This is a genomic window from Tractidigestivibacter montrealensis (genome assembly GCF_024741235.1).
In the GTDB taxonomy this organism is placed as follows: domain Bacteria; phylum Actinomycetota; class Coriobacteriia; order Coriobacteriales; family Atopobiaceae; genus Tractidigestivibacter; species Tractidigestivibacter montrealensis.
Genome location: NZ_JANSKA010000006.1, coordinates 57,394 through 114,308, shown reverse-complemented (window position 1 = coordinate 114,308; position 56,915 = coordinate 57,394). Strand labels below are relative to the sequence as shown.

General features: G+C 63.8%; 51 protein-coding genes (2 of these 51 only partly in view). 33 read left to right on the top strand and 18 right to left on the bottom strand.

Features of this window, described 5'->3' with window-relative positions:
• The 3 genes from NVS32_RS09360 to NVS32_RS09350 all read right to left on the bottom strand — a co-directional run.
• Positions 1 to 1,054, bottom strand: partial view of an iron-containing alcohol dehydrogenase gene (locus NVS32_RS09360; RefSeq protein WP_258499577.1) — the 5' portion only. 152 nt of this gene lie to the left of the window's left edge; 1,054 of the gene's 1,206 nt are visible here — the first part of the coding sequence; the start codon lies at positions 1,052 to 1,054; its stop codon lies off the left edge, out of view.
• Between the two features lie 74 nt (positions 1,055 to 1,128).
• Positions 1,129 to 1,281: a nitrous oxide-stimulated promoter family protein gene (locus NVS32_RS09355; protein WP_258499576.1), complete on the bottom strand. Its 153-nt coding sequence runs from the start codon at positions 1,279 to 1,281 to the stop codon at positions 1,129 to 1,131.
• 460 nt (positions 1,282 to 1,741) lie between these two features.
• The gene (locus tag NVS32_RS09350) at positions 1,742 to 2,317 is read right to left on the bottom strand and encodes a DUF5714 domain-containing protein (RefSeq protein WP_258499575.1); all 576 of its coding nucleotides are present in this window, start codon (positions 2,315 to 2,317) and stop codon (positions 1,742 to 1,744) included.
• A gap of 155 nt (positions 2,318 to 2,472) precedes the next feature.
• Here NVS32_RS09350 and NVS32_RS09345 point away from each other — a divergent pair, with 155 nt between their 5' ends.
• Positions 2,473 to 3,720, top strand: coding sequence for an MFS transporter (locus tag NVS32_RS09345; protein WP_258499574.1), 1,248 nt, complete (start codon positions 2,473 to 2,475; stop codon positions 3,718 to 3,720).
• 24 nt (positions 3,721 to 3,744) lie between these two features.
• On the opposite strand, the gene NVS32_RS09340 is transcribed toward NVS32_RS09345, so the two are convergent.
• On the bottom strand, positions 3,745 to 4,092 hold the full coding sequence (locus tag NVS32_RS09340; protein ID WP_258499573.1) for an alpha/beta hydrolase: 348 nt from the start codon (positions 4,090 to 4,092) through the stop codon (positions 3,745 to 3,747).
• On the bottom strand, positions 4,025 to 4,501 hold the full coding sequence (locus NVS32_RS09335) for an alpha/beta hydrolase (protein WP_258499572.1): 477 nt from the start codon (positions 4,499 to 4,501) through the stop codon (positions 4,025 to 4,027). The genes NVS32_RS09340 and NVS32_RS09335 overlap by 68 nt, the downstream gene beginning before the upstream one ends.
• 224 nt (positions 4,502 to 4,725) lie before the next feature.
• On the opposite strand from NVS32_RS09335, the gene NVS32_RS09330 reads away from it, so the two are divergent.
• A complete protein-coding gene (locus tag NVS32_RS09330; RefSeq protein ID WP_258499571.1) occupies positions 4,726 to 4,929 on the top strand; it encodes a hypothetical protein in 204 nt (67 codons plus the stop codon).
• Positions 4,930 to 4,971: 42 nt separating this feature from the next.
• Here NVS32_RS09330 and NVS32_RS09325 read toward each other — a convergent pair whose 3' ends face one another.
• The 5 genes from NVS32_RS09325 to NVS32_RS09305 all read right to left on the bottom strand — a co-directional run bounded on the left by NVS32_RS09325 (position 4,972) and on the right by NVS32_RS09305 (position 13,176).
• The gene (locus tag NVS32_RS09325) at positions 4,972 to 6,030 is read right to left on the bottom strand and encodes a ribonucleotide-diphosphate reductase subunit beta (protein WP_117651697.1); all 1,059 of its coding nucleotides are present in this window, start codon (positions 6,028 to 6,030) and stop codon (positions 4,972 to 4,974) included.
• A 42-nt stretch (positions 6,031 to 6,072) separates the two neighbouring features.
• Positions 6,073 to 8,649, bottom strand: coding sequence for a ribonucleoside-diphosphate reductase subunit alpha (locus tag NVS32_RS09320; RefSeq protein WP_258499570.1), 2,577 nt, complete (start codon positions 8,647 to 8,649; stop codon positions 6,073 to 6,075).
• A gap of 697 nt (positions 8,650 to 9,346) precedes the next feature.
• The gene (locus NVS32_RS09315) at positions 9,347 to 9,775 is read right to left on the bottom strand and encodes a hypothetical protein (protein WP_258499568.1); all 429 of its coding nucleotides are present in this window, start codon (positions 9,773 to 9,775) and stop codon (positions 9,347 to 9,349) included.
• Positions 9,776 to 9,839: 64 nt separating this feature from the next.
• Positions 9,840 to 11,393, bottom strand: coding sequence for a DUF438 domain-containing protein (locus tag NVS32_RS09310; protein ID WP_258499567.1), 1,554 nt, complete (start codon positions 11,391 to 11,393; stop codon positions 9,840 to 9,842).
• A 244-nt stretch (positions 11,394 to 11,637) separates the two neighbouring features.
• Positions 11,638 to 13,176, bottom strand: a complete 1,539-nt coding sequence (locus NVS32_RS09305; protein ID WP_258499566.1) for a DEAD/DEAH box helicase — start codon at positions 13,174 to 13,176, stop codon at positions 11,638 to 11,640.
• 221 nt (positions 13,177 to 13,397) lie between these two features.
• On the opposite strand from NVS32_RS09305, the gene NVS32_RS09300 reads away from it, so the two are divergent.
• Positions 13,398 to 13,919 (top strand): helix-turn-helix domain-containing protein, encoded by a 522-nt coding sequence (locus NVS32_RS09300; RefSeq protein WP_258499565.1) that lies wholly within the window; start codon positions 13,398 to 13,400, stop codon positions 13,917 to 13,919.
• A gap of 78 nt (positions 13,920 to 13,997) precedes the next feature.
• Here the strand turns inward: NVS32_RS09300 and NVS32_RS09295 are convergent, their stop codons facing one another.
• Both NVS32_RS09295 and NVS32_RS09290 read right to left on the bottom strand, forming a co-directional pair.
• Positions 13,998 to 15,587 carry a CAP domain-containing protein gene (locus NVS32_RS09295; protein WP_258499564.1) on the bottom strand — a complete coding sequence of 530 codons (1,590 nt, stop codon included), beginning with the start codon at positions 15,585 to 15,587 and terminating at the stop codon, positions 13,998 to 14,000.
• A 229-nt stretch (positions 15,588 to 15,816) separates the two neighbouring features.
• On the bottom strand, positions 15,817 to 17,379 hold the full coding sequence (locus NVS32_RS09290) for an InlB B-repeat-containing protein (protein WP_258499563.1): 1,563 nt from the start codon (positions 17,377 to 17,379) through the stop codon (positions 15,817 to 15,819).
• Between the two features lie 63 nt (positions 17,380 to 17,442).
• Between NVS32_RS09290 and NVS32_RS09285 the strand changes: the two genes are divergently transcribed.
• The 13 genes from NVS32_RS09285 to NVS32_RS09225 all read left to right on the top strand — a co-directional run bounded on the left by NVS32_RS09285 (position 17,443) and on the right by NVS32_RS09225 (position 28,956).
• Positions 17,443 to 17,724: a hypothetical protein gene (locus tag NVS32_RS09285; RefSeq protein WP_258499562.1), complete on the top strand. Its 282-nt coding sequence runs from the start codon at positions 17,443 to 17,445 to the stop codon at positions 17,722 to 17,724.
• A 297-nt stretch (positions 17,725 to 18,021) separates the two neighbouring features.
• Positions 18,022 to 18,753, top strand: coding sequence for a VUT family protein (locus NVS32_RS09280; protein WP_258499561.1), 732 nt, complete (start codon positions 18,022 to 18,024; stop codon positions 18,751 to 18,753).
• Positions 18,750 to 19,484, top strand: coding sequence for an SDR family NAD(P)-dependent oxidoreductase (locus NVS32_RS09275; RefSeq protein ID WP_258499560.1), 735 nt, complete (start codon positions 18,750 to 18,752; stop codon positions 19,482 to 19,484). The genes NVS32_RS09280 and NVS32_RS09275 overlap by 4 nt, the downstream gene beginning before the upstream one ends.
• A gap of 6 nt (positions 19,485 to 19,490) precedes the next feature.
• The gene (locus tag NVS32_RS09270; protein ID WP_258499559.1) at positions 19,491 to 20,093 is read left to right on the top strand and encodes a pentapeptide repeat-containing protein; all 603 of its coding nucleotides are present in this window, start codon (positions 19,491 to 19,493) and stop codon (positions 20,091 to 20,093) included.
• A gap of 142 nt (positions 20,094 to 20,235) precedes the next feature.
• Positions 20,236 to 21,210, top strand: coding sequence for a 3-hydroxyacyl-CoA dehydrogenase (locus NVS32_RS09265; protein WP_258499558.1), 975 nt, complete (start codon positions 20,236 to 20,238; stop codon positions 21,208 to 21,210).
• 155 nt (positions 21,211 to 21,365) lie between these two features.
• Entirely contained in the window at positions 21,366 to 22,814 is a 1,449-nt protein-coding gene (locus NVS32_RS09260; protein ID WP_258499557.1) for a sugar nucleotide-binding protein, read from the top strand.
• 44 nt (positions 22,815 to 22,858) lie between these two features.
• Positions 22,859 to 23,881: a dTDP-glucose 4,6-dehydratase gene (gene rfbB, locus NVS32_RS09255; protein WP_258499556.1), complete on the top strand. Its 1,023-nt coding sequence runs from the start codon at positions 22,859 to 22,861 to the stop codon at positions 23,879 to 23,881.
• A gap of 139 nt (positions 23,882 to 24,020) precedes the next feature.
• A complete protein-coding gene (gene amaP / locus NVS32_RS09250; protein WP_258499555.1) occupies positions 24,021 to 24,779 on the top strand; it encodes an alkaline shock response membrane anchor protein AmaP in 759 nt (252 codons plus the stop codon).
• A gap of 2 nt (positions 24,780 to 24,781) precedes the next feature.
• Positions 24,782 to 25,201: a DUF2273 domain-containing protein gene (locus NVS32_RS09245; RefSeq protein ID WP_258499554.1), complete on the top strand. Its 420-nt coding sequence runs from the start codon at positions 24,782 to 24,784 to the stop codon at positions 25,199 to 25,201.
• Positions 25,202 to 25,261: 60 nt separating this feature from the next.
• Entirely contained in the window at positions 25,262 to 25,825 is a 564-nt protein-coding gene (locus tag NVS32_RS09240) for an Asp23/Gls24 family envelope stress response protein (protein WP_258499553.1), read from the top strand.
• Between the two features lie 3 nt (positions 25,826 to 25,828).
• Positions 25,829 to 27,178 (top strand): Mur ligase family protein, encoded by a 1,350-nt coding sequence (locus tag NVS32_RS09235; protein WP_258499552.1) that lies wholly within the window; start codon positions 25,829 to 25,831, stop codon positions 27,176 to 27,178.
• Positions 27,171 to 27,950: a type 1 glutamine amidotransferase gene (locus NVS32_RS09230; RefSeq protein WP_258499551.1), complete on the top strand. Its 780-nt coding sequence runs from the start codon at positions 27,171 to 27,173 to the stop codon at positions 27,948 to 27,950. Before NVS32_RS09235 ends, NVS32_RS09230 begins: the two co-directional genes overlap by 8 nt.
• A 61-nt stretch (positions 27,951 to 28,011) precedes the next feature.
• Complete coding sequence (locus NVS32_RS09225; protein ID WP_258499550.1) at positions 28,012 to 28,956, top strand: ribokinase; 945 nt, start codon at positions 28,012 to 28,014, stop codon at positions 28,954 to 28,956.
• 23 nt (positions 28,957 to 28,979) lie between these two features.
• Here the strand turns inward: NVS32_RS09225 and NVS32_RS09220 are convergent, their stop codons facing one another.
• Positions 28,980 to 31,013 (bottom strand): DUF6541 family protein, encoded by a 2,034-nt coding sequence (locus NVS32_RS09220; RefSeq protein ID WP_258499548.1) that lies wholly within the window; start codon positions 31,011 to 31,013, stop codon positions 28,980 to 28,982.
• Positions 31,014 to 31,247: 234 nt separating this feature from the next.
• Here NVS32_RS09220 and NVS32_RS09215 point away from each other — a divergent pair, with 234 nt between their 5' ends.
• Entirely contained in the window at positions 31,248 to 32,372 is a 1,125-nt protein-coding gene (locus tag NVS32_RS09215; RefSeq protein ID WP_258499547.1) for a glycosyltransferase family 2 protein, read from the top strand.
• Complete coding sequence (locus NVS32_RS09210) at positions 32,369 to 33,397, top strand: glycosyltransferase family 2 protein (RefSeq protein WP_258499545.1); 1,029 nt, start codon at positions 32,369 to 32,371, stop codon at positions 33,395 to 33,397. The genes NVS32_RS09215 and NVS32_RS09210 overlap by 4 nt, the downstream gene beginning before the upstream one ends.
• 45 nt (positions 33,398 to 33,442) lie before the next feature.
• Here NVS32_RS09210 and NVS32_RS09205 read toward each other — a convergent pair whose 3' ends face one another.
• Positions 33,443 to 34,093, bottom strand: a complete 651-nt coding sequence (locus NVS32_RS09205; protein WP_258499544.1) for an HAD family hydrolase — start codon at positions 34,091 to 34,093, stop codon at positions 33,443 to 33,445.
• Between the two features lie 209 nt (positions 34,094 to 34,302).
• Between NVS32_RS09205 and NVS32_RS09200 the strand changes: the two genes are divergently transcribed.
• The 3 genes from NVS32_RS09200 (at position 34,303) to NVS32_RS09190 (ending at position 41,075) form a co-directional block, all read left to right on the top strand.
• A complete protein-coding gene (locus NVS32_RS09200) occupies positions 34,303 to 35,667 on the top strand; it encodes a CapA family protein (RefSeq protein WP_258499543.1) in 1,365 nt (454 codons plus the stop codon).
• 201 nt (positions 35,668 to 35,868) lie between these two features.
• Positions 35,869 to 37,635, top strand: a complete 1,767-nt coding sequence (gene aspS, locus NVS32_RS09195) for an aspartate--tRNA ligase (protein WP_258499542.1) — start codon at positions 35,869 to 35,871, stop codon at positions 37,633 to 37,635.
• A gap of 1,925 nt (positions 37,636 to 39,560) precedes the next feature.
• Positions 39,561 to 41,075 carry a vWA domain-containing protein gene (locus NVS32_RS09190; protein ID WP_258499541.1) on the top strand — a complete coding sequence of 505 codons (1,515 nt, stop codon included), beginning with the start codon at positions 39,561 to 39,563 and terminating at the stop codon, positions 41,073 to 41,075.
• Positions 41,076 to 41,676: 601 nt separating this feature from the next.
• Here the strand turns inward: NVS32_RS09190 and NVS32_RS09185 are convergent.
• Positions 41,677 to 41,994: an MGMT family protein gene (locus tag NVS32_RS09185; protein ID WP_258499540.1), complete on the bottom strand. Its 318-nt coding sequence runs from the start codon at positions 41,992 to 41,994 to the stop codon at positions 41,677 to 41,679.
• 140 nt (positions 41,995 to 42,134) lie between these two features.
• Here NVS32_RS09185 and NVS32_RS09180 point away from each other — a divergent pair, with 140 nt between their 5' ends.
• Positions 42,135 to 42,272, top strand: coding sequence for a hypothetical protein (locus tag NVS32_RS09180; RefSeq protein WP_258499539.1), 138 nt, complete (start codon positions 42,135 to 42,137; stop codon positions 42,270 to 42,272).
• 608 nt (positions 42,273 to 42,880) lie between these two features.
• Positions 42,881 to 43,198 carry a glutaredoxin family protein gene (locus NVS32_RS09175; protein ID WP_258499538.1) on the top strand — a complete coding sequence of 106 codons (318 nt, stop codon included), beginning with the start codon at positions 42,881 to 42,883 and terminating at the stop codon, positions 43,196 to 43,198.
• A gap of 124 nt (positions 43,199 to 43,322) precedes the next feature.
• Here the strand turns inward: NVS32_RS09175 and NVS32_RS09170 are convergent, their stop codons facing one another.
• Positions 43,323 to 43,628, bottom strand: a complete 306-nt coding sequence (locus NVS32_RS09170; protein ID WP_368407222.1) for a hypothetical protein — start codon at positions 43,626 to 43,628, stop codon at positions 43,323 to 43,325.
• A 161-nt stretch (positions 43,629 to 43,789) separates the two neighbouring features.
• Between NVS32_RS09170 and NVS32_RS09165 the strand changes: the two genes are divergently transcribed.
• The 7 genes from NVS32_RS09165 (at position 43,790) to NVS32_RS09135 (ending at position 52,750) form a co-directional block, all read left to right on the top strand.
• Positions 43,790 to 45,088 (top strand): aspartate aminotransferase type Ic, encoded by a 1,299-nt coding sequence (locus tag NVS32_RS09165; RefSeq protein WP_258499537.1) that lies wholly within the window; start codon positions 43,790 to 43,792, stop codon positions 45,086 to 45,088.
• 313 nt (positions 45,089 to 45,401) lie between these two features.
• Positions 45,402 to 46,334 carry a tetratricopeptide repeat protein gene (locus NVS32_RS09160; protein ID WP_258499536.1) on the top strand — a complete coding sequence of 311 codons (933 nt, stop codon included), beginning with the start codon at positions 45,402 to 45,404 and terminating at the stop codon, positions 46,332 to 46,334.
• Positions 46,335 to 46,349: 15 nt separating this feature from the next.
• The gene (locus NVS32_RS09155; RefSeq protein ID WP_258499535.1) at positions 46,350 to 46,670 is read left to right on the top strand and encodes an STAS domain-containing protein; all 321 of its coding nucleotides are present in this window, start codon (positions 46,350 to 46,352) and stop codon (positions 46,668 to 46,670) included.
• A 67-nt stretch (positions 46,671 to 46,737) separates the two neighbouring features.
• A complete protein-coding gene (locus tag NVS32_RS09150) occupies positions 46,738 to 47,433 on the top strand; it encodes a Sec-independent protein translocase subunit TatA/TatB (RefSeq protein WP_368407221.1) in 696 nt (231 codons plus the stop codon).
• Between the two features lie 20 nt (positions 47,434 to 47,453).
• The gene (gene tatC / locus NVS32_RS09145; protein WP_258499534.1) at positions 47,454 to 48,242 is read left to right on the top strand and encodes a twin-arginine translocase subunit TatC; all 789 of its coding nucleotides are present in this window, start codon (positions 47,454 to 47,456) and stop codon (positions 48,240 to 48,242) included.
• A 44-nt stretch (positions 48,243 to 48,286) separates the two neighbouring features.
• Complete coding sequence (locus NVS32_RS09140; protein WP_258499533.1) at positions 48,287 to 50,827, top strand: DNA topoisomerase I; 2,541 nt, start codon at positions 48,287 to 48,289, stop codon at positions 50,825 to 50,827.
• 699 nt (positions 50,828 to 51,526) lie between these two features.
• Entirely contained in the window at positions 51,527 to 52,750 is a 1,224-nt protein-coding gene (locus NVS32_RS09135) for an MFS transporter (protein WP_258499609.1), read from the top strand.
• Positions 52,751 to 52,959: 209 nt separating this feature from the next.
• Here the strand turns inward: NVS32_RS09135 and NVS32_RS09130 are convergent, their stop codons facing one another.
• On the bottom strand, positions 52,960 to 53,229 hold the full coding sequence (locus tag NVS32_RS09130; RefSeq protein WP_258499532.1) for a hypothetical protein: 270 nt from the start codon (positions 53,227 to 53,229) through the stop codon (positions 52,960 to 52,962).
• Positions 53,230 to 53,317: 88 nt separating this feature from the next.
• Positions 53,318 to 53,602, bottom strand: coding sequence for a type II toxin-antitoxin system RelB/DinJ family antitoxin (locus NVS32_RS09125; protein WP_059053750.1), 285 nt, complete (start codon positions 53,600 to 53,602; stop codon positions 53,318 to 53,320).
• A gap of 604 nt (positions 53,603 to 54,206) precedes the next feature.
• Here NVS32_RS09125 and NVS32_RS09120 point away from each other — a divergent pair.
• The 3 genes from NVS32_RS09120 to feoB all read left to right on the top strand — a co-directional run.
• Positions 54,207 to 54,518 (top strand): FeoA family protein, encoded by a 312-nt coding sequence (locus NVS32_RS09120; protein WP_258499531.1) that lies wholly within the window; start codon positions 54,207 to 54,209, stop codon positions 54,516 to 54,518.
• A 109-nt stretch (positions 54,519 to 54,627) separates the two neighbouring features.
• Positions 54,628 to 54,882, top strand: coding sequence for a FeoA family protein (locus NVS32_RS09115; protein WP_032111007.1), 255 nt, complete (start codon positions 54,628 to 54,630; stop codon positions 54,880 to 54,882).
• A 169-nt stretch (positions 54,883 to 55,051) separates the two neighbouring features.
• Positions 55,052 to 56,915 carry the 5' portion of a ferrous iron transporter B gene (gene feoB / locus NVS32_RS09110; RefSeq protein ID WP_258499529.1) on the top strand. Its footprint extends 800 nt past the window's final position, so only the first 1,864 of its 2,664 coding nucleotides appear in the window; the start codon lies at positions 55,052 to 55,054; its stop codon lies off the right edge, out of view.

Below are 56,915 nucleotides of genomic sequence, written 5' to 3'. Positions count from 1 at the left end.
CCAGGCCAACGAAGAAACGCTGCAGCTCGTCGATGGCGTAGGTGATGGCGTCTTCGGTGGCCTCGTCCGTCTCGTCCACCGGCTCCACGTCAAAGACGCCCCGCGCAAATGCCAGGAAGCGCTCTGGGTTCGAGCGCCAGACGTAGCGCATCCAGGCGGGGAGAATAACGGCCAGGCCAGCGCCGTGCGTGACCTCGGGGCGGTGCGCAGAGATCTCGTGCTCCAGGCCGTGGCTCTCCCAGCCGCCGGCGCGCTTCTCCGGCGCGGATGCGCGGCCGCACCCGCAGAGGTCGTTGTGGGCAAGCGTGCCAGACCACATGATGGTGGCGCGGGCGTCGTAGTCGTCGGGCTTCTCAGCCACGGTGTTCGCCGCGTCGATCACCGCGCGAATGATGCCGCACGCGATGTTGTCCGTCACGGGGACGGGGCCGGCTGAGCTGAAGAAGCGCTCGCAGATGTGGCAGATGATGTCCACCGCGCCGGCTGCCGTCTGGTACTGCGGCAGCGTGAAGGTGACCTCGGGGTCGAGGATTGCCACGCGCGGACGGAAGACGTCGCCGTTGACGCCGCGCTTGAGGTTGAGCGCGTCGTTGCTGATGACGCAGGAGGCTGAGGCCTCGGAGCCCGCGGCGGGAATGGTGAGCACGCACGCAACGGGCAGGCACGCGCCGATGCTTGCCTTCTTCGAGAAGAAGTCCCAAACGTCGCCCTGGTGGGGCGTGCCAAACGCGATGGCCTTGGAGCAGTCGATCACCGAGCCGCCGCCAACGGCCAAGACGAGGTCGACCTTCTCGGCGCGCGCAAGCTCGATGCCCTTGCGCACCAGGCCAACCTCGGGGTTGGGGCGCACGCCGGGGAGCTCCACGTGGGCGACGCCGGCGGCCTCGAGCGAGGAGGTCACGCGGGCGAGAAGCCCTGTGCGTACCACGGAGCCGCCGCCGTACACCAGAAGGACGCGCTTGGCCCCAAGTGCGGCGACCTCCTCGCCAACCTTGTCGGCATAGCCGCGGCCAAACACAAAGCGTGTGGGGGACTGGAAAATGAAGTCGTTCATGATTCGCCTTCCGCTGGCGGGGTGCTGGCCCCGGGTGTTTTTTCGTTGAGCCCATTATGGACGAGTGACGGCGGTTACTTGGCGGGTTGCGGCTTTCTCTGCCATGGCGGCGAGGTGACGAGGTGCCTGACCGCGAGCGTGGGATGCACGAAGAGCATGCGCGGGCCTGCCCAGCGTATGACCACGCGGATGCGCTTGCGCTTCTCGACTACGTCTACCTGTTGCATCTGCGGTCCTTTCGCTGCGGCGTCGTGCGGAGCGTCCCGGCTCTCCTGGATAAGTTAAATACAGTTTACTTTAGACGATACAGCCACAATGGCCCTTGCACTTATCGATTTTGGTCGTAGAAACGGCAGCAGGGGCATGTTCGTCGCATAAAAGTGCCCTATCGGACGGGGAATCGAGAGTTTGTGCACAAAAGTGTTCTATCGGACGGTGCCTTTGACGCCGCGACATCAAAGCATTAACTACGATTGCATGAACATGCATATTTATTTTAAAACATACTAAAAGATGCAAGCGTAGTTGCTTACTTGATATTATCTCTGAGGCACCGCCGTCCGATAGCACCTTGTTATGCAGAGATGCCAAGATCTCCGTCCGATAGAGCGTTTTTGTGCGCTGGAGACGGAACATCTCGTCCACCTTGGTAATGGCAGACAGGGCTTGGTCGCTTCGTGCCCGCGCTTACCCTCTGCTTGCAGGGAAGAACGGGCATCGCTCGCCCAGGCACTGGGCGTTCTGCGGGTGGAACTCGCAGTGGATGTCGTCCTTTTCGAGGCGTATGCCAAAGCGCTCGCGGATGTAGTCGACGGCGGTTTCCAGCGAGATGTACGCATCGCGCTTGCAGCACCGCGGCCCGCCAATGCGCGAGAGCGCCTCGAGTGCGCGGGACGTGTAGGCCATGTGGCTGCCCCACGAGTCGTCGCTCGTGAGCGGGCCGGTCGTCTCCAGAATTGAGAGTGCAGCTCCCACAGATGCCGTGGCACCGCACACGCCCCAACGGCCGCACATGGCGCCGGGCATCTGCAGGCCGCGCGACATGAGCTCGTTGAGCGCCGCGGGAAGGTCAACGTTACCGCCGGCGTTGTGGTATGCGGTGAGCACGGCCGCGCCGTCAAGAACGTGGTGCTCGGGCCCATGCATGCGGACGAAGTCCCTGCACGCGACGTTGCGGAAGATCTCGTAGGGGCTGGTGCTCTTCTCGCCTAGGCAGGCGCCGACGATCATTTGTCCGCGTTCCTCAAGTGTGAGCTCGTCCATGTGCCTCCAAACGTAACGGTGACAAACGGCTTTATGGTACCCCCGTGGCAGCGGTGCGCACCACCTTGTGCGAGTGACGGTCCCTAGACACCCTCGCGCTCGCGTGCTATAGTCCAGCCCCATTTTCGTTCTGGCGAGAAGGACGGAGCCTCGACGTGGATAACCAGGAAACCAAGGGCCCTCAGGCTGCCGTGCGCCCTAACCCCGCGTGGCGGCGCCGCTACTACACCATCCTTGCGGGTCAGGCCGTCTCGCAGGTGGGGAGCTCAGCGGTACAGTTTGCGCTGGTCTGGTTCCTTGCGCAGGAAACGGCGTCGCCCGCCGCGATGGGACTTGCGGGCCTCGCGGCGTTCCTGCCCGGCGCGATTCTCTCGCCTGCGGCCGGCATCGCGGCAGACCGCCACAACCGAAAGCGCGTCTGCATTGCGGCGGACCTTGCCGCGGGCATCATGGCGACGGCGTTTGCGCTGGCAATGGGCTCGTGGGGCGTCTCGGTCGCCGCGGTGATCGCGCTTCTCGCCGCCCGTGCGGCAGCGACCTCGTTCCAGGCTCCCGCGATGCAGGCGATGGTACCGCAGATCGTGCCCCCCGAGTCCCTTGTTGAGGCCGGCGGCATGGCGCAGGCCATAAGCAGCGCCTCCTATATCCTTGGCCCCGTTGTTGGCGGCGCGCTCTTTGCGGCGTTCCCGCTGGCGCTCATCCTGGTGACGGACCTCGTTGGCGCGGTGGTCGCCGCCGTCACGCTGGGCATTGTTCCCGTGCCTGACCACCGTGCGGAGGGGGAGCGCCCCAAGCTCCACCCCGTCCGCGAGCTTCGCGATGGCCTCTCGGTCTTCTGGGAGGACCGCGTGCTCACGCAGGTCATAGTCTCCCTTCTCGTGTTCATGGTGTTCTTCATGCCGCTCTCGTCCTTCTATCCGCTCATGACCAGCGACTATTTTGGGCTTGGGGCCTTCGAGGGGAGCCTCGTTGAGATGAGCTGGGCGCTGGGGATGCTGGTGGCGGGCATTGCGGTTGCGAAGGCCAACCTCAAGAACGAAGTTCGCGCGTCCTTCTGGGCGACGGTGGCGCTGGGCGCGACCTGCCTTGCCTCGGGGCTGCTGCCCCGGAGCTTTGGCGGCTGGGTGGCGTTTGTTGTTCTCTGCGGCGCGATGGGGGCAACCGCGACCTGCTACGACGTGCCAATCGTGGCGTACATGCAGAAGAGCATCGCGCCCGAGAAGCTTGGCAGGGCCTTCTCGGCGTTCCAGATCGTCTCGATGATCTCGACGCCCATTGGCCTTGCCGTGGCTTCGCCCGTTGCGGAGGTCCTTGGCGTGAGCGCGTGGTTTGGCATCAGCGGCGTGGCGATTGTGCTGCTCGGCGCCGTGATGCTGGTGCTGGAGGGTCGGGCGCGGCGGTAGGGGAGACAAGCGCCCTGCTTGGCCCTACTCGCTCTGCGTGAACGCGGCCACGGCGTTTGCGGTGAGCTCCTGCTGCTCCTCGACGCTTATCGTGGCAACTCCGTCGCCGTCCTGCGCGCCGTAGTCGCCAAACTGCGCATGGTTGCCGCCCTCGATCACAAGCTCCGCGTAGTCGTCCGGCCGCAGGTCCGCGTGGGATTGCAGCTTGTCTGTCTCGCCGTCCTCAGAGCCGTAGACGCTCAGCATCCTAAAGCCCGACGCGCGCAGGCTCTTGGTGGGGTACGCGGCGAGAACCACCAGCCCGTCAAGCTCTCTGGTGTGGTCGGCGGCGTAGACGGCGGCCATCGCGCCACCAAGGGAGTGACCGCCCACGTACCAGTGGCTGTAGTGGTACTCGCCACTGCCAATGATGGAGTCCGCGGCGTTCAATGTCGAGAAACGCAAAGTTGAGCGGCATGCGCACGAGAAACACGTCCGTTCCCTTCTCGGCGATGCTTTCTAGCTGGGCTGCGTAGGCCTCGCACTGGACCTTGCCGCCGGGATAGAACACCAGCGCGTCCTCTGTGCCAGGCCCATCAAAGAGGTAACCGTTTGCGGTTGCTGTCACGCGGACGGAGTCGCTGCCTGCGAGCGCAGCCTCCGCACGCGCAGTCGCTCGAGAGTAGGTGCTTGCGTAGGCGAGAAAGGCGACCACTACGATCGCGAGCGCCGCGAGCAGTCCCAGCGCTACGCGACGGAGCCTGACGTGCGTCTTTGCCTTTGCGTGGTCCTCGTTTGGCATGGGTCTCCTCTGCTTGATTTGCTGCTCCCATGGTAACGGAGCACGCGCGCTGCGCCCCCTCGCGCGTGGAGCCGCCGTGGAATTGTGGGCTGCGGTATAGCGTTTGTCTCGTGCGGATAGAATGGCTCCGGTCACTTCGAGAAGGGAAATACATGGCGGAGCAGGAAGTCGGACCGATTGGCTCGTCGAGCAGCAAGGTCGCTAACTAGAAGATTCTGGCGCTGGTGCCCGAGGAGAGCGTGAAGCGGATTCCGTTCTTCGTGCGCAAGCACGCACTGAGCAAGACGTTCGAGAAGATCGAGCTTGAGCACCCGGACCTCTACGCCGTCGCGGCGCAGGAGGGCGAGCTGCCGGCTGACGCGCGCGAGCAGCTGAGCCAGATCGTGAACGGGATCTTCGAGCAGAAGCTGAAGAAGCACAACCTATAGGCGGCGTGCTGCGACGGCGGTGCCGCGCAAGCGGCCGCGCCACTACAGGTCGTCCACCAGGGCCGTTGACTTTGCGTACGCGGTCGAGCGCGCCTCGAAGAAGTCCGTCTTCACCATGTTGGCGTTGCTGTACTGCGAGACCCAGGCCATGTCTGCCGGTTCCTCGGCAAACTCCGGGTAGAGCTGCCCCATCCCCAGCGAGCTCCAGCGAAGGTTACCCAGGTAGTGGATGTAGTCGCTCACCTGCTGTCCCGTGAGGCCGGGAATCTCGTTGCCAATCACGTACTGGCCCCACGCGACCTCCTGGCGAACGCCCTCCTCGAGCATCTGCCGCAGGTCGTCGACCGCCTTGGACGAGAAGAGCTGCGGTTCCTCTCGCTGGAGCTCCAAGATCATGTTGCGGAACAGCCACAGGTGTGTGTTCTCGTCGCGGTTGATGTAGCGGATCTCCTGCGCGCTTCCGGGCATCTTGCCGTTGCGAGCTAGGTTGTAGAAGAACATGAACCCCGAGTAGAAGTACACACCCTCAAGGATGAAGTTCGCCATCATCACGCGCAGGAGGGTCGGCGCGTCCTGGCGCTCCTGGAACTCGTTGTAGAGGTTGCCGATGAACGTGTTTCTCGCCAGCAGGTGCTCGTCGGTCTTCCACTGGTAGAGGATGTCGTTGCGTTGCTCGGGACTGCAGATGGTGTCAAGCATGTACGAGTAGCTCTGCGAGTGCACGCACTCCTGGAAGGTCTGGATGTGCAGGCACAGGTTGACCTCGTTTGCCGTGATGAACTCGCCAATGCTGGGCAGGTTGGCCGTTTGCAGCGAGTCCAGGAAGACGAGAAACGAGAGGATCTTGTCATACGCGGTGCGCTCGGCGGGCAGGAGGTTGGGGTAGTCCTTCACGTCCTGCGAGAGGTTGATCTCTTCGGGGATCCAAAAGTTGTTCATGGCCTGGCGGTACCAGTCTGTGGTCCAGGCGTACTTCACGTTGTTGAAGTCGTTGAGGTTGGTGGTGTTGCCACCAATGAGGCGCCGTGCGCGCACGTCGGTGTCGCCGTTGGGGTTGAAGAGCGCCTTGGGCGAGAGGCGCGTGCCAAGTTCCTGCTGCATGGGCTTCCTTTCGTGTGTCTGTGGGCAGTGGGTTGCGGGCCGCTAGCTGGAGCAGCTCTCGCACTCCTCTACCTCGAGCGATTTGCTGCGCACGTAGTAGACGGTCTTGACGCCGTCGCGCCAGGCCTCGAGGTAGAGGTCGAGCACCTGCCGCATGGTGTACTCGTTGGTGATGTAGAGGTTCACGGACTGCGCCTGGTCGATGTGGCGCTGTCGCACACCCGCGGCGCGCATGCTCCACGTCTGATCGATCATGTGCGCCGGCTTGTAGTACCACCAGGTCTTGGGCGAGAGCTCGGGCGCCACGCGCGGCAGCATGGAGCCCTTCTTCTCCTCGAGGAAGAACTTGCGCATCACGGGGTCGAGCCCGGCCGTGGTGCCGGCAACGATTGAGGTCGAGCTGGTGGGGGCCACGGCGAGCAGGTACGCGTTGCGCATTCCGCAGGCGGCAACGCGCGCGGCGAGCTCGCGCCACGCTGGCGACGTGTAGCCGCGCTTCTCGAAGTATGCTCCTGTCTGCCAGTCCGAGCCATCGAACTTCTCGTACGCGCCGCGCTCCTCGGCCAGCTGGCAGGAAGCCTCGATGGCGTGGCAGTTGATGCGCTCGAAGACGTCATCGGCAAAGTGCAGGTGCTCCTCGCTCTCCCACATGATGCCGCGCTTGGCCAGCATGTGGTGGTAGCCCGAGACGCCCAGGCCAACCGAGCGGTAGCGCCTGTTGGTGACCTTGGCATAGGGGAGGGCGTAGAAGTTGAGGTCGATCACGTTGTCAAGGGCACGCACGACAGTCTGTACGGTGCGAGCAAGGCGGGCGTCGTCCTCGACGGGCAGGCGGCCCAGCGAGAGGCTTGCGAGGTTGCACACCACAAAGTCGCCGGGGCGTGTGGTGGTCACCACTACGGTGTCGCCGTCCTTGGTCACGACCTCCTGCGAGACGCTCTGGATCTCGCTCGTGTTCTGGGCAATCTCGGTGCAGAGGTTTGAGCAGTAGATCATCCCTGCGTGCGGGTTGGGGTTAGCGCGGTTCACGGTGTCGCGCATGAACGCGAACGGCGTGCCCGTCTCGACGGCGCTGCGCAGCACTAGGCGCACGACGTCCTTCACGGTGACGGTGCGCTTGGGGATGCGCGGGTCGGCAACGCACTCGAGGTAGCGACGCTCCCACTCCTCGCCAAAGTAGTCCTCCAGCGCGTAGCCCTTCACCGTGAGGATGTCGTGGGGGCACATGAGGTGCCAGGCCTGGTCGAGGTCCTGCTCGGCCATGCGCCAGAAGAGGTCTGGGTAGCAGACGGCCGGGAAGACGTCGTGCGCCTTCATGCGGTCATCGCCGTTGTTGGTGCGTAGCTGCAGGAACTCCGGCAGGTCGCGGTGCCAGGCGTCCAGGTAGACGGCCACGGCGCCTGCGCGCACGCCGAGCTGGTCCACGGCCACAGCGGTGTCGTTGATCACGCGGATCCAGCGCACCACGCCGCCCGCCGCACCCTCGAAGCCGCGGATGCTTCCTCCCTTGGCGCGGACTTTTCCGAGGTACATGCCCATACCGCCGCCAAACTTCGAGACCATGGCAAAGTTGTCCACGCTACGGTAGATGCCCTCGAGGCTGTCGGGGACGGTGTCGATGAAGCAGCTCGAGAGCTGGTGGTGCGGCTTGCGCGCGTTCGACATGGTGGGCGTGGCCATGGTGACCTCGAGCTGGCTGAGCATGTCGTAGAAGCGGTGTACCCACTCCATGCGTGCCTCCGGGCGTTCGCGCAGGGCGAGGTGCAGCGCGATGCCCATGAACATCTCCTGCGGGGACTCCAGGGGCACGTGGTCGTGGCTGCATATCACGTAGCGCTTGAGCAGCAGGTCAAGGCCGGGGTAGTCAAGCAGCTCGTCGCGCGTGCGGTCGAGCCAGGAGGCGGCCTGGCCAATCTCCTCGCGCGAGTAGTTCTCGAGGATGTAGCTGCCGTAGAGGCCCTGGTCGGTGAGGTAGCGGATTTTGTCGTAGAGGCTGGTCAGTCCGCGGGCCTGCTCCTCCTTGGCAAGGCGGCGCTGGGCGACAAAGGAGAGGAGCCGGCCGGCGATGAGGCCCCAGGCGGGAGCCTCTGGCGTCGTGAGCTCGACTGCGGCACGTACCAGCGCATTTTCTCGCTCATTGACGGACATCGAAGCCTTGGCGAAGCCCTGGAACTTGGCTGCGAGCGCAGAGAGGGGGTAGGTGGCGGGGTCGAAGTCGTGCGAGATCTTGGCGAGAACGGCATCCAAGTCGCGGGCGGCGCCGGATGCGCCGGCGGGCTGGCTGGCGCCGGTGCCTGCGGGCTCGGCGAGTGCCAGCGCGCAGATGGCGCGGCGGGTGCCGCGCAGCTCCGCGCGGCGATGGCGGTAGAGGATGTAGGCCTTCGCCGCATCGTAGTGACCGGTTTCCATGAGCGTGCGCTCTACCAGGTCCTGGATCTGCTCGACCTCCGTTGCGCCCGTTGCGACGAGGGCTTGCTCCACTCGTGAGAGGAGCGCCTCCAACGCGGACGCGTCGCTGGCAACGGGGTCTCCCGTCTCGGCGAGTGCTTTGCCGATGGCGCGGGCGATTTTCTGTCTGTCGTAGGCCTCTGTGCGGCCGTCTCGCTTGGTTACCTGCATGTGATCCCCGATCTGCGGCGTAGGAGCCGTGTGTGTGAGTTTGGCGACGGGTGGCGTGCTGGATGCGTGGTGTTCCCGCCTTGGAAGCGGTTAGCCGGCCTGTCCCGCCGTTGGGAACATATGCTATCAGATTAGTGACAATAAATGCCAGTGGTTGTGGTCGGGGTTTCTCACAGCACAAGATGCAGTAGTCAGTGGATGAACGAATAGGATTGGTAAACGTCAGTGCCCTTCCGCGTGTACAAAAATGCTCTATCGTACGGGATTCGGTAGTTTGCTGCACAAAAATGCTCTATCGTACGGTGCCTTCCAGCAACATATATCAATATAGAAACTATACTTGCATAAGCAGGAATATCTTGTAATAAATATACAAAATTATGTAAGGTTAGTTTCAAGTTTGATAATAACTACAAGACAGCGCTGTCCAATATAGCATTTTTATGCAGCGAGGTCGAAACTCCCGTCCGATAGGACCTTTTTATGCGTCAGCCCGGTATCCCGCTTCAACGTAGTCTTTGTGTTTCGCGGAAACCACGCGCCGGATCCCTATTTTCTGTATGCGAGCACTGCGGCGCGTACGCCAGCAGGAGCCAACTCTAGGAGATGCGCGATTCGGCCAGGATGGCTCTTTCACGAAAAACGGCGCCCAGAAACTAGCCTGGGCGCCGTGGCTTTGTGCGTGAGATTCCCTCGGTTAGGCGCGCGCGGCTGCGGCGAGCTGCGCGCCGACCTTCTCGTCATCGCCGGTCTCGAGGGCCGCCAGCGAGCGATAGAGCCAAGAGGTGTCCTCCGGCGAAAGGGTCTCGGCGTTTGCGCTGGCAGCAAAGCCAAACAGCGCGTCGAGAAGCTGCTTGCCGGTAGGGGAGAGGGCCGCGACGTCCGTTCCGACGTGGGCAGGCACCCCGCGGTGGCCGGAGACGTGCTCGACGAAGCCGCGCACCTGCGCGACGCGCTGCTCCAGGTTGGCCTCGGGCTCGGCCACGCTGGCGGCGCTGAGCGCGTCGAGAACCACCTGCGCGGGGGTTCCACAGGGGACAAAGCCAGGCGCGTCGTCCATGGCCGCGGTGATGGTTGCGCCTAGGGCAACGGTGGCCCCGGCAAGCTCGTTCTGGATCTCGTTCATGTGCTACTCCTTTGATCTTACGGTTCGATGTTTTATCTTGTGACGCGCGGAAAACCCGCGACGCCTATGCCTTGAAGTGGTCTCGCGCGAACCCCATGCGCTGGACCACCTCCATGGTGCCAACGTAAGAACCCTCGCGGTCGCGCACGGCCATGTAGCGCACCAGCACGGGCTCGCCCTCCTTCTCCATCCAGATGTCGACGGAGTCCTGCTCACCGCTCTTGAGCGTGGCGATCACATGGCGCACCATCTCCTGGATCTTGGGCGGGTGGCAGCTCCAGACCTCGCGGTCTAGCGCCGAAGACGGGCGCTTGAAGAGCTTCTTCTCGCCGTCGTCGTTCCAGTAGCGGTTGATATCGGTGTCGTCGACGAAGGTAATCTCCAGCGGGATGGTGTTGAGCATTGCGTCGAGCTGGGCGGGGGTCAGGCGGCCGGTGGGCAGCTGCACCGCGCCCGCGGCGTCAGCCTGGTTGTCCGTGCCCTTCTCGGCTGCCGTCGCGCGCTGATGGCAGTACTCCTCACCCGCGCCCCAGGTGCCGGCATCCTCAATGAGGCACAGGTCATAGCCCTTGAGGTCGGCGTACATCTGGAGCCACTCGTCGCCCGAGAAGCTCTGGGCGCACAGGGGCAGCAGGATGTTTGCCTCCTTGTAGACCATCTCGTCAGCGCGGGTGAGGACCTTCTCGGCGCGCTCGCGCCAGGCCGCGTCCTGCTCCTTGGCGCCAAAAAGCGCGTGCAGCTCGGCGCGAATCTCGTCGTCGACGCCCCACATGACGTCGGAGGGACCGGAGTAACCGTGGCGGACCTTGAGGACGGGGTAGAGGAGGTCGCCCTTCTTGGCGTAGTGGACGCCCAGTTGGGAGAGGGTGCGCAGCTCGTCCATGGCGTCGGGGGTGCCCAGCGCGGCGCGCGTGCGGGCGATCTGCTCGGAGATGGCCTGGCTCTCGAGGGAGAACACGTGCATGGGATGGCCGGGGAGGTTGGTGAGGAACCTCGTGTTGAGGTCCCCCGCGCCCTGCGTGAGCGAGCCCATCACCGCCTCCTCGGCATTGGCGATCTTCTCCTCGCGGGTGGCGCCGTGGAACAGCGCGGAGTGGACGTCGCAGAGGCGCTGGACGTCGTCGATCTTCGCGCCGCCCTCAATGAGGCCCTGCTCGGCGCGGGCAATCTCGCCGGCGTCCACGTCGCTGAAGTTCGCGACAAAGTCGGCGCGCACATCCTCGAGCGACTCGCCGGACGAGAGGCGCGCTATGTAGCTCTCGAGGAGCTTGGCGCGGCCGGCCTCGTCGAGGCCCTCGACCTTTGCGCCGAGAGGGACATCTACCTGCTGCTCTGCGCCGGTGTCGAGCCTGGGCGCGACTTCGGCGGCGGGCGAGCCTTCGCCGGCACCCTCGCTCCTGACCGTGAAGCCGGCTGCCTCAAACGCCTTCACGGCGTCGTCTAGAGCGATGCCCTTGATGGAGCACCCACGCGGGACGGTCATCATGCGGCCAACCGTGTTGAGCGCCGCGGGCGTGGCGATGTCCGTAAAGCCTAGGCTCACCATGACCTGGGTGAACTCGGGGAATTCCTGGGCGAGGTCGTGGACGCTCTTGTTGAGGTCAAGCATCTTGCTCATGGTTGCTCCTGGTCTCTTTGCCAGGCCGTCTGGCCTGGTGCGCCGAGCCGCGGGTGGTGGTGTTTTGCGGACTAGCGCCGTTTGTCGGGGCCAGCATATGAGAGTAAGGAGCAGCAAACTGTTGTGGTCACAACTTCTAAAATAATTACGCTGCATCGAAAGGCAGTTCGGCGCAACGGAGCGATTTTTTGTGTAACGAGAAGCGTTTCGATGCAGGACAGCTGCCCAAACGTTGCTGAGAGACCTAGCGGCGCGGCATGTCGCCGTGGTCGCCGGGATGGCGTCGGCCCTTTTCCCTGCCTGCCCAGCCGGCTGTATTTCGACCCTCTGCCTGAGAACGCTGCTGAGGGGCGGATTTTCCGCGGCGACGGCCCGCATTGGGCTTCTCGGGCGGGATGGCGCTCTCGACTGGCCGGCCCTTGCTGGCCGTACGTTTTGGTTGCGCCTTGCGCTGGTGCTGGGAGCGGCTCGCCACGATCTCCGCGGTGCGGGCCATGCGCTCCTCGCGGCGCTCGTCCACCAGCTTCTTGCGCTCCTTCTTGCCAGGCAGACGGTCAGCGGGCGTGCGATTGGGGTCAAGTACCAGCGGTTTCTCGCCCAAAGGGATGCCCTGCGCACGGGGGTACACGGGGATGTTCTTGCCCATGAGCTGCTCGATGTCGCGCAGGTCGAATTCTTCCTCGGGCGTGGCGAAGGTGAGCGCCCAGCCATATTCGCCCGCGCGTCCGGTGCGTCCAATGCGGTGGATGTAGTCCTCGGCGTCCGAGGGCACGTCGAGGTTGACCACATATGCCACGTTGGGGATGTCAATGCCGCGTGCCAGGACGTCGGTTGCCACCAGTACGCCCACCTCGCCGTCGGCAAAGCGCCTCAGCGCGCTGGCACGCTGGTTCTGGTTGCGGTTGCCGTGAATGGGGGCGCACTCGATGCCTGCCTTGCGCAGGTGCCGGCAGACGGCGTCGGCGCGGTGCTTGCCGCGCACAAAGACAATCACGCGCTCTGCGCCTTCGCGGTGCAAGATCTCGATGAGGGCGTCGTTTTTGGCCTCGTGCGAGATGGGCAGCACGTATTGGTCAATCGTCTCGGCGGCCGTTCCCTTGTGCGCTATTTCGATGCGCACGGGGTTGTTGACCAGCGACTTTGTGTTGTCCAGAACGTCATCGGAGAGCGTTGCCGAGAAAAGCAGGGTCTGGCGTGAGGCCGGCGTCTTGGTCACGATGCGGCGCATGTCGGGCAGGAAGCCCATGTCGAGCATGCGGTCGGCCTCGTCCAGAACGAGGGTCTCTACCTGCGAGAGGTTGCAGTCTCCCGAGTTGATGAGGTCGATAAGGCGTCCCGGCGTGGCAACCACCAGGTCGCATCCCTTGCGGAGCGCGGCGCGCTGCGGCTCGTAGGAGACGCCGCCCACGAGGACCGTGGCCGTGTGCCCTGTGCGGGCGCAGATGGCATTTGCGACCTCCTCGATCTGGGCGGCAAGCTCGCGCGTGGGCGTGACCACGAGCATGAGCGGCCCCTGCCCGTGGCGCGCGTGGCCCAGGCGGTCGAGTGCGGGAAGCAGGAAGGCAGCCGTCTTCCCGGTGCCCGTCTGCGCGGCGGCCATAACATCGGTACCTGCGAGAATGACGGGAATCGAGGCAGCCTGGACTGGCGTGGGCGCCTCATAGCCCATGTCGCTCACGGCGGCAAGGGCGCGATCGGAGAGGCCGAGGTCCTCGAAGCGGGTGGGGAGGTCCTTCTCGGCAGTGATAGTGGTTGATGCGGTGGTGCTGCGGCGCTTGGCCATGAAGTGGTGCTCCTAACAACGGGAAAACGTGCGAGGGACTAGCTTACGCGATTCCCCGCGTGCACATCGAGTCACCATCTTCTGGCGCAGTGTGTGGGACAAACGTACTGGTAGATGGCACGACAGTTCTGTTGTCGTGCCGTTGTTGTCCATGCAAGCTATGCTTTCTTGAGCGGAGTCTTCGCCCGGGTGATGCTGGGCCCAGGAGGGGAGGGGAACCGATGGAATTTGGCGAGAGGGTCAAGGCCGTGCGCACCGGCGCGGGCCTCACGCAGGAGCAGTTCGCGTCGCGCCTTGGGGTGACGCGGCAGGCGGTCTCCAATTGGGAGAACGGCCGCAACCTGCCAGACATCGAGGTGGTCATCGCCATGTCCCAGACGTTTGGCGTCTCCCTCGACGAGCTCATCCTGGGAGGAGAAGGCATGGCAGACAAGACAGACGAGAAGAACGACATGGCCGACAAGCTCATCCGCGATGGCAGTGAGGGCAGGTGGATGCGCATGAGCCTCGCGATGTCCCTTGTGGGGGCGATGCTCATTGTGGTCGCGGTGGTGCTGGCCGTGGTGGCCGAGAACTCAGTGAGCTACGTGGACGCGAGCGACATGCTGCTCGAGGACTTCTGGCTGGTGCCTGTGGGCTACGCGTGCGCGGCAGCCGGCATGCTCGTGCTGCTCGCGAACTTTGTCGCGCAGCTGCGGCGCCGGAAGCGTCTAACGGGCTCGTACAGGCCTATGGGGAAGTAGCTGCAGCAAAACGCCCGCCAGCGGATACGCTGACGGGCGTGTCTCTGCGCACAGAGACACTGGGCTTCTGTTGCGCGACTACCTCGATACGGCGTAGAAGGCAATCGACTCCTGATTCCAGCCGATAGCCCCAAGCTGGCAGTACTCATCCCAGCTCGTGGTGTAGAGGTGGGTGCCCTGGGTGAGCCACCGGTTGAAGAGCCGGTAGATGGGCACGCGCTGCTGGTCGTCGGAGTACGCCATGATGCCCTCGCCGCTCCAGCCGATGGAGCAGAGGTACTGGTACTCGTCGTAGGACTCGGTGAAGAGGTGCTCGCCGGACCACTGGTTGTACAGGCGGTACATGGTCACGGTCTGGGTCTGCTGGTTTCCAGAGTCGGGTGTCGTGGGCTGGCTGGGCTGGCTTGGGTTATCCGGCGTGGTCGGCTGGCTCGGCGATGAGAAATTGACGTCGTAGCTCAGCGTTACGGCAGAGCCTGACTTGGAGGTAATCCCGGATACATCCACGTGGTACGTGCCTTCGTAGGAGGAGCCAACGTTGCTGCTGCCGGGGTCGAAGATGATGGCGTTGGGAACGGCATACCAATTTGTGTCTACATTGAAGAAGCCGCCGGTTGGCGTCGAGCCGCTGCTGAAGTTCCACACAGTGCCGTCGCTCTCCCGGGTGACGGTCACCTTGACGGAGCTGGCGCTGGGCGTGCTGTATTCTGCGGGGTTGAGCGTGATTGACCATGGGGTGCCAGGTTCGAACGCGCTGCCGAGCATGTCACCGGAGGCTGGCCAGGCGATAAAGTCGTAGTCGTTTCTTGTTGTTGTGCTGGTGGTGCCGTAGGAGCTGTCGTAAAGCTCCTCGTTCCATGGGTTATCCATCACCCGCACTGCAGTGTACCAACAGTCCCACTCTCCAATGGGTACTCCGGCGGCCCCTATGCCCAACTGCTTGACTCCAGGATTGAGCAGCCAACGCCTGTGGCCGATCATTTTGCGGTTGCTGGAATCGGAATCATCCATAAAGCTACCAATAGCCTTGATGAGGAAGTTGTAATGCCCCCCATAGGACGGGGATTCTGACAGGCTGCTTGTCGAGACGGCGTACTTGCCGGCCTTAGCTTGGGCGTCGGTGATTTTATCGGGCGTGGATGGGAAGTGATCGAGTCCTTTGTTGAGCTTTGCCAGGATTAGCGCTCCCTGCGCGGCGTTGGCATTAAGCGTGGAGTCAAGCGTGATGGTGTCAAGTCCTGCCTGCTGGCGCATGAAGTTGATGTAGGCCTGTGAGTACGCGAGCGCATCATCGCTCAGGACGCCGGCGGTGTACGCGGTGTCGCTCGACGTGGTATCCGAAGGCGTCGAAAAGGCAACGTCGGAGTTAGGCTCCTCCGGCAGGCTCTGCCACAGTGCCGTGAGCTGCGCCAACGTAAGGCGCTTTCCCGAGATGCCGCTCTGTGTGGCCACAGATGGCGCGGTGGTACCCGTGGCAACGGTTGCCCCGCTCGAGGCAGGCGGGCTCACCGGGCTTCCGCTTGCCGTGTTGTCTGCGCGGGCTGCCACTGGCATTGCGGTAGCGGCGAGCAGGGCGAGAAGAACCGCCAGCACTCCTCGGCCAACATGCCTCAAGGCGTGAAGGCGCAGTTCCTCGTGTCCGTGGGTGGTAGATGACGTCCTCTTCATGGGTGACCTCAAGACCATGCGGGGGCTACATACAGACGCTCATACACCTTTAGGAGGACTTAGCATTGTAAATATTAGTAAGGAGTCTTGTTGTTAGCTTGAATGTAGCTTTCGCAAAATCGCGCTTGCGTAGCCCGGAGTCGAGGCGTGTCGGGGGCGAGAAGAACGGCCGGGTCGAAATAATTCGACCCGGCCGCTGTGGCCGTTCGTTTGTATATCGGCTGGGCAGCTAGCTGCGGTTGCGCTTACGTGAACTCATAACGACAAGCGCTGCTCCGCCGGCGACGAGCGCAACGAGCGCATAGACGGGCATGGTGGCGTCGGAGGTGTTGGGAACCTTCGCGGCAGGGGCATTGGGCGCGGGCTTGGGCGCTGCAGGAGGCTCGGACTTCTCGTCCGTGCCCTGCTCCGTGTTCTGGGAGCCTTCCTGCGTGACCTTGGACCACTTTGCAACCAGCGTGATGTCCTCGGTGACGGGCTTGGAGAAGTCGTACTTCTCTCCGTCGAGGAGCCAGCCGTCGAAGGCGTAGCCATCGCGGGTGGGGTCCTGTGGCGCGGTGGCCGTAGCGCCATCGTTGACGGTCTGGGCGGGCGTCGAGGTGTTGCCATCGGGATCCGAGAAGGTCACGGTGTGCGTGATCTGCTTCCACTGCGCGTACAGCGTGACCGTGGCGCCATTCTCGATGGTTAGGTTCTTGACCGTTGCGGCGTCTGCGTAGGCATTGCCCGTTCCGTCTGCCTTCGTGTTCCAGCCCGCGAAGGTGTAGCCCTTGCGAGAGAACGCGCATGCCGCAAGCGTTGCGTCAGCGTCGTAGACGGCGTCGAGGGAGGTCATGGTTCCCGTCGCGTCATCAGCGTTCTTGTCGAACGCGATGATGTACTTGATGGCCATGGGCTTCACAAGCTCGTAGCTGCGCGGAGCTGCGCTGGATACCACGATGGCTGTCTTGTCGTCCCCCGTGAGGGCGCTGGCGGTGAACACGTGGTGCTCGGAATCGATGGCATACCTGCCGGTGTTTGCACCCTTGGGCAGCAGGCTTGCGTCATCGACAAAGGCGGCGCCATTATCGAGCGAGTAGGTGTAGCCTCCAACGCTGTACGAATCGAGTGTCTGGTTGTACTGGTAGTACGCGGGAGCGCCCTCTACGTCCTTGCCGTCCTTCGTAAGCTTGAGCGAGTACTGAATCGTGTTGTTGTTCTTGTTCTCGCCAAAGTAGTCGGCGTTGATTGCCGCGACCTTGCCGTTGGACTTGTCTACCGTGGCATCGATGAACTGCTTGGTGGAGCCGTCCTTGTTAGTGAGGCAGTTGGTAAGTGTGTTGTTCGTAAAGCTGATGTCGTCTACACCGTCGAGGTGCACCACGCGGTGGTGGCCAATGCCGTTAAACGTGCTGTTGGTGACCGAAAGCTCTACGTGGGAATTCGGGTAGTACATCGGGTAGGTGTTGGAGTAGGTCCCCTTGATTGCGCCGTAGTTGTTGGGCGTAAACGTGCAGGAGTCGACGCTTGCCTTGGCCTGCCCGCTGAGCCAGAGCTCATAGTGCTGGCGCTTTGAAGCGAGGCTGTCGTCGTTCTCGTAGCTAGGATCCGCGATGCCAAAGGTGCAGTTCTTGAACGTTGCCGACTGGTAGCTGTCGAGGTGATTGCTGGCGCTTCCCACCATGTAGCCCTCGGTGAATGTGACGTTCGTGAAGGTCTGTGTGGCCGCGTTACTGCCAAGGTAGTAGAACTCCCAAGCCCCAGCAGCCTCATAAAGTTCTGGGCGCCTGTCGTTGAGGGTGAGGTCGCTCATAGAAAGTGGGACGCCATTCTCGCCATCGGCACGGCCGTTTGGCGTGGTATAAAGCACCACCTCATGGCTGCCGGTGAGGTTGACCTGCGCGTTGTTGGTGCCCTTGATGGTGACGCTGGTAACTCCCTCGGGCGCGAGCGTGTTGTACGCACCGCCATTGCCGCCATCGAACGCAGCCGTACCGCTTACGGTGTACGTGATATCGCCCTTGGTGCCATTGGCCTTGACGGCAGCGGCGGCATCGGTAAGCGAACTGTATGTTGCATCACTTCCGGTGACCTTTACCGTCCCTCCCTCTGCGAACGCGAGCGTGGGGAAGACAAACGCCGCTGCGCAGACAATTGAGACAATCGTTGCGAGCAGCCCGCGGGTCTCCTCATTACCTTGACTGAGCAGTCCATATGGGCCTCCTTTGTCTCAATGGCTGGCCATTGAGTCTGAAAGACACTTAAGAGAATTCTAAGCATTACGCAAGGTTGCTTCTAGGAAATTAGGTGCATGTGACAAGCGAGAGGTACGAGCGACTTGCTCGTCGTCCCACGGCGGCGCCTCGTGCGCTACTATGTTCTGCGGCCGCACGGGCGGCCCTCCAAGCAGTCCCAGGTAAAACCTGCTTGCTAATCCAAAACCGGGAGACAGCGCATGCTCAAGCGAACCCTTGAGGACTACAAGGTCCTCCTCAGAAACATCCCCAGTGGTACCGTTACGCTCTTTGTGGTGAGCGTCATCGTGATGAACCTCCTCGCGAACAAGGAGCTGGTGTCGCTCCCATGGCTGGCGCTCGATTGCGGCATCACCGTGAGCTGGGTGAGCTTCCTCTGCATGGACATGATCTGCAAGCGCTTTGGCGCCAACGCCTCCATCAAGGTGAGCGTTCTCGCCGAGGCCATCAACCTGGCCGTGTGCCTGCTCTTCTGGCTCATGAGCCTCACGCCCGGCATGTGGGGAGCCTACTACAGCACGGACAGCATCCAGGTGAATGACGCGCTCAACGCCACCTTTGGCGGCACCTGGTACGTGGTGTTTGGCTCGACCGTCTCCATGCTCTGCTCGTCTGTCGCGAACTCGCTGCTCAACGAGGGGATTGGCCGTAGGCTCAAGAAGAACACCTTTGGGACCTTTGCGCTGCGCTCCTACGTGAGCACGATGGTGGGCCAGTTTGTGGACAACTTTGTCTTTGCCACCATCGTGAGCCACACCTTCTTTGGCTGGACCTGGGCGCAGGTGGTCATGTGCTCGCTCACAGGCGCGCTCGTTGAGCTTGCATGCGAGGTGTTCCTCTCGCCGGTGGGCTTCCGCGTGGTTCGCAGCTGGGAGCGCGAGGGCGTGGGCGAGAACTACCTGCGCCTGCACGGCGTGGAGGCCACGAGATGAGACAAGGGGAAACTCCCTTTGTCTCATTGCCGCTTGACGCTGGGGGACGTTCGCTGAACGTGCTGGTCACAGGCACGTCGCGCGGCATCGGCCGGGTAACGGCGGAGCTCTTCCTTGCGCGCGGGCATCGCGTGTGGGGGCTCGACGTGCTTCCAGCTTCGATTGAGCATCCGCGTTACCAGCATTTTGTTGCCGACGTGCGGGGCCGAGAAGTGCTGCCGGCAGACCTTGCGCCGCAGGTCATCGTGAGCAACGCGGGCGTGCAGGACAGCGGCGCGGACATCGACGTCAACCTCAAGGGTGCCATTAACGTGTGCGAGCGCTACGCGTTTGCGCCGGGAGGCCGTACGCCAGCGCCGCAGGTCCGCGCTGTTGTGCTGCTGGGCTCATCGAGCGGCCACACCGGCGCGGAGTTCCCCGAGTACGCAGCGTCGAAGGGAGGGGTTCTCGCCTACGCAAAGAACCTCGCTCAGCGCCTGGCACCCCAGGCCACCTGCAACAGCGTGGATCCCGGCGGTGTCCTGACCGAGCTCAACCGCCCCGTAATGGACGACCCCGTGCTCTGGGATCGCATCATGTCCCTCACGCCGCTGCGTCGCTGGGCGACGCCGGAGGAGATTGCCGAGTGGATCTACTTCGTTGGGGTGACTAACCGCTTTATGACGGGGCAGAACCTCCTCATCGATGGTGGCGAGGCTGGAAGCTTCGATTTCGTGTGGCCCGAGGAGTAGAACGCCATGAGCGAGATACTCGAAGCCATAGCTCAGAGTGACGGAGACGTTCGCGGCCGCGAGTTTGTGGGGGAGGACCTCTCGGGAGAGGACCTTGGCCACGTGGAGTTTGAGGACTGCACTTTCCGCGGGTGCGTCCTGGCCTCCGCGCGGCTGGAGCGCCCAAGCTTCGAGCGCTGCGCGTTTGAGGGCTGCGACCTGGCAAACGTTGCGGGCAACACCGGCTTCTGGCGGGACTCGAGGGTCGAGGACTGCCGCCTTGTGGGCGCGGACCTCCACAAGTCCGTCTTGGTGCGCACACGCTTTACGGGCTGCAACCTCTCGTACGTTGGCCTTGCCGAGTCGAAGCTCGAGCGTGTCTCGTTCACGAACTGCGACCTGCGCGAGGCGTCTCTCTCGCAGCTTCGTCTGCGCAGCCGGCTGGTGCTCGAGGGCTGTGACCTCATGCGCGCGGAGCTCTTCCAGACGAGGCTCGCGGGCGTCGACCTCACGAGCTGCAACATCGCGGGCGTCCGCATGAGCGACACGTTTCGCGAGCTGCGCGATGCCACCGTGGGCATCGACCAGCTGCCAGACCTTGCGGGCTTGCTCGGCGTGAAGCTGCGATGAGACAAAGGGACTGTCCCTTTGTCTCATGCGGCGGCGCGGCGCTTCTCGCCGCCTGCGTATTTCCGCTTCACTTTCTTCTTCGCCAGGGCCATAACGTACGGGTGGGTTAAACGTATAACCTCATCGAAGGGACTCGTGGACCATGGACATCAAGGACGTAAAAAAGGTAACCATCGCAGGCTGCGGCACCGAGGGCAGCCAGATTTCCTCGATGGTGGCGTACAAGGGCTTCGAGACCACCGTGTGGCTGCGCAGCGAAGGTTCCATAGATCGCGCAAAGCCCCGGTTGGAGTCCGTACGCAAGCAGATTCTCGGTGAGCTTGACGCGTGGAAGGCCGATCGCGGCGAGTACTGCCGCGGCCTCTCGGACGAGAAGGACCTCACTGACGAACAGATTGACCAGCTCAGGGCCCAGGCCGAGGAGCGCCTCTCGCACATTTGCCTCACTACCAGCGCAGAGGAGGCCTTCTCGGACGCGGACGTCGTCATCGAGTGCATTAACGAGGACCCTGCCCAGAAGCGCGCGTTCTACGAGAAGATCTCGGGCATCATGCCCGAGAAGACGCTGCTCCTCACTGACTCGTCGACCTTCCTGCCAAGCACCTTTGCCGATGCGACCGGTCGCCCTGACCGCTACATGACGCTGCACTTTGCCAACCAGATTTGGCGCAACAACCTCACCGAGCTCATGCGCCACGACCGCACCAGCGACGAGTCCTTCGAACTTGCCGAGCAGTTCTCCCATGCCATTGGCATGGTCCCCCTCAAGCTCAACAAGGAGCAGCCCGGCTACATCCTCAACACGCTCCTCATTCCGTGGTTCAAGGCGGCGATGTGCCTTGTGGCGTCCGGTGTGACGGATCCTGCCACGGTTGACCTGTGCTGGGAGCTCGACACCGGCGCCCGTCCCGACCAGACCCCGTTCCGCAAGATTGACAAGGTCGGCCTGCCGCTGGCGCTCAAGATCATCTCCATGGAGCCTGGCGCGGATGACCCCTCCACCCCGGCAGGCATGATGGTTGCGCTGCTCAAGAGCTATGTGGATGCAGGCAAGACTGGCATTGCCGTGGACGAGGGCTTCTACAAGTATGACGAGAACGGAAACGTGATCAAGTAGGTTCCTGCTTGCGCGCAGATGGATGAGACAAAGGGACTGTCCCTTTGTCTCATCGCGTGCCCGTTGTCTGGACTTTGTTCGTTGGCGCCCCTGGCCGCGCGGTGCTCGCGTATCTTGGGATGGTATTCGAGATGCGCAAGGGAAGGGGCTGCCGGATGGAGTTCGAGAAGGAGCTTTCGGTGCAGGAGACCGGCATCGAGGGCCTCAAGGTTGTGGAGCTCTCCGTGCACGGGGACCCCCGCGGCTGGTTCAAGGAGAACTGGCAGAGGGCCAAGATGGTGGCGCTCGGCATCCCCGACCTCCGCGTGGTCCAGAACAACGTCTCCTTCAACGCGGAGCGCGGCGTCACCCGCGGCATCCACGCCGAGCCCTGGGACAAGTTCGTCTCCGTGGCCGCGGGCTCCGTCTTCGGCGCCTGGGTGGACCTGCGCGCCGGCAGCGGGACCTATGGGCGCGTCTTCACCGCGACCCTCGACCCCTCGAGGGCCATCTACGTGCCCCGCGGCGTGGGCAACTCCTTCCAGGCCCTCGAGGACGGCACCGCCTACACCTACCTGGTGGACGCCCACTGGTCCGCGGAGCTGAGGGGGACCTACACGTTCGTGAACCTCGCCGACCCCGCGCTCGGCATCGACTGGCCCATCCCGCTCTCCGAGGCCACGCTCTCGGAGGCTGACAAGGGGCACCCGATGCTCGCGGACGTCGTCCCCATGGCGCCGAGGAGGACCCTCGTCACCGGCTGCAAGGGCCAGCTGGGACGGGCCGTGCGGGCGCTCTCCGAGGAGCGCGGGGTCGCGGGCACCTTCGACTTCTGCGACATCGATACCTTCGACTTCTCCGACCCCTCCCAGTACTCCCGCTACGACTGGGACCTCTACGGCACCGTGGTCAACTGCGGCGCCTACACCGCGGTCGACGGGGCGGAGACCGCCGAGGGGCGCCTGGCCGCCTGGAGGGCCAACGCGACCGGGCCGGCCCTGCTCGCCCGGACCTGCGCCGAGCACGGCATCACGCTCGTCCACGTCTCCTCCGACTACGTCTTCGACGGCACCCGCGAGGTCCACGACGAGGCGGAGCCGCTCAGCCCGCTCAGCGTCTACGGCCAGTCCAAGGCCGCGGGCGACCTCGCCGTGGCGGGCTGCCCCAGGCACTACGTGCTGCGCTCCAGCTGGGTCATGGGCGACGGCCGCAACTTCGCGCGCACCATGGCCGCGCTCTCGGACCGCGTGGCGGACCCGGGCGACCCCCTGGGCCGCGTCGCCGTGGTGGACGACCAGCTGGGCCGCCCCACCTTCACGCGCGACATGGCCGCCGCGATCCTCCACCTGCTGGGATCCCGCGCCCCGTACGGCACCTACGACTGCACCGGCTCCGGGCGCGTCGCCAGCTGGGCGGAGGTCGCCCGCGAGGTCTTCGACCTCAGGAACGGCAACGGGGACGCCGTCGCGCCCGTCTCCACCGCGGAGTACTACGCCGGCGCCGAGGGGCCCGTCGCCCCGCGCCCCGCCCACTCGGCCCTCGACCTCTCGAGGCTGGAGGCCACGGGCTTCTCCATGCCCGACTGGGAGCAGGGCCTGGGGGAGTACGTGCGCGGTCTGGCGTAGGGTGGCGCGACACAGGGAAGACGACCAATAGGGAGGACTAGTACATGGCAGGGGACGCCTTCAAGCCCAGGAACATCATCGTCACCGGTGGCTGCGGGTTCATCGGCAGCAACTTCGTCCGCTGGGTGGCGGCCAACCACCCCGAGTGCCACGTGACGGTGCTCGACAAGCTCACCTACGCCGGCAACCCCGAGAACATCGCGGGGCTGCCCGCCTCGCAGGTCGAGCTCGTCGTGGGCGACGTGTGCGACGCCGGCCTGCTCGACCGCCTGGTCCCGGGCCACGACGCGATCGTGCACTACGCGGCGGAGTCGCACAACGACAACTCGATAGCGGACCCGGAGCCGTTCGTCCAGACCAACGTGGTGGGCACCTACCGGCTGCTCCAGGCGGCGAGGAAGTACGACGTGCGCTACCACCACGTCTCAACCGACGAGGTCTACGGCGACCTCGCGCTCGGCGAGCCGCGCCGCTTCGAGCCGGACGACCCCTACCGTCCGAGCTCGCCCTACTCGAGCACCAAGGCCTCCTCCGACCTGCTCGTGCGCGCCTGGCACCGCACCTACGGCGTGCGCGCCACGATCTCCAACTGCTCGAACAACTACGGGCCCTACCAGCACGTCGAGAAGTTCATCCCGCGCCAGGTCACGAACGTCCTCTGCGGCATCCGCCCCAAGCTCTACGGCACGGGCGAGAACGTGCGCGACTGGATCCACACCGAGGACCACTCCCGCGCGGTCTGGGACATCCTCACGAGGGGCCGCATCGGCGAGACCTACCTCATAGGCGCGAACGGTGAGCGCTCCAACATCGACGTCCTGCGCGAGATACTCCGCCAGATGGGCCGTCCCGAGGACGACTTCGACTGGGTGCGCGACCGCCCCGGTCACGACCGCCGCTACGCCATCGACCCCACCAAGCTCGAGCGCGAGCTCGGCTGGGAGCCCCTCCATACCGACTTCCGTGAGGGCCTCGCCCAGACCATCGAGTGGTACCGCGACCACGAGGGCTGGTGGCGCCCCGCCAAGGAGGCCACCGAGGCCAAGTACGCGGCGCAGGGGCGGTAGGCCAGCGCCGCACCGCCAGCTCGCCGTCCCGGACGGCGTCCCGGGGCGGCCCAATTAGCGTCGCGCCAAAGGGGTATGCTCTTCTTTGTCAGGCCGGCGGCGGGGGCTGCCGGGACGGCGCTCGATAGGGGAGTTGCGCATGGGTGGTTTCAAGCGCTTCTGCATGTTTGTCTTCTCGCTGTCTGGGCTTCTGTGCCTGGCGGCGTTTGTGCTCACGTGGCTGGGTCCTTGGACGGCCCAGGCCTCGGCGCTCTTCTCGCTACCTGAGTACTACACCGCGGTCGAGGTGCTGCTCCTCATCACGGTGGTGGGGCTGCTCATCCTGCTCTTTCGTTCGATCTTCTCGCGTCGCGTGCGCACCGTCGAAGTGACCACCGTCGACGGCGGCACCATCTCGGTCTCGCGCGACGCCATTGCGTCGCAGGCCAAGCATACGGTCGAGGCCGATGGCACCTGCTCGGCAGACCGCGTCTTTGTAAGCGCCAAGAAGCGCGGTCATGTGAGGGTGCACGTGCGCGTGCTGCCGCACGAGAGCGTGGACGTGGTGCAGAAGGGCACCGAGCTCCACGAGGAGCTGGTGAGGGGCCTTACGGCCGTGTGCGGCGATAAGCTCGAGGACGTGAGCCTGGAGTTTGTGGAGCCCAAGGAGCCCGCAGCCGCGCCGACGACGGGTGACGTGAGCGTGTCCGCCCCCGCGGGCTCACCCGCCTCGGCCGCGGCCTACTCGACGGATGACGATCAGCCAAATACCACCGTGCCCTCCTACGAGGAGGCCCTGGCGCCCGCGCCGCAGGAAGCGTCCTACGGTGCCATCACGGTTCCCATGGGCACGGGGCACGACGGGACGTCCTTCTCGGCCGAGAGCGATGAGGACCACGACAAGGGCGGGGAGGCCTAGCCATGAGCGACGATTTCAACAAGGCGCCACGGGCAAAGGTCGAGGCCGAGGAGCCGCAGCAGCACAAGGACGAGCAGCGCGAGGCCTCGAAGGTGCCTGGCGCGCAGCAGGACGCAGCATCTGCAGGCACGTCGCAGGAGGGTGCGGCCCAGGCCAGCGCCAAGAGCGACCAAAGCACCCAGAATGGGGTCAGCAGGGCCTCTGCCTGGGTGAGCAGGACCTTCCCCGGTCACGAGAACGCCTTCCTGGGTGGCGTCTGCGGGCTTGTGGTTGCTATCGTGATGGCGGCCATCGGCTTCTGGCGCACGCTGCTGCTGGTGCTTCTCGTGCTCATTGGCGTGGCCATTGGCCAGCAGGCAGATGGCGACCCCAAGATCCTGCGCGCGCTGGGCAAGATCTTCAGGGACCACGACACGCACTAGGCGCCGCAGTGCGGCATCGCCCTACATAGCAATCATCAGCCCACATCAAGAGGAGCGAGCATGGACACAGAGAACAGCACACGGGAGGCCGAGGCCCCGGCAGAGGCCGGCATCGTTGCCACTGCGGCATCCGCCGCCCAGCCCGAGCCCATCCAGGGTCAGGACATAGACATCGCAGACGATTCAGACTCCGAGGATTCCCTCACGTTCTCCAATGGCGTCATCGAGAAGATCGTCGCCATCGCGATGCGCGACGTGCCCGGCGTGGTGGGCATGAAGGGCAGCTGGCTCAACCGCGTGCAGGACGCGTTTGGCGCCTCCGACACCACCAAGGGCGTCTCGGTCGAGGTCACGCCCGAGAGCGCCGTCAAGGTGAACGTCTCGGTGCTCATCGAGTACGGCGCCTACGCGCCGCAGGTCTTCGAGGACGTCAAGAAGGCCATCGTGAAGCAGGTCACGGGCATGACGGGCCTGGAGGTCGCGGGTGTCAACCTGCGCATCGAGGACGTCCTCACGCCCGAGGAGTACAAGCGCAGCGTTGAGGCCGAGAAGGACGTCGAGGATCCCGCGGACGTCGCAGACGACAAGGCGCCGGTAGCCGCTGCCCGCGGCGGGAAGGCGTAGCGCATGGGAGTTCGCAACGCCTGCGCCGTTGGCCTGGGGCGGCTCACGTCATGGGGCCTGCGGCGCGTGCTCCATCGCAACGCCTCCCAGATGCCCGGCAGGGTTACCCTGGCACTTGACCCCAACGCCATAGCCCACCTGGCACCCAAGCTCTCCGAGGGCGCCATTGTGGTCTGCGGCACCAACGGCAAGACAACCACCAACAACGTGCTGGCCAATGCCATCGAGCGCTCTGGCCGCACGGTGCTGTGCAACCGTGCGGGCGCCAACATGGCTGCCGGCGTGGCTGCCGCGCTGCTGCCCGGCAGCGGTGCGGACTGGGCGGTCATGGAGGCCGACGAGCTCTCGACCGTCCACATCCTGCCGCAGCTGCAGCCCCGCTACCTCGTGCTTCTCAACCTTTTCCGCGACCAGCTCGATCGAGCTGGCGAGATTGACCACGTGCAGGACACCATCGTTGCCGCGCTTGCGGCCTCGCCTTCGACCACCCTCGTGGTGTGCGGGGATGACCCGCTTTCCGTGGGCGTGGCGCTCCGCGCGCAGAAGGCGGGCACCAAGGTCCTGGCCTTTGGCATTGGGGAGGACCTCCATCTTCCTCCCGACCGCGTGCCCGAGGCTCGCTTTTGCCAGGTGTGCGGAGCCGAGCTTGCCTACGACTACCGTGCCTACGCCCAGCTTGGCGCCTTCCGTTGCCCCAACGGCGACTTCGGGCGCCCCAAGCTCGACTTTGTTGCCACCGCCGTGCGCGTGGACGCCCACGGCGTGGCCTTTGATGTGGCCTTTCCCGAGGGAGGCACGGCGCACGTCTCGGCAGGCTTTGGCGGCGTGTACATGGTCTACAACCTGCTTGCCGCCGCCGCGGCGGCGCATCTCGCGGGCGTGGACGCAGCCTCGTTCCAGGCGGCGCTCGACGGCTACCACCCCGAGAACGGTCGTCTGCAGCACTTCACGGTGGGCGGCCGCGAAGTGGTGCTCAACCTGGCCAAGAACCCTACGGGCTTCAACCAGAACATCTCGCTGCTCCAGACGGACACCCGTCCCAAGGCCGTCTTCTTTGTGATCAACGACGACTTCAACGACGGCAAGGACATCTCCTGGATCTGGGACGTTGACTTCGAGCGGCTGCTCTCCGAGAAGGACCTTCTCGCCTTTGCCGGCGGCCACCGCGCAAACGACGTGCAGGTGCGCATGAAGTACGCGGGCATCAAGGCTCCGGTGGCTGCAACCGCGGGCGAGGTCCTGGGCCGCCTTGGCTCGGTGCCGCTGGACAGGCCCCTCTACGTGCTGTGCAACTACTCCGCGCTGTGGCCGGCCAAGGCCGAGCTCGAGGGGATGGGTGAGCGCCATGACTAGCCAAACCGCAGAGAGCCCCACCCCCACGGGCAACCGCACGCTGCGCATTGCCCACCTCTACCCGGAGCTTTTGAACCTCTACGGTGACTCGGGCAACATCCTGTGCCTGCGCCGCCGCATGGAGTGGCGCGGGATCACGCCGGACGTGATGGAGGTCCACGTCGACGACACGCCGTCCTTCTCAGGCGTGGACATTGCCTTCATTGGCGGCGGATCGGACCGCGAGCAGCGCATCGTGTGCGACAAGCTCCTGGCCGAGCAGGCAGAGATCAGGGCCTTCGTGGAGGACGGCGGCGTGCTTGCGGCCGTGTGCGGCGGCTACCAGCTTTTGGGCTCGAGCTACCTCATGGCGGACGAGAAGGTCGAGGGCCTCTCGCTGGTGGACCTCTACACCGACCACGGCGACCCGCGCCTCATTGGCAACATCGTGGTTGAGAGCTCCATCTCGCCGCAGCCCATCGTGGGCTACGAGAACCACGCCGGCCGCACGCACCTGGGCGAGGGCGTCACCCCGCTGGGGCGCGTGCTCTACGGCCACGGCAACGACGGCGTCACCGGCTACGAGGGCGTGCTCTACAAGAACGTGGTGGGCACCTACGTCCACGGGCCGCTTTTGCCCAAGAACCCCGGTGTCGCGGACTACCTCATTGCCCGCGCGATGGAGCGCAAGTACGGCACCGCAGAGCTTGAGCCGCTCGACGATACCGAGGAGCTTGCCGCCAACGAGGTCATGTACCATCGACTCATGGCGGGAGAGGTCCAGGAGAGCTAACGCGTCGCGGGCGGTCCACGTGACCCGCAGGCCGCCGCGCGACACAAGGGATGGAGGGCGCATGTCGAAGGTCATCGTCTTTGGGTCGCTCAACATGGACCTCTCGGTGAGCTGCCCTCGCGTCCCCGAGGCCGGCGAGACCATCATTGGCCAGGGCTTTCTCGCAAGTCCGGGCGGCAAGGGCGCCAACCAGGCCATGGCGTCGGCGCGCATGGGCGCCATCACGCACATGGTGGGTGCCGTGGGCAAGGACGTCTTTGGCACGCGCCTGGTGCAGTCGCTCGTGGAGGCGGACGTCCTCTGCGAGCGCGTGCGCGCCCTGAAGGACGTGCCCACCGGCACAGCCACCATCCTTCGCGCACAGGGCGACAACCGCATTGTGGTAGACCCGGGCGCCAACGCCACCACCCACGCCGACGTGGTCTGCTCCGTGATCGACGACATCGCGGAGCCGGGCGACATCTTCCTTACGCAGCTCGAGTGCGACATGGACGCCACCATGGACGCCATCGCCTATGCGCGCGAGTCCGGCCTCTACACCATCTTGAACGCTGCCCCGGCGGCACCGCTCTCATCGGACATCTACCAGTCGATCGACCTTCTCTGCGTCAACGAGACCGAGTGCCAGGCGCTCACGGACATCTCGCCCGAGACCGAGAAGGGCTGCATGCGCGCGCTCATGGCCTTCTCGGCACGCGGCGTGGCGACCACGGTCATCACGCTGGGGTCGCGCGGGTCGGTCGCGCTCATCGCCGACGACATGTACCGCGTGGAGCCCTACCAGGTGGATGCGGTGGATACCACGGCGGCGGGCGACACGTACCTTGGCGCCCTGGCGGCGCAGCTCTCCCATGGGCTCGACATCGTCGACGCCATGCGCTGGGCCTCGGCGGCAGGTGCGCTGGCCACCACCCGCGAGGGCGCCCAGCGCTCGATCCCCACCTTCGCTGAGGTCGAGAGTGAGACAAGGGGACAGTCCCCTTGTCTCATCGATGATGGTGAATGAGACAAAGGGACTGTCCCTTTGTCTCATTTGATGCGGTAGAGCTTGTAGCCATTCTCCTCGAGCGCCAACTCAAATCCGGGCGTGTCGTCGGTAATGTAGTTGATGCCGCGCCACTTGGTGGCGTCGTAGGTGTCCTTCACGAAGGTGTTGTTGCGCTCGTCGGTGCTCATGACCAGGACGTAGTGCGTTCCCACAGATTCCACTGCCTCTTGCACCTGCGGGTCGTTGGCAATGTTGTAGAGCCTCTGGCGGATCACGCGGCTCTGCCAGGTCTCGCTGCTCGAGCCATAGCCCGAGAAGTAGCGGTAGTAGCAGCGCAGCCCCGTGACGCCGTAGCCAAAGACGCTGCCGTCGAAGGGCTGGTTGATGACAAGCTCGTCGCCCACCAGGCGGTGGACGCTCTCCATGAAGTCCGCCTCCTGGTAGGTGAGCGGCGCATCATGGGAGTAGGCGCGGTAGGCGTAACTCGCGTAGGTGGCCCAGGGACTGCTCTTCTCGTAGCTAAAGCCGTCACGCGCCTGGCCGGGGTAGAAGAGCGCGAGCGGAATGTAGGCCGCCGCCACGACAATCGTCGCAACCGCAGGAAGCGCCTGCCAGCCGCGTGCCGGCGTCAGGCGCACGAGCCTGCACGCGCCCTCTGCCACGGCGTCCAGTCCGTAAGAGATGAGCGGCACCGAGAAGATCGTGGCCAAAGAGCCAATGCGGTAGGGGTCCGAGTACCAGTACCCAATGAGGACGGACCTAAAGGCGTCGTCCGTGGAGCAGCAGGCCACGTACATCATGTAGGCGGCAATGGCATAGGGCACCACGACCCAGCGCGTGTCTCGGCGAGAGACGAGAAGCACCCCGCCCATAAGCAAAAGCGCCGCGGGGAAGAGCTGTTCGGCGTCGGGCGCGGGCCACATGCCCCGCATGTAGCTCAGGTGCAAGACGTTGGTGAGGGCACCGTCACCCTCGGTGAAGGAGTCCCAGTGGTAGCTCACAAGGTCCGCGAAGGCGGGAATCTTGGTGGCGCCAACCCAGGCCACCATGCAGAAGACGGCAAAGGCCACGGCGAGCGCGCGCGGGCCAATGCACACGCGCGAGCCAAGACGTAGTCGCAGCGAGGAGCTGCCAAGGCGGGCCACGATCCACGGTGCCAGGAAGACTGCCATCGAGAAGACCACGTTGGGGTGGAGAAGCACCGCGCCGCATGTGGAGAGGAACCAGGCAACGAGGTGGTCCACCGTGGCCAGGCGGCTCTCGCCCTGGTCGAAGGCACGCATGAAGAGGGCGCAGAGGGCGGGCAGCATCGCGAAGGCGGCGATGTTGGGGTAGACCGGCCCCCAGTTGCAGATGCCCCACGGGAAGATGGTGAGCGTGAGCGACGCCACGGCGCCCAGCGCCACCACGCGCGTGCGCCCCGGAAAGACCGTCGAGAGCAGCAGCAGCATGGAGAGGGGATAGACCACGGCCATGAGCGCCAGGTTCACGGCGTTGATCGCACTGGTCACGCTCACGTTGGTGGCAAGCGCAACGGTCGCGCACAGGACGTGCCACCCGGAGGGGTAGTAGCCGGTGGGCTGTACGGCCACGAGCGCGTCGGACTCGGTGGAGTAGGAGCTGCCGTCTAGCGGCGACATCGAGAGCGAGTCCATCATCGCGCGGATGGAGTTGATGTGGTGCACCGAGTCGTAGTCCTGGTGGAAGGCGTTGGGGGAGGGGAGGATGCCCGCAAGAAAGACGTAGCCGGCAGCCACGCCGGCAACCAGGAAGACGGCCACCAGGGCCGGATGCACGGCGGGTGCCCCGTCAGGCGATGCGTGTACAAAGCGGTTGCGGAGAAGCGCCGCCGCCAGAAGCAGCGCGGAGGGAAGCCCCACCATCATGGCTGGCGTTGCGGGGACCTGAGCCAGGTAGAGCACCTGGCCCATGAGGCAGATGACGGCCATGCCAAGGGGGGCCGCCGCAAGCAGCGCAGTCATGCGGGGAAGCCCCAGGGTGCGCCCCAGGAGATATCCCGGCAGGCCCAGGAAGAGCAGTGCCACAAGGATCGTTGCGTAGAAGGAGAGCCACATTCCCGTACTGTCCGCTTCGCTCGAGGGTGGGCACGCGCAAGGGACGCGCGTGGTCAGCCCTCCCATCCTAGCCCATGAGGGTGCAGGAGAGGCGGGGATGCAGGAAGAACGCGATGATGCCGCTGGGGAGCCGGTCCGCTCTCATGATGGTTTTGCCGGTCCTGCTCCCCGCGACCCGTGGCGCTGAGGTATGGTCTCTAGAGCGTTGCCGGCGCGAGAAATACGGAGGTCATCGTGAGCAACACCAAGCATCCCCTGGTATCGGTGCTTGTCCCCATCTACAACGTGGAGCGCTACCTCGAGAGGTGCCTCTCGTCGCTGGCTGCCCAGACCTTCAACGACTTCGAGGTCATCTGCGTGAACGACGGCTCCACCGACGCCTCGCCCAACATCGTGCGCGGCTTTGCCGACAGGGACAAGCGCTTCGTCCTGGTGAACAAGGAGAACTCGGGCTACGGCGCGTCCATGAACGTGGGCCTCGACCGCGCCCGCGGCCGCTACGTGGCCATCCTCGAGTCAGACGACTTCTTCGATCCCCAGGCGCTCGAGCTTCTCGTCTATGCCGCCGAGGCCGCAAACGCCGAGGTCGCAAAGGGCAACTTCTGGCTGTACTGGTCTCAGCCAGCCGAGAAGCGCGTGCCCTTCTCGGTTGTCGACGGCCCCATGGTGGGCCGCACCTTCTGCCCGCGCGGGGACGCCGACATCGCGGTATTCTTCCGCAAGTCCTCCATCTGGTCCGCCATCTATCGACGCGACTTCCTGGAGAAGAACGGCATCCGCTTCCTGGAGACGCCGGGTGCCTCGTACCAGGACGTGGGCTTCAACTTCAAGGTATGGGCCGCGGCCAACCGCGCGACCTTCATCGCCGACTGCGTGCTGTGCTACCGCCAGGACAATGAGGCGTCGTCCGTCAAGTCGAGCTCCAAGGCGTACTGCGTGTGCGACGAGTACCAGGCCATGGCCGAGTACGTGAACGAGCACTTCTCGGGCTCCGACGCGGCGCGCCTCACGGGCATCCTCGAGCGCATGAAGCTCGACAGCTACCTCTGGAACTACGACCGCCTGGACCCCAGTCTGCGCCCCGCGTTTGTGGAGCGCATCTCGTACGAGCTGGCAGACGACGTGGCGATGGGCCGCGTGGACCGCAAGCTCTTCGAGCCCGGCGCCGCGGCGGACCTTGACGCGCTAGTCTCGGACCCCGCGCGCTTCGAGCGCTCGCGCAAGGCGTACCGCGCGCCGGGCGGCTCCGTGCTGCGCTACCTTGCGCTGGGCGGCGTCCCGCTGCTGAGAGACGCGCTTTCGTTCAAGGCTCGCAGCCAGTCCGTGCGTCGCACCAACCAGGAGGGGGCGGCGCTGTGAGCCGGCTCTCTGTGGTGGTGCCCGTCTACAACGTCGAGAAGTACCTGGATGCGAGCCTGGGGTCGCTCGAGGACCAGTCGCTCACGGACATCGACATCATCTGCGTGAACGACGGCTCCACCGACGGGTCGCGCGCGGTTCTCGCCCGCTGGGAGGAGCGAGACCCGCGCATACGGGTGGTCGACAAGCCCAACGGGGGGCTCTCCTCGGCGAGAAACGCCGGCATCGACGCGGCCACCACCGAGTACGTGTGCTTCCTCGACTCCGATGACCGCTTCCATCCCAACGCGTGCGCCGAGATGGTGCGCCTTTTGGACCAGACCGGCGCTGACGTGCTCACCTTTGGCGCCACGCTCTGTCCGCCGGACGCGCGCGCCCCTTGGATCGCCCGCGTGCTCTCGCCCCGCGACGCCGTCTTTGAGGGCTACAGCTCCCAGCTCATGTTCCGCGAGAACTCCCGGCCCTTTGCATGGCGCATGGCCGTGAGGAGGGAGTTTCTCGTCCAGGGCAACCTGCGCTTTGACGAGGGCGTTCGCTTTGGCGAGGACCAGATTTTTGCCTTTGCGGTGTACCCTCGCGCCTCGCGCGTGGCGCTCTCGGCCGAGAAGCTCTACGAGTACCGCGTGGTGCGCGAGGGCTCGCTCATGGCTGGCATGAACGCGGACGTGGAGGCCAAGCTGCTTGACCACGTTGCCATCATCGACCATATCCTGGCGGACTGGAAGCGCGGCGGCCTTTTGGGCATGGATGACGCGAACCTCGTGGAGTTCATCATGGAGTACGTGATGCGCGAGGGTATACGCCAGGAAAGCGGCTGCTACCAGCGGGTTGCCGCGGCCCTGCGCAAGGTGCTCCTCTCGCGATGGAGCGAGGAGTACCTGGCCTCGCTGGACGTGCTGCCGGCTACCAAAACCATGCTCCTCAAGGCGACGCTTGACCCCAAGGGGATGCCGCTTGCCGCGCGGCGCGTGCTCACGCTCTCGTACTACCTGGAGCATCATCTGCCGCAGCCCGGGCGCGCGTAGGCCACAGGCGCCGGCTGGGCCACAACGTGGCCACTAGCGTGGCCGCTACGCCAGGATCTTGGCCTCGAGCTGGGCCGGCGTGTCAACGATGGTGGTGGTGCCGTGCTCGACGAGCCACTCCCTGTCGCGGAAACCCCACGAGCAGGACAGGCACGGGCACCCGCAGTTTCTGGCCGTCTCGATGTCGACCTCGGAGTCGCCCACGTAGACCATGCCGTCTACGCTTCTCCCCAGGTCGCGCAGGATCACGTCGATCATGTCGCGGTTGGGCTTGCGCCTGATGCCCGCGCGCTCGCCCATCACGTAGTCGAACTTGCCGGGGTAGAAGTGGTCGATGATGCCCTGCACGGCAAAGTCGGCCTTGTTGGAGACCACGGCGCAGGCCACGCCTGCCGAGCGGAGGTCGTCGATGACCTCGGCCATGCCGGTGTAGGGGCGCGTGGTGTCGAGCTTGTGCTTGTCGTAGTAGGCCTTGAACTTGTCGAAGACCTTGTCGGTGAGGTCTTTGGGCGTGCCCTTGGGCACCGAGAGGTCGATGAGGCGACGGATGCCGTTGCCGGTGAAGAGGCGCACCTCGGCGAGGCTGCGCTCGGGCAGCCCGTATGTGACGAGCGAGTGGTTGACGGCGGTATAGAGGTCGTCAAGCGTGTTGAGCAGCGTGCCGTCAAGGTCGAAGACCGCGGTCTGGTAGGGCATCCCCATCACTCCCACTGCGTCCGTTGGCAGAACCGTTACCCGTAAGGCGGCGCGGCGCGGACGCGCTTGCGTAAGATGAACGTTGGCTAGCCAAACGAGCGTACACGCAAACCCGCGCGCCCGTCGCGCGCTGGCCGCAACGTCACGCAAACCCCAGCTGCGCGCTGTCGCGCAGCTCGAGCCAGGCATGGCGACAAGGAGTGATGGACGTGTCCGAGAAGCCCGCGCACGATGAGGGCCGCGATGCCCCAGATGATGCCGAGAAGACCGCGCCTCGTGCCGTGGCGCCGCTGCCCGTGTACCAGCGCACCCCTCAGCGCACCAGCTACGACTACGTTGACCGCTCGGCTGGCGCCGCGCACGCGCACAACGGCCTGCGCCTGGCACTCTCCGTGCTTGCCGGCATCGTGATTGCTCTGGGCTTTGCCTACGGCGCCTGGACAGTGCAGACGCCCGTTTGGGCTCACGGTGATTCCGGTGCCGAGGAGCCCCAGACCCAGCAGGCTACCGTGGACGATGACAAAGGTGCCGCGGCCCCCACGACCATTGACATCTGCATGGTGGGCGACGTCCTTCTCCACCCCTCGGTCTACTCCTCCGGTCGCACGGCGGACGGTTCCTATGACTTCTCGCACCTCTTTGCCAACGTGAGCAATGAGGTCGCTGCCTGTGACCTTGCCATTCTCGACCAGGAGACCATTCTGGGCGGCACGGAGATGGGGCTTTCGGGCTACCCTGCCTTCAACGGTCCCCAGGAGGTGGGCGACGCCGAGGCAAGTGCGGGCTTTGACGTGGTGCTGCGCGCCAGCAATCACACCATGGACCGCGGCTATGACGGCATCCACTCCGAGCTGGAGTTCTGGCGCACGGCCCATCCCGAGGTCGCGGTTGTTGGCTGCACGGACCCGCTAGCAGATGAGCCGGTGCCAAACGACAAGATCTTTGTGTACGAGAAGGACGGCTTCCGCGTGGCCGTGCTCAACTACACCTACGGCCTCAACGGGTATGCGGATCCCAAGGGCGCCGTGGCCCTGCTGGACGAGGACCGCGTGCGCGAGGACTGCAAGCGGGCACGCGAGGAGGCGGACATGGTGGTGGTGTGCCCGCACTGGGGGAGCGAGAACGTCACCGGACCAGATGGCGAACAGCAGCGTTGGGCGGACCTCTTCCTCGAGTGCGGCGTCGACGTGGTCCTGGGCAACCACCCGCGCGTGATGGGTCCTGTCGAGACCATGACCGGCGCAGACGGCCACACGATGGTCTGCTACTGGTCGGTGGGCAACTTCGTGAGCGGCATGGACGCCCCGCAGAACATGGTCGGCGGCATGGCGCGCGTGCGGCTCGAACGCGATGCCGAAGGGACGTGCCGTGTGGTCTCCTACGGCATGAAGCCCCTGGTCACCCACATTGACCCCGCAGACGAGACAACGTATTTTCTCGCGGACTACACCGATGAGCTTGCCGCAACGAGCAAGCTGCCCTCGGTGACACCCGCCTGGGCACAGGACCTCTGCGCGGACATTCTGGGTGGCGCTTACGATCGCGAGAAGAGCGAGCTTTTCGTCACGCTGTAGGCGTTCCGGCGATTGGTTTGGGGCTTCTCGTCCGATGCGGGCTTTCCGTTAAGGCACGGTTGCGGCCGTGCATGTTGGTGGGCGGTTGCCCTCATTTGGTTTACCATGGCCAATTGCGCGTGCCGCCGCGGTCTACGTCGGCGCGCCGTCATCTGTTGGTCCGCCCGCACGGCACGGGGCGGAAGAGGCGAGAGGAACCACATGTCCTATAGCATGCACACGCACACCTGCGGCGAGCTGCGCGAGTCGAACATCGGCGAGGAGGTCACGCTCACTGGTTGGGTGTGGCACCGCCGCGACCACGGTGGCCTGATTTTTGTTGACCTTCGCGATCGCGCTGGCGTGACCCAGCTCGAGTTTGACCCCGAGGTCTGCGACGAAGCCACCTTCCACGAGGCCGAGACCATCCGTTCCGAGTGGCCCATCATGGTGAGCGGCACCGTGCGCGAGCGCCCGGAGGGACAGAACAACGACAAGCTGGCCACGGGCGCCATTGAGGTCTACGTGACCAAGATCGTGGTGCTCAACAGGTCCAAGACGCCCCCGTTCCAGATCGAGGACCACGTCGACACCGCCGAGGACGTGCGCCTGCGCTACCGTTACCTCGACCTGCGCCGTCCCAAGATGATGTCCAACCTCAAGCTGCGCAGCGACTTCACCTTTGCCCTGCGCGAGGCATTCCACGGCTCCGACTTCATGGAGGTCGAGACCCCCTCGCTCTTCAAGTCCACGCCCGAGGGCGCCCGCGACTTCCTGGTTCCCAGCCGCATGCAGCCGGGCCACTTCTACGCGCTGCCGCAGTCCCCGCAGCTCCTGAAGGAGCTCCTCATGGTGGGCGGCGTCGAGCGCTATTACCAGGTGGCCAAGTGCTTCCGCGACGAGGACCTGCGCAAGGACCGCCAGCCCGAGTTCACCCAGGTGGATGTCGAGATGAGCTTCGTCACCCAGGACGACGTGATGGGCGCGCTCGAGCACGTGCTCGCCGAGGCCTTTGGCAAGATGGGCGTGAAGCTTGAGCTGCCGCTCCGTCGCATCCAGTACTGGGATGCCATGGACACCTACGGCACCGACAAGCCCGACACCCGCTACGGCATGGAGCTCCACGACGTGACGCCGATCTTCTCGGCATCAAAGTTCAAGCTCTTTGCTACCGCCGCAAACACCGAAGGGCGGTACGTCAAGGCCATCAACGCCAAGGGCGCCGGCAAGTGGCCCCGCGCGCGCATCGACCGCCTGGCTGACGTCGCCACCGAGTTTGGCGCCAAGGGCCTGGCGTACATTGCCTTCCGTGAGGACGGCTCGGTGACCAGCCCCATCGTCAAGTTCTTCTCGGATGAGGAGATGGCCGCGCTTCGTGCCGAGATGAACGTGGAGCCCGGCGACCTTGTGATGTTCGCCGTGGAGAGCCGCCTGCACGCTGACGAGATCCTGGGCGGCATGCGCAGCCACATGGCCAACGAGCTTGAGGTGCCGCGCGAGGGCCACGACTTCCTGTGGGTCGTGAACTTCCCCCTGTTCCACTGGGACGAGGACCGCAAGTGCCTGGACTCCGAGCACCAGCCCTTCACCCAGCCCAACGAGGACCAGATCGACCTTCTCGACACCGACCCTCTGGCCATGGGCTCGCACACCTACGACTTTGTCATGGACGGCTACGAGGCCGGCGGTGGCGGCATGCGTATCCACAACGCCAAGCTGCAGGAGAAGATCCTCGAGAAGCTGGGCTTCACGCCCGAGCGCGCCCAGGCGCAGTTTGGCTTCCTCATGAACGCCCTCGAGTTTGGCGCGCCTCCCATGGGCGGCTTTGCGCTGGGCTTGGACCGCGTGTGCATGCTGCTTGCGGGCGCGGACAACATCCGCGAGGTCATGGCGTTCCCCAAGACGGCGAGCGGCTCCGACCTCATGAGCGCAGCGCCGTCCGAGGTCACGGGCGCGCAGCTCAAGGAGGTCTCGCTGAGGCTCCTGTAGGGCTGGGGATTGTTGCGGCTGGCGTCCCGCAGCTGCGTGTGACGCCGCACACGCCCGCTTTCGACGGGAAACCCCGCCATGTCTGCCCCCTCGGTGTCGATTCGGCGCCGAGGGGTTCTTTTTTATACGTAGTACCTGCGAAAACATCCACTGCTGCACCAAGACGGCGGCAGGGGCATTCTCGTGCGAGAAGGTTGTCAGCCGAGGGTGGTGGTATATACCGAGGTCGGGAATCTTCTGTGGGGTTGATGCCGTGTTCCTCGTCTTGAATTGCCAGCAGTCGGCCGGAACGGGCGCGGATTACTGTTGGGTGCTCAATCGGAACGACTCGGAGGACCACTCATATCATCCCCTCTCGTTGAGGCGGGGATATGACGAGCCTTTGGCCCTTATCTTATCGAGGCGACAAGTTTGTTAAACGGCGGAGCGAGATCGCCCCACCGTTCAGGCGCGATGAGATGCCTTGGGCGAGGTTTGTCACCATCTGGCGGCGTCACAACCTCGCAAGGGCCGGGAATGTCGAGCGGGCGCTGCAAGCCTGTTCGATTGCCGCTTGGGCACCAATAGTCGCGAGGTGCTGCGCAAAACTGCCCTAACGCTGGGAAATTGGGACGCTCGTGCATAAAAACGCTCTATCGCGGGCGCTTCGAGGCACAAATATCAATGATGTAATTATAGTATCCAATATTACGAAACAATCGTATGGTTTATGCATAACTGTGCAATCAATGTTCAACATTTGATGCCAAGGCCTCGACAGTCCCCCGCGATAGGCCGGTTTTGTGCACGAGAACGGTAATTTCCCTTTGATAGAGCGTTTTTGTGCAGCGGGTGGAGGGGGACCCCACGCTGTAAAGCGCGCGTAGGCTGAGACTAGGGTTGCCCAGCCCCACCTTTCTCGTACTTAAAGCAGCTCCCGCCCCTCCGAACCCCATGAGGGGTCCTGCTGTAACAGCCAACTGCATCATTGCTAGATTCACGCTCTTCTCAACAGGATTTCCGCCACCTGTGCGAGCACAGTGGGCGTATAGCTCGCGTACTTTCAGCCCTTCTCGGTGTCGTCGACAACGGAGATGCCAAGGTGCCTACCCATTTCTGTCGGTAGCCTGTCCTCCGCAAGCAACCCGACATCTACCAGCAGTTTGTTTACGTTTCTTGCGCTTGTTGGAAGGGTTTCTGGCCAGGTTCTGGCTTTCTGAGCCGCTCGGATTGCCCTGGTGAGAGACACGGCCTTGCCCGTGGGTGTCCCCAGCAGAGCAGCCAGCTTACTCGGGGGGCCTTGTTCTTCTTGGCGCTGTTGAGAGGCTTAAGGAGGCTGTTCGGGACTTCACCGACATCTCTGAAATAGGATGTGATGCGGAGGGCTGCGTCAGGCATCGTTGCGTCCATTCTCGCTGGTATCGTACGCATGCGGCTGTGTTTGCGCTGGCCAACAGATGGGGTGCTTGAGATCATGAGCCAAGACGGATACCCCATCCAGCCAAAATGAGACAAGGAGACAGAGCCCCCTTGTCTCATCTCGCTGCTGGCTTGCACGATTACCAGCCCGTCTCTGCCTACCACTACAAGTCAAGATAGGTTAACTTATAATGCGAGAAACTCACTTAAAAAAACCTTGATACGGTGTTATGCTTGAAATTACCTAATGTGGTTTTGTGAACCTGTGCGGCCGTTCTTGCGGAAGAGGAAAGGAAGAGGAAACGATGTCGAGCCATGCAGTGACACTACATAAACGGAGGCCTGTGGCCATCGCGTTCATCGCCGCGCTTGTCCTTGGCCTCTTGGCAGTGCCGATGCCTGCCAGGGCAGAAACGAGCAATACCGGCTAAGGGACCAGCTGGACGATTCCCAAGTCTAAGGTTGCAACCTGGCTTGAGGAGGGAACGACCGCACAGGTCACGCTCCAGCTTCCAAGTGCCGAGGCCGTGCTCTCCTCCGATATCGTCTTTGTCGTGGACAACTCAAGCTGCAAGGACGATGCCATCAAGGACGCTACTGCGACGCTCGACCGGCTTGTTGCCGAGGCAGGTGGCGTCGACCAGGTGCGGGTAGGCGTTGTGTCATTCAAGGGCGACGGCCACGTGGAGAAGGAGCTCTCGACACTTACTGCCGGTAACGTCGACTCGTTCAAGAGCGCCATCACGGGTGGCTATACCGGTGACATGAAGTCCGGAACCAACATGCACGATGGGCTGCTCAAGGCCAAGGCCATGCTCGACGCCGACACCACCACGCCCGCGAACCGCAAGTACGTCATCATGGTCAGCGACGGCCTGACGCGCCTGTTCACCGGCGCAGACGGCAACGTGAAGGACATCTACTATCAGTACACCTATTCAGATCAGAGTTCCCAGCAGCCTGCGAGTGATTTCAATGCAAGGGATTTCGTCTACTTCGGCATGATCGACGAATGGCAGCAGGCACGCACGCCTGATTCTGCAACGTATGCCATGCCGTACGGCAACTGGAGCGACTACTACTCCCATCTGGTTGAGTGGGTAAAGACCGACGGCGACAAGTACGCGTTTGATTTCGCGACGTACGGCAACGACGCGACGTCCAAGGTGAAAGATACTAAGACGGGGACCATTACCGACCCGAACTTTGCTTACATCGAGCATGGAACCCAGGCAGATCACGCCATGGCACCCGACCGGGCGGTCTATGAGGCCTATAGCACCTGGCAGGCGCTGAAGGTCGAGGGCTACAACTGCTATGCGGTGCGCACCGGCAGTGATTCCGACTTCTCCGTCAAGTTCATGGATGCGCTGAACGGCGGCAGCGAGCTCGACTTCTCCCAAATCGCCGACAACATCCTGTACGCGTGCGGGACCGGCTCCACCATCACCGACGCCATGGGCAAGGGTGACACATATGACTTCGACTTCGTTCCGGGGTCGGCAGCGCTCAGCGTCGGTGACGAGCGGCTCGAGGCAACGGATGAGGGCGCAAACGCGTGGAGCTTCCACAGCAAGGGCGACACGAAGGCGCGCTTCACCTTGGTCTACGACCCGGACGCGGACGCCTATACGCTCACGGCACACGAGCCCATCTCGAACTTTGCTCCCGTGAAGCTGACCTACAACGTCACGCTTGCACAGGCCCCGACCGAGCCGGGCAGCCACGAGCTTGCGACCAACACCAAGGCGACGCTTTTCCCTGTTAACTCCAATGGCGTTGCGCTTACCCCAGAGGATTTCGACGTCCCGTCCCTGGCCTACGCTGTCGAGGAGCCCGAACCTCCTGCGCCGAATCCTGGCTCTGACGATGAGCCCAATCCCAAAACCAAGCCTGCTGTCAAGCGCCCGGCCACTCCCAGTGCCGAGAAAGTGCCTCAGACGGGTGATGCGATGTCGTCACTGGCCTTTGGTGCCGTAGCGCTTCTGGGCGTGGGCGCAGTTGCCATTGCTGTGGGAGTGAAGGTTTCAAAGAGGAGCTAACCTGCACAGTTACGAAGTGCGGACAGATTTTTCTCGACGAACCGTCGGTCGTGATGTAAAGCGGCCGGCGGTTCATTTTTCTCTTCGAGGGGTGAGGCTGACGCGCCATCCCAAGATGGCGGAACCGACCCCACAGATTCCAAATTGACGGTCGATGGCAGCTTTCCGAGGGCGTCCGAGTATCAAGCGGCTCATACCTTGATAAACCGCAGGTCGCGGATTTTCCAATTCAGAGATACCACATCAAGGATTCTTCCAGGCTGCCCCAACAGAGCTTCCGTGCGATGGTCTGGCAGGCCGACTGGTCGTTTTGCTGGTCAATCGTGTACGAGAGGCCCGACTCGTCCAGAGCGGGGACACCATGTGCCCTTGGCGGCGTGGAACATTACTGTGGGTATGCTACTTTCATATATTCGTGGTGCGCGGCGGGCATGTATCTGATAACCAGCATTTAACCGCGCTGACGAGACGCGGGGCGATGGGGTCATCGGCAGCTTCGAGGGCATGGGCGACACGCTGGCAACGTTTTCAGGCGCCCCGCTTCGGCGGGCTTCCAACGGCGTTTGGCTGCATCCGTCTCCTCGGCGGGAGGCGGATGCCCCTATGCCTCCCACTCAAACCGACGCATGTCCACCTTTCCGCTGGCGAGAAATCCAACGCCTTCTGCCTCGAGCATCCTTCGCTGCTCTTCAGGTCCACCAAAGGCAAACCCTGGGGCAAGGCTCCCGTCTGCAAAGACGACCCTATGGCAGGGCACCCCGCCAGACAGGCCCGGACTTGAGTGCATGGCAAATCCCACGTAGCGAGCCTTCCGCGGCTCGCCCATCATGCGGGCGACCTGCCCGTAGGTGGCAACCCTTCCGGGTGGAATCAGTCGTACGACACCGTAAGCACGCTGGAAGAACCCTTCGTTGTCCATGGGACCCCCTTCGTCTTGGAGTGGCTTCCTGCCTCATTCTTCGCGAAACCTCGTACCGCAAGAAATACGATATCGTCCTTCAGTAGCTTGGCCAATTGGCCTGGAGACGATGCGGCCGCCTAGATGTGAAGGAGAAACCCATGCTCATACCCACGCTCGGCGGAGACCAAGACAAGGGCATCGGCATGTGGACTGCTATTGCGGTTTTGGTGGCCGTAGCTATCCTCTCCATCGTGTCGCTCTTTGCCGACTCGTCAATCCTCGGCTACCTCTTCTAGAGTGCAGCTCCGACTGAGGCTTCGGCACCCTTTGCGGCCACCTGAATTCACGAATTGACGGTTGGTGGCAGTTTGTGGCAAATCCTTGATGTGAGTGCGCCGATGTCGCAAATCCCTGATCTGCGGTTTATCAGGACTGCAATCATCTGATACTCGGGCCGCCCCCGAAAAACTGCCACCAACCGTAAAAACTTGCCGCCCGGCGCCCCCGTGCCCGGCTGCCCATGTCTGACAGGGAGCCCCCGGCGGCACCCTGACGCCCCCCGGACGCCGTCGAATGGCACGCTTTTGCGGTTGGTGGCAGTTTTTGGCGGTACCCCCGAGTAGCAATCTCTTTGGGATTCGAGAAATCGCAGGTAGACGATTTGTGACTAGCTCGATTTCACATAAAGGATTTGTCGCAAACTGCCACCAACCGTCAATTTGCGTTGGGAGGCTCGCATCAAGAGCCCACCCTGCCTACTCAGGGCCCGCATGAGGCCAATCACCGCCGATGTGCCCCGCCCATGTGGAGATTTGTAACTTGTCAAATACCATTTCTGCGGCGGCCCAAATCGGGGTATACGCCGGTCAGTGTCGTAATTGGAACCCTCTCCGAAAGGAACAACATGGCTGAGAAGGACCTTCAACTCTACATCAAGAACGGTTGCCCCTACTGCCACAAGGTGCTTACCTTCATGGACGCCAACGGCATTGAGCTGCCGCTCCACAACATTGACGAGTCCGACGCGGACCGCGAGCGCCTGGTTGAGGTTGGCGGCAAGCGTCAGGTGCCGTGCCTCTTTATTGACGGCAAGGCCATGTACGAGTCGGATGACATCATCGCCTACCTGGGCAAGGAGTTCTCGGCGGCGGCAGCTGGCGAGAAGGACGACGCCCCCTCCGCGGGTGCCTCGTGCACCATTGGCGGTGGCTGCTCGTTCTAGCACCGCGGCGAACTTAGCTGTAGCGTTGTCGCCGGAGCACGGTTTTTGTTGCAGATTGCATCAAACGCGGCCTTCCGGCGACCGCATGCCATTAGGAATGAGACAAAGGGACTGTCCCTTTGTCTCATTCAACGGTGCCGTAGACGTTGCCCCAGCCGTGGGCGGTCACGATGCTGTTGAGCTGGTCGCACAGCCTCCCGCGCTTGTACTTGCCAGCGGGGAGGAGGTCGACGACCTCCATGAGGTCATCGCACAGGTCGTCGATCTCGGCGCGCGTGAGCACGTCGATCTTGGAGACCGCACCGGACATGTTGTGGTAGTAGAGCTCGTTCACCAGCTGCTGCAGCTCGCCGTACTCCGGTGCGCGCAGCCCCCCGTGCGTGACGCTACGGGCGGTGCGATGCTCGTGTGTGTCTGTGTTTCTCATCATGAAACCCATGGTACCAGCTGCATCACGCCTACAGGGCGTCGCGCTATACTTCTTTCTCGCCGCTGTGCGCCAACTGCCGCGCCTCGGCAGCCCGGGACGCGTTCCGGGCGCACCGCAACCGCATCCGTATCCGTCCATGCAGCCGTCACGAGGAGGGGCCCATGCCCACCGCATATGAGCTCATGTCAGATCAGGAACTCGAACAGGAGATTACGCGCCTCGAGGCCGAGGCCGAGCACCTTCGCTCGCTGGGCCTCAAGCTGGACATGGCGCGAGGCAAGCCCAGCCCCGAGCAGACCGCGCTCTCTCACCCCATGCTTGACGTTCTCAGCTCTTCCACCGAGATGGACGACCAGGGCGTGGCCGTTGACAACTACGGTGCCCCCGACGGCCTACCCTCCGCGCGCGCCCTCGCCGCGCAGATTCTGGGCGTCGACCCCAAGAACGTGATCGTGAACGGCTCTTCGAGCCTCAACCTCATGCACGACCTGGTCTGCAACGCCTACACCCACGGCATTGGCGGCAACAAGCCCTGGAGCCAGCAGGGCAAGGTCAAGTTCCTCTGCCCCGCCCCCGGCTACGATCGCCACTTCAAGGTCACGGCCCACTATGGCATTGAGAACATCCCCGTCCCCATGCTCGAGGATGGCCCCGACATGGCCGTGGTGAAGCGCCTGGTCGAGAATGACCCCGCGGTCAAGGGCATCTGGTGCGTCCCCAAGTACGCCAACCCCACGGGCGTCACGTACTCCGACGACGTGGTTCGCAAGTTTGCCGCGCTCACGCCCGCCGCGCCCGACTTCCGCATCTTCTGGGATAACGCCTACGTGGTCCACACCTTCGAGGGCGAGGGCGACCACCTGCTCAACATCTTCGATGCCCTGGCCGAGGCCGGCAAGTCCGACTTGGTCTACGAGTTTGGCTCCACGGCAAAGGTGACGTTCCCCAGCTCGGGCATTGCGTTTGTCACTGCCAGCTCCGCCGACATGGCCGAGATCCGCGCGGCCTTCTCGGTGATGCGCGTCTCGCCCGAGAAGGTCTCGCAACTCGCGCACGTGCGCTTCCTCAAGGACCTCGACGGCATCAAGGCCCACATGGAGAAGCACGCCCAGATCGTGCGCCCGCGCTTCGAGCTGGTGCAGGAGAAGCTCCACGCCGGCCTCGACGGTCTCGACTGTGCCACCTGGAGCAACCCCCACGGCGGCTACTTCGTCTCGTTCGACGGCCCCAAGGGCTCCGCGAAGGCCATCGTTGGCCTGGCAGCCGAGCTGGGCGTGAAGCTGACGCCTGCCGGCGCCACCTGGCCCTACGGCCGCGACCCGGAGGACACCAACATCCGCATCGCGCCCACGTACCCCTCGCTCGAGGACCTTGGCGCGGCGCTCGACGTCTTTGTGGTTGCCGTGAAGCTCGTCTCGGCGCGCCTTGCCAAGGCCGAGCGCGACGGCCAGCAGGGCTAGGGCGGCCAGCTCCTCTCGCCGCTGGCGGGCGAGAAGAGCGGACATATACAATGCTTGTATGGCAACGGCCTCCAGAATGTATTTTTCGTTCGGGAGGCCGATGCCTAGCATGGGACTAGCGCTTGGCCTGCGCCAACGGACTCGCAGAGTTCTGTAGAATCGGGAAGCGCGCACATCGCCCGCGAGGGCGGGCCGGATGTGGCATACATTAAAGGGTCACAAACGGTGGCGCCGCCAGTGGCGCCAGTGCACGTGACACGGCCCAATTCCTGGGCTGGCCAGACGCATATGGACACGGAGGGATCGTTCGGGCATGTCGAAGAAGCCAAGCAAAAAGGCGGCCAAGAAGGGCACCGCAACGGGTGCGTCCTCGGCAAGGGGCAAGGGCTCCGCGACCAAGAATGGCCAGTCTACACCTGCGAGCAGCCTCTCCACGCCCGCCAAGGTCGTCATCATCATCTTTGCCGTCCTCATGGTTGTCTCGCTCATGATGCCCACGCTCTCCACGGCCTTCTCTAACAACCAGCAGGCCGAGCAGCAAAGCTCCCAGGACTCGAGCGCTGACTCCAGCTCGGACAGCAGCTCGGACTCGTCGGACGAGAGCTCCGCGGACTCCAGCTCCGCTACCGGTGTGGCTGCTGTGGACGCCAAGTACCAGGACACCGTCGCGGAGCTTGAGTCCAAGCTCTCCTCTGACAACACCAACCTTGCGACCCTGCTCAACCTGGGCCGCAACTACATGCGCTGGGGCGCCTCGGTCATCTCGGTGTCCTCCTCGGACGACGACACCACCCACGGCAACGAGCTCCTCGAGAAGGCCATTGGCTACTACCAGCAGTACCTCGACCTCAAGGACTCCGACGCCGTTCGCGTGGACATCGCGCTCTGCAAGCTCTACGAGGGCAACACGAGCGAGGCGCAGTCCGACCTCGAGACGCTCACGCAGAACTCGCCCACCTATGCTCCCGCCTGGGCAAATCTGGGCATGGTCCAGGAGTACTCCGGCGACAAGGACGCCGCCAAGGCCTCCTACCAGTCCGCCATCGACAACGACCCCAACGACGAGTATGGCGCGAAGTCCTACGCCACCCAGCGCCTTGCCGCGCTCGAGTCCTCGTCGAGCGCCACGTCATCAACCTCGACCAACTCGAACAATAGCTCGTCCACCACGTCACCAACCTCGGGCGAGACCGGGGCGAAGGGTCTCACGGACACACTGAACAACCTCTCTGGTACCGGACTCTAAGGAAGAGGGACCTCCATGAGCATCAACATCTCAACCACACCCACCGAGGGAGGCTGCCGCGTGGCGGTCTCCGGCGAGGTCGACGTCTCCAACGCCTCTGCTCTGCGAGACGTCCTTGACGAGCAACTCTCCTCGGGCGAGGGTTCGCTTGCAATCGACCTGGCAGAGGTGCCCTACATTGACTCGACGGGCATAGGCGTCCTGGTTGGCGCGGCGCACCGAGCAAAGGAGACGGGCCGCACCCTCTCGGTGGAGCGCCCGCAGAGAAACGTGGCGCGCGTCCTCTCGCTGCTTGGCGTGGGCGCCGACCTCAACGTTACCGGGGCGCAGCAGTAGCGCTTCCAGAAAGCCCGCGCGCTGCGGGTACCTGTAGGAATTCGATCCACGCTGGAGGAAACCGACCGTGTTTGGCATTGGAGAGTCAGAGCTCGCTCTCATCCTGCTCTTCGCGTTCCTCATCTTTGGGCCTGACAAGCTCCCCGGGATGGGCCGCACCATTGGCCGCGCGCTGCGGCAGTTCAGAAACGCCCAGGAGGGCTTTACGCAGGTGGTTCAGACCGAGATCGTGGATCCCGCGACCGAGGCAATGAGCGATGCGCCCAAGAAGCCCAACCGCAAGCGCAGCGAGGAGGACGCAGACATTGAGGGCTCCGGTTCCCCCAAGTCCACGCCCAAGACCGAGACGTTCGCCGAGCGCAAGAAGCGCCTCGAGGCAGAGCGCGCCGCCGCCGAGAAGGCCAAGGCAGACGCCGCAGCCGCCGAGAAGGCATCTGAGGAGGACGCTTCGGGTGCCAACGCCGACAGCGACGCCGACGCTGCGCCCGCAGCCGAGGCACCCGCCGAGGCCAAGACGGCAAGCGCTCCCGCACCGGAGGCGTCAAAGCCTGCGGACGAGAAGCCCAAGCCCGCGACTGCCGCCGACCTCTACGCGATGAGCCCCAAGCGCCGTCGCGAGCAGGCCGCCGAGGCCGAGAAGGCCGACGCGTCCGCGCCCGAGACCGACGCACCCGCGGCCGACGCCGCCGACAGCGACGCCCCTGCGCCTAGCGACACCGTTACCGCTACAGACGGAGAGGAGGGCGGCGAGCAGCAGGCCTAGCGCCCCGCTCCCATACCACCATGCCTATCGGACCAGCACGCATGCCCATCATGGACCACCTCGGCGAGCTTCGTCGCAGGCTCACCATCATCGTGGTCTCGCTCCTCACGGTGGCGGTCATCGTCTACTTTGCCACCCCCACCCTCATCGACCTCATGATCGACCAGATCAAGGAGGCCATGCGCGGCGGCGACCTCTACGTCCTCACCGCGCTGGGCGGCTTCACCATCCGCTTCAAGGTCGCCATGTTCTTCTCGATGATCATCTGCACTCCCATCATCATCTGGGAGATCATGGCCTTCATTCTGCCGGCGCTCAAGCCCAAGGAGCGCAAGTGGGTCGTTCCCACGGTGGCGGCCCTTGTCGCCCTGTTCTTCATCGGCATGATCTTCTGCTACTACGTGATTCAGCCTGCAGCGTTTGGCTGGCTGCTCGACCAGTCCTTCGAGTTCGCGCAGAACATGGCCGACGCCGAGGACTACCTCAATATCTACATGCTGCTTGAGATTGGCTTTGGCATTGCCTTCGAGCTGCCGCTAGTGATTTTCTACCTCTCGATCCTGCACATCGTGCCGTACAAGACCTTCCGCTCGCAGTGGCGCTACATCTACGTTGGTCTCATGGTCCTTTCGGCCGTCGTCACGCCAGATGCCTCGCCCGTGACCATGCTCCTCATGTTTGCCGCGCTTATCGCCCTGTACGAGATCGCCCTGGCAATTGCCCGCTACGTCATCGTGGCGCGCGACGGCAAGCAGGCCCTCAAGTGGTCCCGCGAGGACTACGAGAACGCAGAGCTCGACAAGCTTTAAACTAGGGGGACTCTGCCGTCACGAAGCAAGCGAGGTAATGTTCTTTGATCCTTGTCGTCACCGAGAAGAACGATGCCGCCCAGCAGATCGCCAGGCTCCTCTCTGAGTCCGGCAAGCCCAAGGCGGACAAGGTCTACAACACGCCCATCTACCGCTTTAGGAAGGGCGGGGAGGACTGGGTGACCATAGGCCTGCGCGGCCACATCATGCAGCCGGACTTCCCTCCCAAGCTCAAGTTTGACCCGCAGGAGGGCTGGTACGGCCTCACCGCCGAGGGCGAGCACCTGCCGGCAGACGTGCCCGATGGCCTTGCTCGTCCGCCCTTTGCCACCAAGCGCAAGCCCTTCCTGGCCGACGGCGTGGACATCAAGGGTTGGAAGATTCCGAGCCTGCCGTATCTGGTGTGGGCGCCCATCGAGAAGCTCCCTGCCGAGAAGGAGATTATCCGCTCGCTCAAGAACCTCGCCAAGAAGGCAGACTCGGTCATCATTGGTACGGACTTCGACCGCGAGGGCGAGCTCATTGGCTCGGACGCACTCAAGCAGATTCTCTCGGTGGCGCCAGACGTGAAGGTTTCTCGTGCGCGCTACTCTGCCTTCACCAAGGCCGAGATAGACCACGCGTTCGACAACCTGGTGGCGCTTGACCAGGACCTTGCCGACGCGGGCGAGAGCCGCCAGCACATTGACCTCATCTGGGGTGCCGTGCTCACGCGTTACCTCACCTGCGTGCGCTTTGGCGGTCTGGGCAACACGCGCTCGGCCGGCCGTGTGCAGACGCCCACGCTTGCCCTTGTGGTTGAGCGCGAGCGCGAGCGTATGGCCTTTGTGCCCGAGGACTACTGGGTCCTCTCGGGCGAGGCCACGCACGCGGACTCCGACCCGTTCCGCATCACGCACGCAACCGCGCGCTTCACGGACCATGACGCAGCCGAGAAGGCCTATGGCCACGTCCGCGACGCGAAGACCGCCACGGTGCGCGCAGTCACGCGCAAGACGCGCCGCGTGAACCCGCCGGTGCCCTTCAACACCACGTCCATGCAGGCAGCCGCGGCGGCCGAGGGCATCTCGCCCGCGCGTGCCATGCGCCTGGCCGAGTCACTCTACATGGACGGCCTCATCTCGTATCCGCGCGTGGACAACACCGTCTACCCGTCGTCGCTCGACCTGCGCGAGTGCGTGCGCACGCTCTCCTCGGTCCCGCAGTTTGCGCCCACGTGCAAGGCGCTTCTCGGCCAGGGCACGCTCCATGCCACACGCGGCAAGCAGGAGACAACCGACCACCCGCCCATCTATCCCACCGGCGCCGTCAACCCGGACAACCTGCAGCCCGCGGAGTGGAAGCTCTACAACCTCATCGCGCGACGCTTCCTGGCTACGCTCATGGGGCCGGCAACGATTGCCGGGACCAAGGTCGAGCTGGACGTTGCCGGCGAGCCCTTCGTTGCCACGGGAAACGTCCTGTCCGTGCCGGGCTTTCGCGCCATCTACCCCTACGGGCTCAAGAAGGATGACCAGCTGCCCGAGCTAAACGAGGGTGATACCTGCGACGTCACCTCCATGTCGCTTGACGCCAAGCAGACGGAGCCTCCCGCGCGCTACAGCCAGGGCAAGCTCATCCAGGAGATGGAGAAGCGCGGGCTGGGCACCAAGTCCACGCGCGCCTCGATCATCCAGCGCCTTTACGACGTAAAGTACCTCAAGAACGATCCGGCCGAGCCCAGCAAGCTGGGCATGGCAATTATCGACGCGCTCACCAACTACGCGCCGCGCATCACCACGCCCGAGATGACCGCCGAGCTCGAGGGCGACATGACCAAGGTCGCCGAGGGTGCAGACACTCAGGCGCAGGTCGTCGACCACTCTCGTGCGCTTCTCGCCGGCATGATGGACGGGCTCATCGACCACAAGGACGACCTCTCCGAGGCCATCGCCGACGCCGTGACCGCCGATGCCAAGATTGGCGTGTGCCCCAAGTGTGGCCGCGACCTGGTGGTGAAGACGTCCGCCAAGACGCGCGGGAGCTTTGCGGGCTGCATGGGCTGGCCGGACTGCGACGTGACGTACCCGCTGCCCAAGGGGCGCATCGAGCCCATCGAGGGCGAGGCGGGCGTGTGCCCGGAGTGTGGCGCACCGCGCGTGAAGGTGCACCCGTTCCGCAACCGTCCGTACGAGACGTGCATCAACCCGGCGTGCCCCACCAACCGCGAGCCTGACATTGTGGTGGGGGAGTGCGCCGCCTGCAAGGCGGCCGGCCGTCACGGCGACCTGGTGGCGCACAAGTCCGAGAAGAGCGGGAAGCGCTTCATCCGCTGCACCAACTACGACGAATGCGGCACGAGCTACCCTCTGCCGCAGCGTGGCGAGCTGCACGCCACGGGCGAGACCTGCCCGGAGTGCGGCGCGCCAATCGTCGAGGTGGTGACACAGCGCGGGCCATGGCGCATCTGCGTGAACATGGACTGCCCGAGCAGGGAGAAGAAGGCCGCCGCCAGCACGCGCGGGGCGCGCGGGGCGCGTAAGGGCTCGGCGTCAGGGCGTGGCGGCTCAGCGGGGCGCAGCTCGTCTCGACGCAAGAAGGCGTAGCGGAGCGCCGGGTCGCTAACGGCCCTCGCCTCGTTGGCGCCGCAGCAAAGGTTTTGTACGCGCTGGCTGCCAAAATGCGCACTCCGGCGCCGGACGGCTGTCCTTCTCGCCGCGCGCCACAACGCTCGCCGACGCAAAGCAACCTTTCGCCGAAATATTACCTTTGTATTACGTCCCACGGAATAGTAGCGCTACGTGAACTTCTCCGGCGCATAGTCTCACACACGCCACGCAGAAGCGGGCGCTACGAAGAGGGAGACCAAGATGTTCCAGGCCAACACGCACGATCTCATCGAGATTGCCAGCATTATCTAGGCGCGGGTGGCCACATACGGCCGTCCGCACCTGCGGACGGCTGCGGACCTTTGGGCCCGGGGCTGTTGGGGAGAGACGGCGCCGGGCCCTCTTCGTATGCCGGCTGTCCTCCGCGGAAATCCGGACCGAGCGGAACATCGCAAGCGAGAGGAGCACGGCAGACTAACAAGCATGCAATGACGTTGTGAGAACGATTCCGCATCGTAGGGAGAGACGGGTTCGCCGCGTGAAGGCGAAAAGTTCTCGCCCACACCAGAACCCAGACCACAAGGAGAGAAGCAATGTCTTCGCAACCTACATCGCTAACCGCCCCGGCAGTAGCCGAGGCTCCCAAGAGAGACTCCGTCCTCGAGGTGATGGCCGCCTCCATGGGGGGGCACCGCAATCGAGTTCTACGATAACTACTGCTATTCGATTGCCGCCGCCAGCTACTTTGGCCTCGTCTTCTTCACCGACGTCGCAAAGCAGAACCCGTTCCTCGCGACGCTATTCTCGTTTGTCACCTTTGCCGTGTCGTTTCTTGCACGCCCGTTTGGGTCGCTACTCTTTGGGCACTTTGGCGACAAGCTCGGCCGCAAGAAGACGCTGGTAGTTGCACTCATGATGATGGGCATTTCCACCTTTGTGGTTGGCGTGCTACCCGGCTATGACGTCCTTGGGCCGATGGCCGTAGTGCTCCTGTGCGTCTGCCGTGCATGCCAGGGCCTGGGCCTTGCGGGCGAGTGGTCGGGCGCGGCGCTTGTCGCCACCGAGAACGCGCCGGCCAACAAGCGCGCGCTGTGGGGTTCCTTCCCCAACCTGGGCGCCCCTCTCGGCTTCTTCTTTGCCTACGGCGTTAACCTGCTGCTTGAGAGCAACTTCTCGCAGGACACCATGGTCGCCTGGGGTTGGCGCATCCCGTTCCTGCTCTCCGCGGTCCTCGTGGTTGTTGGTCTTGTCGTCCGTGAGCGCATGAGCGAGACCCCCGTCTTCCAGAAGGCTGTCAAGGAGGACCGCGTGGTGAAGAGCCCGCTTCACGAGCTCACCAAGTACTGGAAGCAGGTCGTTCTTGGCACCTGCGCCATGGGCATCACGTACACCCTGTTCTACCTGCTGGGCACCTGGTCCCTCTCCTACGGCGTAAAGACGCTCGGCTTTGCCCAGACCCAGTACCTGCAGCTCGAGCTTGCCGCCGTTCCGTTCTTTGCCGTGTTCATCGTTGTTGGCTGCGTCGAGGCCGACAAGGTTGGCCGCAGGCCCGTCCTTCTCGTCACCACGCTGCTCACCGTTGTGTTTAGCCTTCTTGCGCCGCAGCTGCTTGCGACGCAGAACGCCGCCAGCGTGTTTGCCTTCCTCGCCGTTGGCTTTTGCCTGATGGGCGGCCTGTTTGGGCCGTGCGGCGCTTACCTGCCTGAGCTTTTCCCTGCAAACGTGCGCTACTCTGGCTCCGGCCTGGCGTACAACCTCTCGTCGATCCTGGGCGGCGCGTTTGCGCCCACCATCGCCACGGCATTGGTGCTTGCGTTTGGCATCCAGGGCGTGGGTTGGTACCTCCTCGCGATGTCTGGGGTTGCGCTTGTCGCGCTGCTGCTCATCCAGGAGAGCAAGGACATGGAGTTCGATGCGTAGCTTCTGACGCACTCCTGTGATTGCGACGACCCGCCGTTGGGCAATTAGCCCAGTGGCGGGTCGTTATTTTGTGCCGAGAAACGCCAACGCCCCGCTGGCCGCGGCCCTTCTCGGCAATGGCGCTGCTCTCTCAAATAGCCTGAAAAAATTCGATCGTCCGGGGTCCCTAACCGATTGGAATATGTATCTCCGGGGGGGTCGCAGACTGCCTATAGTCCATGTCCATCTGCCGCGTTGAGTGCTGCCTGCAGCGCCACACGGTCCCGCTTCGTGAGCGTTCCCAGGGGAGTATCGCGAAGCACGTCGGCGTGTGAAACCTGGAAGAGCGGCACAACCTGGGCACGCGACGGGCGCAACAGGCCCTCGACCTGCCAGTCGGCGAGCTCGCAGTACAAGTAGTGCTCCTGAGGAACCGCGGTTGTGACCTTTGCAGCCACGACGGCAGAGACGCGCTCGTCGATAATGACGATTGGGCGCACCTTTCCTACGTCTGGATGGTCAGCGAAACGCACGTAAGCAAGCCAGATTTCCCAGGGGCGCGGATCTAGTCTGCTCGTCCTTATGGCACTATCCGACGAGCCTGTCATAGATGCCGTCCTCCTCATTGTCCATATCATCGGGTAGGACGCTGGAGCCGTAGGCCGGATCGGCCGGCAATACCGTGGAGGCCTTGTAGACGGGCCTGGGCTCGGGACGCATGTCGAAGGGGAGTCCACCCACCTCAATCGATTTAATCAGGAATGTATTAACGGCGTCCGAGAGGCTCATTCCCCAGCGGGCGTAGACCTCTGATGCCTCCGACTTGATCTGAGGCTCAACGTACGACTTAACTTCTGCCGTCCTTGAAGCCATGGAATCCTCCAATGCTGGACCTAGTTTAGGACTAGTTTATACCCTGTCGTGCGGACGTCTATATTAACCGCCTATGGCAATAGATGATGTTCAGGGGATATAGATGGAAGGCAGAGCTCTGCAGTCCTTCTCGGCAATGGCGCGGGCAAGATGAGCTGCCACCTTTCTCGGCAATGCCGCGTGATTTCGTCGATTAGGAAATTTCCGAACGTTTAAGGCGGTCTAACCGTTCGGAATGCGCGGCATGTCCGCCAATGCCGCGCAATCTCGCCATTTAAGGCGGTCTAACCGTTCGGAATGCGCGGCATCTGTGCGGAGAGCCACCGAGAGGCGTTTAGGTATCGTCATTCTCGCTGGAATATGCGTTGCCTCTCGCACATTCCCGTCCGAATGGGCTAGAAACACACACATTACAGACCTCCTACCTGCACTTTCGTAGCAATAGTTAAGAATAGTTGACTTTTCGGGCAATTTGCAGCAAGTTAGCTATATACTACTTGCGAGTTAGCTATGGACAACTCGCGCGGCCAGCCGGGAAGGTGATGCCCAACCGGGGCGGCTACGGCCAGCCGAGAAAGCCGTAGAGAGCTGAGAAGGGAGTCGCATGTCGACCATGGAGGCTGATGCCGTAATGACAGGCAGCAACCCCGCCAGTCGGGCGGGCGCGCGTGTGGAGGCAACGACCATCGGGAGGAGTGCCCAGCTTCCCCTGGCAATGGTGAGCGAGGGCGAGACGATCCGCGTCCTCAAGGTGCGCGGCACCGCCACGCTGCGCCAGCACCTCTCGGAGATGGGCTTTGTCGAGGGTGCCAAGGTCAAGGTCGTCTCGCGCGTGAACGGCGACGTGGTGGTAAGCGTCAAGGGCTCCACCTTTGGCATCGGCCGCGACATGGCCATGCGCATCGTCACGTACTAGCGCCACGCCGGCCCGCCGGCACCGCCGGCCAGCAATCGCAATCGTTTATCAATCGCCGCAGGCAGCGTGTAACTGCATGCGTGGCCCGTGGCATGAAGAAGGGGAGAGCATGGCAAGTCTTAAGGACGTGCGCGTGGGGGAGACCTGCACGGTCTCGAAGCTCAGCGGCACGGGCGCCATTAAGCGTCGAATCATGGACATGGGCATCACCAAGGGCACGCACGTATACGTGCGTAAAGTTGCACCCCTGGGCGACCCCATCGAGGTTACCGTGCGCGGCTACGAGCTGTCGCTGCGCAAGGACGAGGCCTCCAGCGTCGAGGTCACAGACGTGGAGAAGGCAGCTGCCCAGGGCGTCGCGTAGCCAAGTGGCGCTGGGAGTACCGGGGGGGCGTGGGCCCCATGTTTTGGCACATTAAGTTAACCAACTCTAACAATTAGTACTGCGCAGGTAACAGTTAGCCGAGAGAAACTCAGCCGTCGTAAGGCGGTCCGTACGCAACTCGCGCGCTACACAACAGGAAAGGCAAGGCATGGCAGAGAAGATCGACATAGCCCTGGCTGGCAACCCCAACTGCGGCAAGACCACGCTGTTCAACGAGCTCACCGGCTCAAATGGCTACGTGGGCAACTGGCCGGGCGTCACCGTGGAGAAGAAGGAGGCCGTCTGGAAGAAGGACACCAGCGTTCTCTTCACGGACCTTCCGGGCATCTACTCGCTCTCCCCCTACTCGCCGGAGGAGGTCGTCTCGCGTGACTTCATCATCTCCGGTCGCCCGAGCGCCATCATCGACCTCGTGGACGTCACCAACATCGAGCGCAACCTCTACCTCACCACGCAGATCCTCGAGACCGGCCGTCCCGTGGTCGTGGGTCTCAACATGTGCGACCTGCTCGAGCAGCGTGGCGAGAAGATCGACTCCAAGCGCCTCTCCAAGATGCTCGGCGTGCCCGTGGTTGAGGTCTCGGCGCTGCGCTCCAAGAACCTCGATGCGCTGGTGGGCACCGCCGTCGACACGGGCCGTGCCAACAAGGTGGCCCAGGGCGTGAAGTGCTTCTCGCCCGAGGTCGAGGACGCGCTCCAGACCATCGCCAACACCATTGCCGGCTCCTGCGCGCCCGACCTTCTCCGCTGGTACTCCATCAAGGTCTTCGAACGCGACTCAGCCGCCATCGAGTCCCTTGGGCTCTCCAAGCAGCAGCTTGCCAGCATGGAGAAGGTCATCGAGGCCATCGAGCAGGACCGCGACGACGACTCCGAGTCCATCATCACCTCCGAGCGCTACGAGTGGATCGCCACGGTCATGGACGCGTGCGTGGTCAAGGCGCCGGGCAAGCTCACCGTCTCCGAGAAGATCGACCGCGTGGTCACCAACCGCGTGCTTGGCCTGCCCATCTTCATTGCCATCATGATTGGCGTGTACTGGGTGGCCCTTGTCGCCGTTGGCACGCCTGCCACGGACTGGGTGAACGACAACCTCTTCTCCGATGGCTTCTTTGTGAGCGGCGGCGGCCAGGCGGCCTTCGACGAGGCTGACGAGGCCTGGCAGGACGCCCACTATACCGACCAGATCTCCGGCTACATCGCCGCGGCCGAGGAGGCCGGCGTTGACACCGACGGCGTGCAGGACGCCATCGACGCGGACCCGCAGACCGCAGGCAACGAGGCCACCATCACCGAGTTCGAGGAGGCCGCCGAGAAGGCCGGCGTCGTGGCCACGGACGTTCCCGTGACGGACGCCGACGGCAACTACCTCGACACCGAGGGCAACGTCATCACCACGCTCGACGCGGACGGCAACCCTGTGCTCGCCGAGGGCCAGGAGCTGGACGTCCTCCCCACGGTCACCGAGGCGGACTTTGCCACCGCTGTCGACACCCCCGAGCCCGACCAGCATGACTACGACGGCTTTGTGGACTCCATCCCCAACGCCGTGACCGGCTGGCTCACCGGCGCCGGGGCCTCCGACGTGGTGGTGTCGCTTGTGGTCGACGGCATCATCGGCGGCGTGGGCTCGGTTCTGGGCTTCATCCCGCAGATCTTCGTCCTCTTTGTCATGCTCTGCTTCCTTGAGGACTGCGGCTACATGAGCCGTGTGGCCTTTGTCATGGACCGCGTCTTCCGTCGCTTTGGCCTCTCCGGCAAGTCCTTCATCCCCATGATCGTGTCCTCAGGCTGTGGCGTCCCTGGCGTCCTTGCCACCAAGACCATCGAGAACGAGCAAGACCGCCGCATGACCGCCATGCTCACCACCATGATCCCCTGCTCCGCCAAGCTCCCCATCATCGCTCTGGTCATGGGCGTCCTTGCGGGGGGCTCCGACATGTGGTGGGTTGCCCCGATGTTCTACCTCATGGGCATCGTCGCCATCATCATCTCGGCCGTGATGCTCAAGA

Coding starts and splice junctions, on each gene's coding strand:
- NVS32_RS09175 (WP_258499538.1), top strand. CDS start 42,881: ATGGCTGAGAAGGACCTTCAACTCTACATCAAGAACGGTTGCCCCTAC.
- NVS32_RS09335 (WP_258499572.1), bottom strand. CDS start 4,501: ATGCCAAACGAGGACCACGCAAAGGCAAAGACGCACGTCAGGCTCCGT.
- NVS32_RS09265 (WP_258499558.1), top strand. CDS start 20,236: ATGGACATCAAGGACGTAAAAAAGGTAACCATCGCAGGCTGCGGCACC.
- NVS32_RS09245 (WP_258499554.1), top strand. CDS start 24,782: ATGAGCGACGATTTCAACAAGGCGCCACGGGCAAAGGTCGAGGCCGAG.
- amaP (WP_258499555.1), top strand. CDS start 24,021: ATGGGTGGTTTCAAGCGCTTCTGCATGTTTGTCTTCTCGCTGTCTGGG.
- NVS32_RS09305 (WP_258499566.1), bottom strand. CDS start 13,176: ATGGCCAAGCGCCGCAGCACCACCGCATCAACCACTATCACTGCCGAG.
- NVS32_RS09165 (WP_258499537.1), top strand. CDS start 43,790: ATGCCCACCGCATATGAGCTCATGTCAGATCAGGAACTCGAACAGGAG.
- NVS32_RS09185 (WP_258499540.1), bottom strand. CDS start 41,994: ATGGACAACGAAGGGTTCTTCCAGCGTGCTTACGGTGTCGTACGACTG.
- NVS32_RS09300 (WP_258499565.1), top strand. CDS start 13,398: ATGGAATTTGGCGAGAGGGTCAAGGCCGTGCGCACCGGCGCGGGCCTC.
- NVS32_RS09155 (WP_258499535.1), top strand. CDS start 46,350: ATGAGCATCAACATCTCAACCACACCCACCGAGGGAGGCTGCCGCGTG.
- NVS32_RS09235 (WP_258499552.1), top strand. CDS start 25,829: ATGGGAGTTCGCAACGCCTGCGCCGTTGGCCTGGGGCGGCTCACGTCA.
- NVS32_RS09315 (WP_258499568.1), bottom strand. CDS start 9,775: ATGAACGAGATCCAGAACGAGCTTGCCGGGGCCACCGTTGCCCTAGGC.
- NVS32_RS09180 (WP_258499539.1), top strand. CDS start 42,135: ATGCTCATACCCACGCTCGGCGGAGACCAAGACAAGGGCATCGGCATG.
- NVS32_RS09290 (WP_258499563.1), bottom strand. CDS start 17,379: ATGAGCGACCTCACCCTCAACGACAGGCGCCCAGAACTTTATGAGGCT.
- tatC (WP_258499534.1), top strand. CDS start 47,454: ATGCCTATCGGACCAGCACGCATGCCCATCATGGACCACCTCGGCGAG.
- aspS (WP_258499542.1), top strand. CDS start 35,869: ATGTCCTATAGCATGCACACGCACACCTGCGGCGAGCTGCGCGAGTCG.
- NVS32_RS09225 (WP_258499550.1), top strand. CDS start 28,012: ATGTCGAAGGTCATCGTCTTTGGGTCGCTCAACATGGACCTCTCGGTG.
- NVS32_RS09220 (WP_258499548.1), bottom strand. CDS start 31,013: ATGTGGCTCTCCTTCTACGCAACGATCCTTGTGGCACTGCTCTTCCTG.
- NVS32_RS09280 (WP_258499561.1), top strand. CDS start 18,022: ATGCTCAAGCGAACCCTTGAGGACTACAAGGTCCTCCTCAGAAACATC.
- NVS32_RS09350 (WP_258499575.1), bottom strand. CDS start 2,317: ATGGACGAGCTCACACTTGAGGAACGCGGACAAATGATCGTCGGCGCC.
- NVS32_RS09295 (WP_258499564.1), bottom strand. CDS start 15,587: ATGAAGAGGACGTCATCTACCACCCACGGACACGAGGAACTGCGCCTT.
- NVS32_RS09160 (WP_258499536.1), top strand. CDS start 45,402: ATGTCGAAGAAGCCAAGCAAAAAGGCGGCCAAGAAGGGCACCGCAACG.
- NVS32_RS09120 (WP_258499531.1), top strand. CDS start 54,207: ATGTCGACCATGGAGGCTGATGCCGTAATGACAGGCAGCAACCCCGCC.
- NVS32_RS09270 (WP_258499559.1), top strand. CDS start 19,491: ATGAGCGAGATACTCGAAGCCATAGCTCAGAGTGACGGAGACGTTCGC.
- NVS32_RS09355 (WP_258499576.1), bottom strand. CDS start 1,281: ATGCAACAGGTAGACGTAGTCGAGAAGCGCAAGCGCATCCGCGTGGTC.
- NVS32_RS09205 (WP_258499544.1), bottom strand. CDS start 34,093: ATGCCCTACCAGACCGCGGTCTTCGACCTTGACGGCACGCTGCTCAAC.
- rfbB (WP_258499556.1), top strand. CDS start 22,859: ATGGCAGGGGACGCCTTCAAGCCCAGGAACATCATCGTCACCGGTGGC.
- NVS32_RS09260 (WP_258499557.1), top strand. CDS start 21,366: ATGGAGTTCGAGAAGGAGCTTTCGGTGCAGGAGACCGGCATCGAGGGC.
- NVS32_RS09230 (WP_258499551.1), top strand. CDS start 27,171: ATGACTAGCCAAACCGCAGAGAGCCCCACCCCCACGGGCAACCGCACG.
- NVS32_RS09125 (WP_059053750.1), bottom strand. CDS start 53,602: ATGGCTTCAAGGACGGCAGAAGTTAAGTCGTACGTTGAGCCTCAGATC.
- NVS32_RS09320 (WP_258499570.1), bottom strand. CDS start 8,649: ATGCAGGTAACCAAGCGAGACGGCCGCACAGAGGCCTACGACAGACAG.
- NVS32_RS09285 (WP_258499562.1), top strand. CDS start 17,443: ATGGCTGCCGGTGAGGTTGACCTGCGCGTTGTTGGTGCCCTTGATGGT.
- NVS32_RS09310 (WP_258499567.1), bottom strand. CDS start 11,393: ATGAGCAAGATGCTTGACCTCAACAAGAGCGTCCACGACCTCGCCCAG.
- NVS32_RS09115 (WP_032111007.1), top strand. CDS start 54,628: ATGGCAAGTCTTAAGGACGTGCGCGTGGGGGAGACCTGCACGGTCTCG.
- NVS32_RS09325 (WP_117651697.1), bottom strand. CDS start 6,030: ATGCAGCAGGAACTTGGCACGCGCCTCTCGCCCAAGGCGCTCTTCAAC.
- NVS32_RS09170 (WP_368407222.1), bottom strand. CDS start 43,628: ATGATGAGAAACACAGACACACACGAGCATCGCACCGCCCGTAGCGTC.
- NVS32_RS09275 (WP_258499560.1), top strand. CDS start 18,750: ATGAGACAAGGGGAAACTCCCTTTGTCTCATTGCCGCTTGACGCTGGG.
- NVS32_RS09240 (WP_258499553.1), top strand. CDS start 25,262: ATGGACACAGAGAACAGCACACGGGAGGCCGAGGCCCCGGCAGAGGCC.